We start from the raw sequence: 56,476 nt of genomic DNA, 5'->3' as shown, positions 1-56,476 counted from the left end.
AGATAACATTTTGGCCCGTATGGCAGGATGAAATGCTGCCAACTAAAAAAGCCAACATTCACTCTTGCTAAGCGAATGTTGGCTTTTTACTAAGTCCTAGCTATTTTACTAGATCTAAACTAAGACACAGTATTCCAAGGTAATTGCCCAGGCGCGGAATCAACGAAGTTGAAGTACTGTTCTAGCTGGTCAATCAAGTCACGTATTACCTCATCTTGACTACAGCCGTAGAGTTCATAACCAAGGGCACCGTTACGAATATATACGTCCGCTTGCCAATGAGTGTCGTATTTCGAGTTTTCGCTGTGCGCTTCTGGGATTTCATGTTCCGTGGCGATCACTTGGTAATAGAAGTCCAATTTTTCGTCACGCTCTAGTTGAAAAGTGACGCCGTTTTCTTCTTTGGTAATATTGGCTTTCCAACCATGAGTCGCCAATTCCTTCTGAACTTCCACCATCGCTGGCTCGACAACATCTTTGATAAAGTGCTTTACCTTGGCTTCGCCAGGGAATTTAAACAAGGTACTTAAGCGCTTACGCCAGCTACCTTCGTTACTAAAGGCTCGGCCCGGTGTCGCTGCAGCTTCTACCGCGGCCCCACGATGACCCTCGATTACCAAGGCTCGCCATAAACCAAGTGCGGCAACCAACATGATGATGGCAAAAGGCAAAGCAGCCAAAATACTCATGGTTTGCAGTGCGCCTAAGCCACCAGCCAATAACAAGGTTGCAGCGATAATACCTTCAAGAGATGCCCAAAAGACTCGTTGCCAAACTGGCGTTTCTAGCGCACCACCAGACGCCAAGGAATCCACCACTAAGGAACCAGAGTCTGACGAGGTGACAAAGAAAGTAATAATCAAAAAGACGGTGACCACAGATAAGAAGGTCGACCAAGGTAGCAAGTCATAGAACTGAAACAAGGCAACCGAATGATCCGCTTGAACTTCACCAATCAGCACATCCTTACCCTGCTCCATAATCAAATACAGCGCGGTATCGCCAAAGATAGCAAACCATAAAAAGGTAAACAGAGTCGGAACCGCAAGCACGCCAAAAATAAACTGACGAATCGTACGACCACGGCTAATCTTGGCAATAAACAAACCAACAAACGGTGCCCAAGCGATCGTCCAAGCAAAAATAAACAGCGTCCAATTACCAATCCAATCACTTTGCGTATAAGCCTGTAGATTAAAAGTACGCTCGACAATGTTACTCAGATACGAACCAGTGTTTTGTACAAAAGCATCAAGAATATGGATGCTTGGGCCAACAAAAAACACAATCACCATGATGAATACAGCCAAGCCCATATTCAAAATCGACAGGTTTTTCACCCCTTTATCCATACCCGCAACCACAGAGCCAATGGCAGCTAAGGTGATTAAACCAATAGCGGTGATTTGCACCATGGTATTAATCGGAATGTCTTCCCAAAGATAATGCAAACCTGCATTGATCTGGGTAACCGACAAGCCAAGCGTAGTGGCCAAACCAAATAAGGTACCGAGAATCGCAAATACGTCGACAATATGACCAATAGGGCCGTATATACGATCACCAATCAGAGGATACAGCGCCGAACGCACCGACAGCGGCAAGCCATGACGGAACGCAAAATAAGCCAGCACTAACCCCATCAGGCCGTAAATACCCCAGATATGTAAGCCCCAATGGAAATACGCAATCTGCATGGCTTCACGAGCGGCACCAATGGTCTCTGCGGTCGCATTGGGTGGTTGGGAAAAGTGCAAAACAGGTTCTGCCACGCCAAAAAATAACAAGGCAATCCCGTAACCAGCCGAGAAAAGCATGGCAAACCAAGCGGGAAAACTGTATTCAGGGTCTCCGTGATCTGGGCCTAAGCGAATATTGCCCCAGCGACTAAAACCAATACAAACAAGAAATACGAGAAAAATCGCGGTCGCCAGCATATAAAACCAGCCAAAGGTCTTAGTCACCCAAGCCAATGCACTTTGAAATACTTCTCCTGCAAGCTCTGGATTACTTAAGGTTCCGACGATAAGAAATAGGGTAACGACAACGGTTGGAATAAAGACTGGAAGCAAAATCGCCCCCGTTGCCGTCTTTTGTGAATAGGTCATAAAGGCTCCTCCTTTGTGCATACTTTGACAAAAGCGGACAATAATTGCAAGAAAATGTTTAGACATCTAAACATATGGCACGTTAAGTGAGCCTGTCGAATGGACACAAAAAAGCCAGCATTGACCCTAATCTGCCAATGCTGGCTTTCGTATTACCGCCGTATTCAGCGACTATTTTTCTTAACTGCCCCCCTGATCTCGTTTTAACCAACAGAGATTAAGCAGTGAAATAAAGCGCTGTTTGATTCCAGTACAAATTGTTAATGCTGAGCGGCTACTTGCAGTGCTTTCATTTCGTCATGACACTCTTTCATTCTAACTTTAACGCGGCGCAAAGTGACTTCACAATCTTGCGTTTGTTTTCTCTCAAGCGCTAAATCAAGCTCTTCGAGCACCTTGTCTTCTACTTCTTCTAACTGATCAATGTAAGTAAAAGCAGTCGATTCGCTGGAGATCTTAGACATCAACTTAGTATAAGTTTGGCGCGCTTTGACTAGATTATTGGTATCGGTTTCTACTTCACCTTGCTGATCGACAGCGAATGGCTGCAGCTCAGCAACCGCTTCCGCTTTAGCGCCAATCATGCGATTAAAAAAAGCGTTATAAGTGCTGTCATCTAATTTGGTTTTCGCTTCTTGGTAGAATTCAATACCGCCGTTCATTACTTTAATAATGTCTGTAATGTGGTGGGCATGTGCAGTTTGATTTTGCATCTTTCCTCCTAAGCTCAATAGCTCCTAGTTAGCGTTTCACTTACTTCGTGTTCCTGCATACATATTTGGTGATGGCAGGATTAAAAACAACCGCATTTCAAGAGATGCACTTAGACTGCATATTTATTACAAAAAGTAGATACACTCTTGATCATTACACTGGCAACCAGGTTGAGGCTTTAAGTTCTCGTAAAGATATATTCGAAACAATTGCGGAAACACCAGGCAATTTCCTCAGCACTTGGTCGACAAAACGGCTGTAATCGTCTAAGTCTTTGGCGACTACTTGCAGTAAGAAGTCCGCCGCGCCTGTGGTGTTATGACACGACAAGACATTGTCACAATGCTTAATAATCTTTTCAAACGCTTGAGTCGTGTCTTCATCGTGTTGATTACATGTCAGCTGCACAAACGCCATCACGCCAAAGCCTAATTTACGACGATCTAGATTCGCCTGATAATCGGTTATGATGCCTTCTTCCTCTAGGCGTTTTAATCGTCGCCAACAAGGTGTTTCACTCAACGAAAGTTCACTGGCTAGCTTTGCGTTCGTCAATTTGCCATCTTGCTGCATACGTCGAACAATATCAGTGTCTACCTTATCCAAAGCCGCCATTGAAAGATTCCTCTCTAATTTATCTATTATTAGAAATAGTATTTCTTAAGTTCGCTAATATTCAAGGAAAAGAGCAAAGTAATTTCTCGTGCATTAGGTAGGCTACTCATTAGATGATTACCAACAGGAGCACACCATGAAAGCCGTTGTTTACGAAAGCTTTTCAGCCACGCCTAAAATTATGAATGTCGAAGACCCAACACCAGAAAATCATGGTGTTGTGATCAAAGTTGAAGCCACTGGCGTTTGCCGAAGTGATTGGCATGGCTGGATGGGACACGACCCAGACATTGTGCTGCCACACGTTCCTGGTCACGAATTTGCCGGCATTATTGAAGCCGTTGGCAAAGATGTTCAACGCTTCAAAGTCGGTGACCGAGTTACTGTGCCCTTTGTTAGCGGCTGTGGCTCTTGTCATGAATGCCATGGCGGCAATCATCAAGTCTGCGGTAATCAAACTCAGCCAGGCTTTACCCATTGGGGATCTTTCGCGGAATACGTTGCCATTCATCACGCGGATGTGAATCTAGTTACCCTGCCTGAAAACATAGACTTCACCACAGCAGCCAGTCTTGGCTGTCGCTTTGTTACCTCGTTTAGAGCGGTGGTTGATCAAGGAAAAGTCAGCGCAGGTCAATGGGTGGCGGTGCATGGCTGTGGTGGTGTTGGCTTGTCAGCCATTATGATTGCCAATAGCATTGGTGCCAATGTGATTGCCGTGGACGTGACAGACGATAAACTTGAGCTCGCAAAAGCCCTAGGCGCCTACGCAACCATTAACGCCACCCACGTAGCCGATGTCGCTGCAGCCATTAAAGACCTCACCCGCGGCGGGGCTCATGTCTCAATCGATGCTTTAGGTCACCCAACAACCTGTATCAACTCCATTAAAAGTTTGAAAAAACTCGGCAAGCACGTTCAGGTCGGCTTGTTGCTAGGCGAGCAAGCCACACCGCCGATTCCAATGAATTTAGTCATTGCCCACGAGCTAGAAATCATCGGTAGCCATGGTATGCAGGCGTTTCGTTACGACGCTATGTTGGCGATGATCAAGTCAGGCAAGCTCAGTCCAGAAAAGCTACTCGGCCGAACCATCAGCCTAGAAGAATCCATTGCCGCACTGATGAATATGGACAAGGCAAACCCACCGGGTGTCACTGTGGTTACACGTTTCTAAAGACTACTTGGTCCATAAAAAAACGCTTACCTCCAAGAGGTAAGCGTTTTTTTATTATGAGAACGTAACCGTTTTTAGGCTTGCTTTTTCTCTAGATGCAATTCAGAGAAATTCCCAGCGTCAGGGTCATTATATATCGCTTCATCTAGCTGCCCTTCGCTCTTAGCCACCACGATAGATACCATGGCATCGCCTGAAACGTTCACCGAAGTCCGAATCATATCTAATAATCTGTCAACACCCAGAATCAAGCCAATGCCTTCAATCGGCAAGCCAACTTGAGCAAATACCATAGACAGCATGATCAAGCCCACACCCGGTACACCAGCGGTACCAATAGACGCTAATACGGACATCAAAATAACGGTTAAGTAACCCATCATGCCCAGTTCAACGTTATAGATATTGGCAATAAAGACAGTGGCAACACCCTGCATTATGGCCGTACCATCCATATTGATGGTTGCGCCAAAAGGCACAGTGAAAGACGCTACCGAGTTTTTCACCCCCATGCGTTGAGTCACAGTACGCAGGGTCACAGGAATGGTTGCGTTGGAGCTTGAAGTACTAAAAGCAAACACCTGAGTGTTGCGCATTTTCTTCATGAAGGTAAAAGGGTTCAAGCCTGATAAGACTTTTAAAATCAGCTGTAAAGTCACAAATAAATGGAACAACAAGACACCAATCAAAACCAAAACATAACCAAGAAGTTGAGCTAGTAAATCCATACCCAAATCGGCAATCGCTCTAGCAATCAAACAGAAAACCGCATACGGAGCTACTGCCATGATGATGTTAACCATCTTCATCATGATTTCATTCAGCGCTTCGATAAAGTCGCTAACAACGTTGGCTTTTTTCCCGACCATTAAGATACTGACGCCAAACATGATAGAGAAGAAAATCACTGGCAGCATGTCACCATCCGCCATCGCACTGATTGGATTAGATGGAATGATATTGATTAAGACAGTTGAGAGCGGTGGAGATTCTTTGCCCGTGAAGCTCACAGAAGACTCTGCATTCATGCCTTCACCAATACCAAAGCCTGTTGCAATAATTAACGCTGCAGCAATGGCAATGGCTGTCGTCACTAGGTACAAAAAGAAAGATTTGGAGCCAATTCTTCCCAGCAATTTAATGTCGCCGATACCACACACACCACACACCAAGGAGAAGAAGACTAGCGGCACAACTAGCATTTTGAGCGCATTTACAAACATGGTACCAACGACTTTAAACGCACCATCGGTTAAGTAACTGTTTGCCCATGTTCCGTCAGCGTTTAGGCCGGTTAAATTAAGGATCAGTCCAACAATGATACCGAGCACCATTCCAAGTAACACTTTAAACGTTGTATTCATAAGTTTCTCTCTAATTCCATTTTCCATTAATTTGGATAGCAAATGGCTATGGCTCTAAAATAAAAGTCAGGCATATTACCTGTCCTTTTAGTGCATCTAAACCACTTTTTTGGCAGAAGGGATATAAACAGTATTACTGTAAAGCTCGATATGAGCAAGAAACGTACAAAGCGTTGCTTAGTAAGCAACTCAAATGACTAATAAACATCCTCCAAATAACGGCCCTGAGCTTTTAAGGCATCAACATTGATCTGCAATGGTTTGAGTATGTCATTAATCGCCTGAGCGACACCGGCAGCCATGCCTCGGCCACCACAAACAAGGATCTGCGCACCTTGCTCTAACATTTGTCGTACCGCGGTTTGATCTTCTAACAGCTTGTCCTGCACGTACGCTTTTTCAGCGGCTTGGCTTTTCGTTTGTGAGAAAGCCGTTTGTAATCCTGTTAAACGATGATCGTTAAGATAACGGCCAAGGTCGGGTTGATAAAGAAAGTCTGCTTCTTCATTGCGTCCGCCCCAGTAAAGGAACATCGGATTGCGCTGAGTATTTTTACGAATAAAACCCGCCAACGGCCCAATACCCGCCCCAGCGCCAATAAGAATTACCGGATTACCTCCGACTGCAGGACGAAACTCAGGGTTTTGACGAATAAAACCTTCAATGCCATCACCGAGTTTTAGAGCATGTAAATAACCAGAGCAAAGGCCATAAGGCTGTTTACGTACGCAGATTTCTAATACGCCATCGGTTGTTGAGGATGCTAAGGAATAAAAACGTGCCACGTCATCATTTGGTGGCACAATCCCCAATAAATCTCCCGCTTCAAAAAAAGGTAATGAATCCGTACCTACCGCGCTAAAGCGAAAAATACTCGTGGCAGCCAAGCCTTCTAGACCATAGTCTTCACGATCTATCAGCGTCAGTTTTGCTGTCGGAGTGGGCAGCGGGTTATGAGTTAAAGCAAGCGGAATACCTGTCACCTCAGCAATATCATTACCCCATTCCCGAAATTGTGCAGAAGAACCTCGATTGATCAAACCTACCGAATGAATACGGGCTATACCTTTGTTTTGTAAAGCTGCATCCACATCTAGCGCATACTGACAGAATTGCGGAAACTGCTGATCACCGAAGCCCAATACGGCAAATTGCAGCGTCTGATCCGGCCGAAAGCTCGCTAATTTTGTTAAAAAATTATGGGCAGAAGACGGTGCATCGCCATTGCCGTAGGTCGAAGTTAAAATAAACAATCGCTTCGCGCGTGGATAATAATCCGCCAATTGATTCATCTCAGCGCAATACACCTTACAACCCACTTTACAGAGGTTTGCTTGCAGGTCTCGAGCAAACCCCCAAGTTGTATTGCCCTCAGATCCGACCAAAATAATGGTATCCGCTTGCTCAATATCCACTGTGTTGATCTGGCTATTAATTTGAGTAATGGCCGAACGGCGACGAATCCACCAAGACTGAGCACCAGTATAAGACAACACAGGCACAGTCAACGCAGAAGCACCTAGGATTAACCCTAACAACCACAAACCTTCGCCTGTGTGGAGTTTCGTCACCAATTGTTGTAGTACGCCGCTTTCAGGTAAAACCGCAAAAGAAAGCCATTGGCCTGTTGATTGATCGACAAATCCAACGCCACTACGTGTTGTTACCGAGTAGACATCTTGTCGGTCATTAGGAGCAGGAAAGGTGAGCTCTCGCAGTTCACTTAAATCTATGTTTTTTAATGCTATTAACGAGTTGACAGGAGCGGGCAGTCCACCCGATACAGCATTAGGAAACTCGGCTTCCACATAAGTATGATCGGTAAAAACACCAAAGCGCAGTGCTGACATATAGGCACCGGTTAATGAGGAGAGAAGCAAGCCAAGTACCGCGAAACGCGCTAACTCCGAATGAATACGTTTGCCGCCTTTGCCTTTAAAAGGTCTAACTAAGGCTTTCCAACCACCAATGCGACGCACCAATAAAAAGGTTCCAGAAAGACAGATCAGCATCATAAAACCAGCGGTCACACCCGCCATGATTCGCCCCATGTCACCCAATAAAAAAGAACGATGCAGATCCTTTACCCAAACCATCACAGCGGAAGGTCGGTGCGGTGCAATACTTTCGCCAGTTAACGGATTAACCAAGTCTGCATGAGACTTTTCGTCTTGTTGATAATGCACAATGACTTCGCCAGAAAGATCTCGTTCTATACGTTCGGCTTGTGGAAAATGCGTCACTACATGTTGCGCCAGCGTTGCAACGCTTACCTCACCTACTGCTGGAATCACAGCGACGGCTCGATGAAATGTCGGCATCAAAGACAGCACCGCACCAGTACAGGCCAGCGTTATGACAAATAGCATCACCGCTAAACTTGGTAAACCATGCAACTTGCGTAACATAACCTTTACTCCACCCGATTATTTAAGATCGTAAGTAAATGACATCACATATCCGGACCCGATTACTGTTTTGCCGGATCCTGCTGTTGTCAAAGGCGTCGACACATCCGCTTGGTTGCTGTTTGCGTCTTCGACAGCGCTATCAATCACTATTTTATAGCCAGAGTCGATCAAGTTATTGTCTATGTTCTGAGTAATGGTTAACGATCTACCGCTGGTGATGCTTGCTCCAGTTTTGCCGTCGTATTCAGCACTTTTTTTACCGCTTGCACGAGACCAGCCACGTAAGTGCGAATAATATTTACGTTCTTTGCCTGCAACCCAAATCGTCTGCTGGTACTTGTCATTGGCGTCCATAAGATAAATCGCAAAATACGCGCCGCTGCCATTGTAGCGAGCCAGTTGGGTAGTAAAGGTTACTTCCCGAGCCTGTGCTGACATGGACAATGCCAAGCCTGAAAAAATGCTTAACGCCAATAGAATGTGTTTCATCGTGGTTTCCTTTTAAGATCTGATAACAGCACTCTATAATCCTTTCCTGACTCTGAGCTGAACGCCGATATTTTTATAAAGACAGAAGCTCTCAACAAAATCGAAATAGCCTTTCTCGTCTCGCCTTTCAGGTTAATGTCAGGTCAATGAGCTATGATGAGCAAAACAATCTAATCAGAGATACGGCATGCGAGTATTGTTAATAGAAGATACCACTGGGTTAGGAGAAGCCGTTCGCGATCAAATTCGTGATGACGGTCACGCAGTAGATTGGGTGCAAAGCCTGAATTTTGCACAAGCCAGCGTACAAACCACCAGTTATAACTTGATTCTGCTCGACCTTATGTTGCCGGATGGCAATGGCTTTGATTTTTTAAAAGCCTTAGAAAATCTGGAGACTCAACGCCCGTTATCATTCTTACCGCTCGCGATCAGGTATCGGATCGAATTGAAGGACTAAACGCCGGAGCCGACGATTATTTAATCAAGCCTTTTGACCTATCCGAATTATCAGCTCGAGTCAGTGCGGTTGCTCGACGTTATCGTGGCGACCCAAATCCGCTCGTCAAAATCGGTCATTTAGAAATAGATCTGAGTGAACATCGCATCAAGGCGAATGGACAAAACGTGGAATTGACTGCGCGTGAATGGGCGCTATTCGAAGGCTTTGTACAGCGTCCAGGTACTCTATTGTCTCGTTCACAACTTGAAGACCGTTTGTACCAATTCGGTGCCGAAATCGAGAGCAATACCATTGAAGTTTACATCAGTCGGTTACGCAAGAAGCTGGGGCGAGATGTCATTATTACCGTCAGAAACATGGGTTATCGTTTGGAGACTTATGAGCACTAACGCTAGCTTAAAGAAAAGTCTGAGCATCGGCCTAACTTTGGGCGTTTCATTACTTTGGTTGTTCGGCGCCATCACTTCGGGGTTGGTGGTGCAAAAAGAGATGAACGAGTCCTTTGATAAAGCGCTCAAGAAGTCTGCTCAACATATTCTGCCCTTGGTGATTGCCGATTCCTTTAAACAACAAAACAATGACTGGCTCGGCATCCCAACGCTAGAAAATGATGATGAATACCTCACCTATGTGGTTAAAGATCAGCAAGGCAATGTGCTGTTGCGTTCAAAAGATGCCAATCCGCAGATATTTGGCGAAGCCCTAAAAATAGGTTTCTCGAACACCTCGACCCATCGAATTTACACCACATCCGCATTAGAACATCGTGTTTATATTGAAGTGGCTGAACCTCTAGAGCACAGGGAAGAAGACCTCATGGAGGCGGCGATTGCGTTGCTACTTCCCTTACTGTTTTTAGCGCCAATTAGCTTGTTAGGTATCTGGTGGATTATTCGATTGTCTCTTCGTAAAGTCGTTATCTTTCAACACGCTATTGAAAAACGTGGCGCAGGGAATTTATCGCCAGTGGAAATGGAAAAACTCCCCAAAGAATTTAAACCCATTGCGGTGGCCGTCAATCGCTTGCTCGAACGACTACGTCGCACATTAGAGGCAGAACGCAGCTTTACCGCCAACAGTGCCCATGAATTACGTACACCTCTGGCGACCGCATTGGCCAAGGTGCAACGAATCAAATCGATCACACAAGACGAGCATTTAAAACTGCAAATTACCGATGTTGAAAGCTCTCTAAAAGGTCTATCAAAACAGTCTGAGAAGTTACTCGAATTAGCCAAAGCGGAAGGCGGTGGCGCTATTTCACAAAAGCCGCATAACCTTGTGCCTATATTGAAGATGATAGTGGGCGACTTTACTCGTCAGTCACCAGAAAGCATCAAATTAACCTTGCCGACAAGTGACATTAACTCTCTGTTAGACCCAGATGCCTTTGCCATTCTAGCGCGTAACTTGATTGAAAATGCGCTCAAACATGGTCGAGCTAATCGTCCAGTGGAAGTGAGTTTGCTGGAAGGTGGAACGCTGCGAGTGATGAATGAGTGCGATCTTGTTGCACCGCAAGACCTCGCCTTGTTGCGCAATCGGTTTGTGCGAGCAAACACGACCGCTTCTGGCTCGGGTTTGGGGCTAGCGATTGTCGATGCCATTACTACAGGTGCGGGAATTACCTTGCAGCTCAGATCCCCAGCGATGGGTAAACAGGACGGCTTTGAAGTGGAAGTAAATGTAAAACCTAGAACAAACATTAGCGACTAATATAGCCAGCTTCTAGGCATTAGCATTATCGTAATTTTTTTGCGCCTGTTTTACCTGCTCTATATTTTGTTCTGCCCAATCAGCAAACAGTTCAATCGTTTGAGCAAAATCATGGCCTAAGTCGGTTAATTGATACTCTACGGTTACCGGAACGGTAGCAAAAGCGGTTCGCGTAAGCAGCCCATCTCGTTCCAATTGTTTAAGCTTTTGTGACAAAACTTTTTGTGAAATACCTTCTACTTCTCTTTTAATCTGATTAAATCGAAGCGCTTCTTTTCTCAGTAAACCAATAATTAACAAGGTCCAATGATCGGCAAGGCGATCAAAAAAAGCTCGTGCAGGGCAATCTTTAGAATAAATACTGTACGCTAGAAAATCTGTCTTGTTCTGCATAGTAGTTTCTCTCAAGTAACCTAGTCACCTAAAAGTTACTTATTGTATAGTTAGTTTCTAAAACATACTATCGAGTTTGTTTCAAAAAAACGAAGCCTTACCTCGTATTAATTCATCTAAAAAAACATTGGAGCGAGTAATGAAAAAGACAGTCGTGGTTTTCTTCTCTGGGTACGGACATACCAAACGCGTTGCAGAGTATGTTGCAAAGGGCGCTAACGCGCAAAGCATTCAAATTGATGAAAATGGTGATATTACTGACGCGGATTGGGATACTTTGAACGCAGCAGACGCCATCATTTTTGGGGCGCCAACTTACATGGGTGGTGCACCTTGGCAATTTAAAAAATTCGCTGATGCTACCTCTAAAGCTTGGTTCACCCAAGCGTGGAAAGACAAAGTATTTGCTGGTTTTACCAACAGCGCCAGTTTAAATGGCGACAAACAAGTCACACTTATTTACCTGCAAACACTCGCATCACAGCATGGTGGTATTTGGGTAAGTTTGGGACTTCCACCTGCCAATGCGCTTGCAGCGACACGTAGCGACGTAAATAATCTAGGTGGCTCTGTGGGCGTTTTAGTCCAATCGCCTTCAGACGCTGGGGATGATGCTATTCCTGAAGGCGACCTAGAAACAGCTCGTCTTTACGGCGAACGTGTTGCTAACATAGTGAATCGCTTTAATTAAGTAATATTTTAACTTTTCAAACGGCATGCTACAGCCATGCCGTATTCTTTCTTATACGCAACGTTTAACAACCCTAACTTTCCTGTTTATCCACATAAGTTACCTCTTTGTTCCTTTGTAAATCGCAGCTTAAGGTGCTTTAATTCCCCACTATTCGCTGGCACTAATTCTTCGAAATTTGTTTTATTCAAATAACAGCGCACATTAACAATCCAAAGAGGAAACACTTATGGTTACCGCTATTATCATGCTTTCTGTTGAGAAAAAGCACATCAACCAAGTCGCTGAGAAACTTGCGTCTATCGAAGGTTTATCTGAAGTGTATTCTGTCAGTGGTTCATACGATATCGCTGCTATCGCCCGCGTACAAACTAATGACCAACTGTCTGAGACTCGTTACGCAACACCTTGCTCAAATTGATTATATTTTGAAAACAGAAACCATGTTGGCGTTTCAAGCGTATTCAAAACATGATTTGGAAGGTATGTTTTCCGTAGGCGTTTAGTTTAAAAACTCTTTTTGGCGGAGTAATTATGAGTCACCTTCATACTGGATCTTGCCTATGTGGCGCCGTTAAATTTGAGTTGGAAGGCGAATTTAAGAAGTTCTTCCTTTGTCATTGCAGCCGTTGCCGAAAAACCTCTGGCACCGCACACTGCGCCAATTTATTTGCACCGGGCGCTACGCTTACTTGGTTGAGTGGCGAAGATAGACTCCGTTTTTATCGTTTAGAAAATACTAACTTTGCTCGCACTTTTTGCTCCGTGTGTGGCTCCAATGTGCCTACAGATGCGAAAACACGCGGCTTAGTCGTCGTTCCTGCGGGTTGCTTAGACACAGAGGTCGATATCACCCCACAAGCCCATATATTCATGGACAGCCGTGCCAACTGGGATGAAAAACTGAACGAAATAACTTGCTTCGATCAGCTTCCTCAGTAGGTCTCTTTTATAAAGCCGTCAAACGTCTGGCGGCTTCTAATAAAGTGCTGTCTTCCTTCGCAAAACACAAACGAATCAGGCGCTGATCTTTAGGAGCTTGTTGATAAAACACACTAATCGGAATCGCGGCGACACCGACTTGGTCAATTAACCATTCACAAAACGCCACGTCGTCCAAATCACTGATCGCGCTGTAATCCAATAATTGAAAATACGTACCCTCGCATGGCAATAAGGCAAAACGGCTGCCAGCCAATGCGCTTCTCAGTACGTCACGTTTTTGCTGATAGAACACCGCTAAATCAGCACTCGCTTCAGGCAATGCAATAAGATGCTCCGCCAAGGCTTGTTGCAAAGGTGTTGCGGTACAGAAGGAGACAAACTGATGCACTTTGCGCAGTTCCACGGTTAATTCCGCTGGTGCCACAATGTAGCCCACTTTCCAACCTGTTAAGTGAAAGCTTTTACCAAAAGAAGAAACTACCAAGCTGCGTTTAATTAGCTCAGGGTGTTGGTGAACACTTACTGCAGATTTACCAAAGTGAATAAATTCATACACTTCATCAGACAGTACATAAATGTCTCGGCTCGCAATCGCTTGCCATAAGGATTCTAAATCTTCCGCCAACCAACAGCTTCCGGTCGGATTGTGTGGCGTATTGATTAAGACCAAACGCGTTTTATCAGTAAGCAAATCAGCAAACGCCTGCCAATCAGGGCGAAACTCAGGCGCAGTTAAGGTCACTCGACGACAAACACCACCCGCTAAGGTCACTGCTGGCTCATACAAGTCATAAGCGGGATCAAACAAGATCACTTCATCGCCGTTATGCACTAACGCAGCAATCGCATCAAAAATGGCTTCCGACGCACCACTCGTCACCGTAATCTCGTCAAACGCGTTAACTTTTCGGTCGTAATGATGTTCGATCAAGCTGGCAATCGCTTCTCTTAAAATTGGCAAGCCAGTCATAGGCGAATATTGATTATTACCGGTTAAAATCGCCTGCGATGCACGTTCCAATAATCGAGCATCAGGTGGGAAATCTGGGAAACCTTGCGACAGGTTAATCGCGCCTTTTTCGGCGGCTAACGCCGACATTTTTGTGAAAATAGTCGTGCCGACTAACGGCAGTTTGGAAATAAGTGCAGAAGCAATGGTCACAATGATTTTGCCTCATCATATAAGGTTGGGCATTTGAAAATACGAACTTGAGAGCCATTCTCTATGAAAAAATAATGCAGAGTCAAAGGTTATTGATCTCGATATATTAAGGACAAGAACAAACCCATTTCGTTGTTCCCCTGCATCACATTCTTGCTTTGTATTCTCGTGCGTAATTACGGCATTCAACGATGCAGTTTAAGATTCTAGGGTCTCTTTCACGACTCGCTAGACACACCATGACGACTTGCTGTTTCATATCGGCCATATTTTCCATCGATAATAATTTTATTTTGGTATCAAAGACATGCTCTACACGACGTGGCAATATGGCGTAGCCAACACCGCCACTTACCATGCTCATTAACGAAAATATGTCCCCTAATTCCATCGCAATATTGGGTTGTATCCTGGCTTGCTGAAAGACTTTTTTGGTGTCTGCGGAAGTAGCAAAACCATCTGTTAATGTAACAAAATTTTCGTGCTGAAAATCCTCGAGTTTAATTTGGCTCTTATTGGCGAGAGGTGAATCACAGCTCACGGCCAACATCAGCTCATCTTCAAAAAGAGGCAGATGGGTATACTCTACATCATCAATGGTTTTTTCCGCTGAGATCAGGATCACATCGAGTTCAAAGGACCTTAGTTTGCCCAATAAAGAAGCATTTGAACCTAATGATAGCTCGATATTTAAGTCACTTTTGCGGCGTTTAAGACCGGCGATTAGCTGCGGTAATGTGCTGATAGTGAGCGAATACAACGCGCCTAATTTGAATTGATTGGAATAAAGACCGGCGACTTCTCGAGTGCTGGTGATCCCATCTTGGAGATCATTTAATACTTGTGTGACCCTTTCCTCTAACACTCTAGCGCTGGGTAAAGGCGTCAGTAATCGACCTTCTTGTCGAAACAAAGGACACTTCAATCCTTCTTCAAGAGAGTGTATCGCCCGATGAACACTTACTGAACTGAGCTGCAGCTTCTCGGCCGCCTCAGACAAAGTGCCCACTTTCATAAAGGTCAGAAACACTTCCAATTTCTTTAGGGTGATCATTTCATCAAACATAATTCTTTCCAGCTTTTTCTTAGAGCGTCACTGCTCTCTATTATTTTTTTCAAAGATTATTAGCATGAGAGTAATGATTCCACAAGCACATTGATTGATAGACAATGCCTTCCTTCATACTGTGAAAGAAAAAAACAGGATGAAGTGCGATGCAAACGAATACTGATTCTGGACATAATTGGTTCAGCCGACGTCAAAATAAAGAACGCCGTATGTCAGATCTTAGTCATCTAGTTGACGGGTCTATCATTCCAACAGAGAACATCGTTGCTGCCATGGAGCAGCTAATACAGCCTGGTGATAAAGTCGTACTAGAAGGCAATAACCAGAAACAAGCCGATTTCCTTTCTCGTTCATTAGCAAAAGTCTCCCCTGATAAAATCAACAACCTCCATATGATTATGCCTAGCATCAGTCGATCCGAACATTTGGATCTATTTGAAATGGGTATTGCTCGTAAACTGGATTTCTCTTTTTCTGGCCCACAAAGCTTACGCATTGGCCAACTAATGGAAGATGGCCTGTTAGAAGTTGGCGCGATACACACCTATATCGAGTTGTATGCTCGACTTTACGTAGATCTTAATCCAAATATTGCACTACTAGCGGGTTTTAAAGCAGACAGATTAGGCAATATTTATACAGGACCAAGTACCGAAGACACGCCCGCACTAGTTGAAGCGGCCGCATTTCGCGATGGTATTGTTATTTTCCAAGTTAATGAAATTGTCGACGATGTATCGGACTTGCCGCGAGTGGATATTCCGGCGTCTTGGGTCGATTACATTGTCTTAGCGGATCAACCTTTCTTCATCGAACCTTTGTTTACTCGTGATCCTCGCCTTATTACACCGCTGCAAGTTTTGATGGGCATGATGGCCATTAAAGGCATCTACGCGAAACACCAAGTGCAGTCTCTAAATCATGGCATTGGCTTTAATACCGCAGCCATTGAATTGCTCTTGCCGACCTATGGCGAATCATTAGGACTAAAAGGCAAAATTTGCCGCCATTGGACATTAAACCCTCATCCAACCTTGATTCCAGCGATTGAAACTGGCTGGGTTGAAAGCGTGCATTGTTTCGGCACCGAACTCGGCATGGAAGATTATATTGCCAATCGTCCGGATGTTTTCTTTACCGGTAAAGACGGCTCAATGCGTTCTAACCGTGCCTTTTGTCAGCTAGCAGGACAATACGCGGTTGATATGTTTATTGGCTCGACGTTACAAGTTGATGGCGATGGCAATTCTTCAACCGTCACTCGAGGTCGTTTGGCCGGCTTTGGCGGCGCGCCAAATATGGGTCATGACCCAGTGCGGAAGAAGACATTCATCACCCGCTTGGCTGGATATGAAGCCCGATGATTCCTTGTTAAGCAAAGGCCGCAAGCTTGTCGTCCAAATGGTAGAAACCTATCAAGACAGTAATAAGTCGACCTTTGTCGAAGAGCCTCGATGCTTTGGCCATGGCGCGCGATTACAAAATGCCATTGGCTCCGGTGATGATTTATGCCAGCGATGTAACTCACGTTCTGACCGAGGAAGGCATCGCTTATGTATACAAAGCCGAATCACTAGAACAACGCCGAGCCATGATCGCAGCGGTGGCTGGCGTTACGCCACTGGGACTCAGCCAAAACCCTGAAGTTACCGCTCAATTACGACGGGATGGCTTGGTTGCTTACCCAGAAGATTTAGGCATTCGAAGAAGCGATGCTAGCCGAGACTTGTTGGCGGCTTCAAGTATTTCAGACCTTGAAACTTGGTCGAATGGTCTCTATAAGCCACCTGCTAAATTCCGGAGCTGGTAATGACTATATTACTAAAATTAGTGATGACCATCTTATTGAAAGATGAACTGTCTCTGGACGCGACCAAGGTAAGACGTCTTGATGCCAAGAGCCTTGCGCGACTTGCTTCTCAAGCGTTGAAGCAAGAAGCAATGTTGAGTCCGAAGCCAGCCCTCGTGGATTCACGAGGCTCTGGTGCCCACACTGATATGGATGTGGGTTTGTTAATAAAATCGGCTCACTGCCTTGAACCTTACTTTTGCAAGATGGCTGAAGCTGCCACCTTGCACCCAATAGGTTCTGAGCTGCGTCGTAATATTGGCGCCCTTGGTCGTGATGCGGAACTGGCGATGCGCAAAGCGACAAACGGCGTTAATACTCATAAAGGTGCAATCTGGGCATTAGGGTTATTAGTCGCCGCGGCGACTAAAGCTAACACGCTTGATGAATTATTTAATGACGCTGCGCGTTTAGCAAACTTACCTGACGAAGGACTTAAAGCCGTGTACCTAAGTAACGGCTTACAAGTTCGCCATCAATATGGCTTATCAGGTGCGAAGGAAGAAGCGCAACAAGGCTTTCCTCATATCCAAGAACTCGGTCTTCCTATGTTATTCATCAGCCGAGGCTCGAGGCGACTCAGAGTCCGACGCTCAGCTTAACGCATTACTCGCCATTATGACGCGACTTTCAGACACCTGTGTTGCGTCACGGGCAGGACTTGAAGGGATAAACACTATGCAGCAAGGCGCTAATGCCGTGCTTGATGCGGGTGGGACAGGCACATTATTAGGTCGTCAGTTGCTTAACAAATTAGAGCAAGACCTATTGCGATTAAATGCCTCTCCTGGTGGTGCTGCCGATTTGTTGGCTGCGACCCTGTTTATAGACAGCCTGACTCACCAGACCAACCACTAATTTAGGAGTTTTTATGGATACGTTTCATATTGTTCGCCCTGCTCGTAAAGCCCCCATTAATCAAACCTTAGTGGGTTATGTTGGGTCAGGTGATTTAGAAGTCATGATTGATAACAGCGATCGTCCTCAAGCTGACATCTATATCCACTCTTCTAGCTCGGCGGGGGAGCAACGATGGCTCGCTCTTATCGAACGCATTGAAGCCAATCAGCCTTTACCAATGATGCGCATGGACATCCATGATTTTTCTGCAACACCGGGTGTGATTCGTTTACGTTTAGAACAAGCATTAGAGCAAGCCTTAACCAAGGAGGCATCTTATGAGTAACCCTCAAGACTCGAGATTAAACACTAATTTTGTTGAACAAGGTGCGAGAAAACGCATTGAGTACATATTGGACTCAGGTTCAATGCGAGAACTGGTTACACCATTCGACCGAGTTATTTCGCCTTGGTTAGAAGTACAAGGCATTGTGCCTCAGTTTGATGATGGCGTAGTGGTTGCTCGTGGTGCAATTGATGGCAAGTCTGTGATTGCTATCGCGATTGATGGCAGCTTTCAGGGTGGCAGTTTGGGTGAAGTAGCTGGGGCAAAAATAGCGGGCGTTCTTGAATTGGCCGTTGAAGCGAACCAAGCAGGAGAATCCATTGCCGCTGTATTAATGTTTGAAACCGGTGGTGTTCGTCTACAAGAAGCCAATTTAGGTTTGGCCGCGATTGCCGAGATTCAATCGGCCATTGTGGCGTTACGAAAACTACAACCTGTTGTGGCCTTGATTACGGGTCCCGTTGGTTGTTTTGGTGGCATGTCTATTACCGCAGGTCTGTGCAGCTATTTATTAATGACTCGTGAAGGTCGCCTTGGATTAAACGGCCCACAAGTTATTGAGCAAGAAGCTGGCGTGGGTGAATATGACTCTCGTGATCGCCCTTTTATCTGGGGTTTAACCGGAGGCGAGCAACGTTATACAACTGGTTTAGTTGACGACTTTTTTAGCTCAGATGTCATAGACGTTCGTCACAAAGTACAAGAGTACTTACGCAAAGGTGTACCAGATACTTTCCGCAGCGAAGCGATTCAGTCCTCTTTAAACAGACTAAAAAATGTAGATACGCAGCATCAAATTACCTCTGAAGCAGCACGTGAGATTTTCGCTAAGGGAGCATCATTATGAGCACTGAAGCAATCAAGACAGATACCGTAAAAACACACCGTGGTCGTGTTTGGTTTGATCTATTAGCAGACAATATGATGGTGCATGAAGGTGCCGTTCCCTCGGTGATGATTGCCAATGGCAACTTAGCGGAACGCCCATGCTCACTGATATTGGTTCAACCCGATAAAAATAACCTCTACCCAAGAGCCATTAATGGCGAGGTAGGACTTTTGGAAGGTTGGGCACTGGCGGATGCAATCCATAACATTGTTTCTAAAGACGCTGGAAGCGAACAAAAGTCAGCCATTATCGCCATTGTCGATGTACCTAGTCAGGCTTATGGACGAAGAGAAGAGGCACTTGGTATTCACCAAGCTCTCGCGGCGGCAGTGTCTGCTTATGCGCAAGCCAGACAAGCAGGCCATCCTGTTATTGCGCTACTCGTCGGCAAAGCCATGTCGGGGGCATTTTTGGCCCATGGCTATCAGGCCAATACGATTCTTGCCCTAAATGACGATGGCGTCATGGTGCATGCAATGGGTAAAGCCGCTGCAGCTCGAATTACCATGCGCTCTGAAGAGGAATTAGATCAACTAGCCAAAGCCATACCGCCAATGGCTTACGACCTTAAAAGCTTTGCAACGCTTGGGCTGATTGAACAATTTATTGATGTTAGCAGTGCCGACGCGCCTTCCTCTAAAGATATTGAGCTTGTGCAAACCCTATTAGCCGATGCGGTAGACAACCTTAAGGGTGACACGCAAATAACAAAGCGTTTACAAGGTGAGAATAGAGGTGCATCACGTCGAGTTCGTGAACTGCTTCGCTCGCAATGGAAAAAGGCTGAGCCAAGTTTATGATGTGGCTAGCGCACGATTTACTCTGGCTTGACCGCTTTTTGCTTGTTGCTGGTGCTGAAAAACCAGACCTACCTGATTGGGTAACAAGTGGAAATGGCCCAGTTGTCGTGCGCCGAGAGCGGGTTTCGATAGCAGGGCTTGTCGCAGTAGGTGTTCGCGGTGCTAACAAAAATGAGCGTTGTGCCGCTTATGCTCCTCTATCTGCGGTGCAATCGAGCTTAACGCCTTATGAAATAACAAGGGCACAAGCTTGGTTAGATCATCCAGATCGCTTCAAAGCGCCCGTTTTACAAGCATTGGAAACAGTCGCCCAAGTGCTCGACGGTCATAATTTAGAGTGGGGGATTACCGGAAGCCTTGGTTACGAGCTTGCAACTGGTGATAAGCAAATTCATGCAAAAAGTGATCTGGACTTAGTCATCAAGGCACCGAAGCCATTAAGCAAACCCTTTGCACGGGAGTTATTGAAAGAGCTTGGTGAATTACCATGTCGCTTAGACATTCAAATCGAAACAATGACCGGAGCAATGGCATTATCAGAATGGGCTGGAAAAAGTTCGACAGTGCTTATTAAGACGGAAAAAGGCCCATTTTTGGTCGCTAATCCTTGGGAAGGAGGTATGCAATTATGACTCAAGTATTTACCTTTCCAGGACAGGGGGCGCAGCGTGTTCATATGTTACAAAACTTACCAGATCATCCTGATGTAACCCTTATAAAACAACAGGCTAAGGATATCTTAGGCGTAAAACTAGACGCACTAGATTCAAAAGAAGCGCTTACTGATACAGTGAATGTGCAGCTTGCCCTATTAATTTGCGGAGTAGCATGGGGACGATATTTACAAAACATAGGAATAAAACCTGACTACGTTTTAGGTCTTTCTATCGGCGCTTACCCTGCAGCAGTGGTAGCGGGAAGTCTAGATTTTGACGATGCATTACGATTAGTAAAAGCTCGCGCCGATTCAATGAAGTCAGCTTATCCAACTGGCTATGGCATGCTGGCAATAACCGGAGCTGAGTTTAAACATGTGCAAGCCGCCGTTAACTCACTCCAGGAAAAGGGCGAAAACGTTTATCTGGCCAATCTTAATGGTGAATATCAGTTCGTTCTGGCTGGAGAAAAGAGAGTTTTAAAAATCGCTGCTGAGCAAGTTAGAAGTACGGGGGTTGGAGCCAGTGTTTTTTTAGATGTCACCGTACCCTCTCATTGCCCTTTATTAAGAGAGCAATCGGAAAAGCTTCTGGCCATGTTTCAGTCCATCACTTTAAAGACTCCAAACAGCCTATATGTCAGTGCTGCAAAAGCTCGAGTCTTACATAAGCCAGATGAGATAAAAAAAGATCTAGCTTTGAATATGTCGCATCAGCTGCATTGGCATGACAGCTGCCAAATGCTTAAAGAGAAAGGCGTAAATAGAGTTCTAGAAATGCCTCCAGGCAGCACTCTTACAGGTCTGTTCCGTAAGATTTTAAGCACTGGCGAATGTTACAACATTGAAAATTTAAATCTTAAGACTCTTTTATAACCACACCAAAATATTGCAGCAAATAAAAGGAGGTGAACGCCACCCAAGAAACCAGTGAACAGCATTTTCGTCCAAAAACAAAAACGATAAGAGTGGAGAGAAACATGATCATTTATGGTGTCGCGTTATTATCAATATGTACATTGGTAGGAATTAGTATAGGACAGATTTTAGGTAACTTAATGGGTCTTCCTGCGAATGTTGGTGGTGTAGGTATTGCCATGATTTTACTGATTATCACTGGCAGCTACCTCAATAAAAAAGGCTTTATCGATGCTAAAACAGAACAAGGCGTTGAGTTCTGGAGCGCAATATATATTCCCGTTGTTGTCGCTATGGCTGCAACACAAAACGTTCATGGTGCCTTAAGCGGCGGCCCAATGGCAATCCTTGCCGGTGTTATGGCGGTTGTTGTCGCATTTGCTTTGGTACCTGTTATTGATCGTATGGGAAACAGCGACAATACAGAATCGGCTCATTCCACTAAATCAACTAATAACCTATAAGGTGACTGTATGTTCGAATCTTTACTTTTAGTTAGCACGAAATACAGCTTAATCACTGGATTTGCCGTTATAGGTTTTACTATGTGGGTCTCGTATTGGCTTTCAGCTAAATTGACTCAAGGACGCATCCATGGATCGGCTATTGCCATTCTTCTGGGTTTAACAATGGCGTATTTTGGTGGCCTGTTTACTGGCGGCAATAAAGGCGTCGTGAACGTTCCTTTATTATCTGGTATCGGCTTACTAGGTGGCTCAATGTTGCGCGATTTCGCCATTGTCGCAACAGGCTTTGGTGTCAAAATTGATGAATTAAAACGCGCAGGAATGGCCGGTGTTAACGCCCTTATCGTCGGTATTCTTTCTTCTTTTATCGTTGGAGCTATCGTAGCTGTGATGTTTGGCTATACCGACGCCGTTAGCATAACCACCATTGGAGCAGGTGCAATTACTTATATTGTTGGACCGGTTACTGGTGCTGCAATTGGTGCTAGCTCAGAGGTGATTGCACTATCTATTGCTGCTGGTTTGGTGAAGTCCATACTCGTTATGGTAATGACCCCCTTTGTCGCACCACTGATTCGTCTTAATAACCCGAGAACCGCCATTATATTTGGTGGTCTGATGGGAACATCAAGTGGTGTTGCAGCAGGGCTTGCGGCGACTGATGCCAAGCTTGTCCCATATGGCTGTATTACTGCAGCCTTCTATACAGCTCTTGGTTGTCTTTTAGGACCTTCTATTTTATTTATCGCTGTAAGAACAATAATTCCTGGCTAGTTCAGTCGCCAAAAAGTAAAAAGCCAAGGCATTTTCTGCCTTGGCTTTTTACTTAGATACTTTCTTTTGTACATTACGCCGTCATGAACGGATAATCCGTATACCCTTCTGCGCCAGAGGTATAGAAGGTATTTGGATTTGGTTCATTCAAAGCAGCGCCTGCCTTGACTCGCTCTACAAAATCTGGATTCGCTAAAATCCCCTTGCCAAAGGCAACACTGTCAGCCTGACCGTCTGCAAGCACTTGATTAGCTTCTTCTGGTGTGTATCCCATATTCACCATTAAATGGCCTTGGTAGGTTTCACGAGCCACTGCGACCACATCAGCTTGTTGAATACCAAAGAAATCAGCACGCATTAGGTGCAAATACGCCAAATTAAAACGGTTTAAATGCTCGCACAAGAAACGAGTCCACTCCACAGGATCACTTTCTGTCATACTTTGAAAACTATTAAGCGGAGACAGACGCAGACCAACACGATCACTGCCTAAGACGTCTGTTACCGCCTCAATCACTTCCGTTAAAAAACGAGCACGGTTTTCCAATGAGCCACCGTATTCATCGGTGCGCTGGTTAGAGCTTTCACGTAAGAACTGATCAATTAAGTAACCATTGGCACCGTGAATCTCCACACCATCAAAGCCGGCTTCTTTGGCATTGATCGCCGCTTGACGGAAATCACCTACAATGTCTTTGATTTCAGCAACGGTTAATGCACGAGGAACTGTGTATGGTTTTTTACCTTCTGGTGTATGAGTTTCACCATCAATCGCTATCGCGCTTGCCGACACCGCTTCTTTGCCGTCATTCAATAATGGATGCGCCGCACGGCCAGCATGCCAAATTTGCATGAAGATACGACCGCCAGCTTTATGAACCGCATCTGTGGTTAACTTCCAACCTTCAATCTGCTCGGCAGAATACACACCAGGGTCATCGCCAAACGCCGATGTGCCTTCAGTAACCATGGTACATTCTGTAATCAACAACCCCGTGCTGGCGCGTTGAGCATAATACTCTGCCATCAAGGCATTTGGCTGATGACCCGGTGCACGTGTGCGAGTCAAAGGTGCCATAATAAAACGATTAGGTAACTCTAGGTTTCCCACTTTTACTGAGCTAAACAGATTTTTTACAGTGCTTGTCATTATGAACTCCAAAATAAGTTTCGGTCTTGATACCAAAGATAAACACTACATATGGCAGTTATTTTAAAATACAATCGCGTGCACTTTCTTTACTGAATATAGTACAAAAAATACTCTTTTTAAGACCTTGCAGGTCCTCTGTCGACGGTCTATATTGCCAGCACTGGGCGATGTATTTATCGTCTTTCTTTTTTCATATCCAACACTTATGTGTAAGGCAATTCACCGCAATGACATCTGATTCCAGCAGGCCAGTCGCTCCTTTTGGCACCTTACTAGGTATCGCTCCTGGGAATGTGCCAGTGTATTCATCTGATTATGATTCAGCCGATGATAACGAGTTACCCAATCGCCATGCCTACCGCAGTTATGTGGACGGTATTTTTATGGGATACAAATGGCAGTGTGTGGAGTTTGCTCGGCGCTGGTTGTATCTAAACAAAGGCTACATCTTTGATGACGTCGCCATGGCTTATGATATTTTTCGCCTTACCTCGGCACGTTTAATCGCCGATGAAAGCCGCTTACCATTGAAATCATTTCGTAATGGTTCATTACGTCACCCTGAAGTGGGGCTCTCTGCTTATTTGGAGCGAAGGCGGCGAATTTGAAATCACAGGCCATGTGGCGATTGTGACCAAAGTCTTACCAGACCGCTTATACTTGGTCGAACAAAACGTCGGCCACCAAGTTTGGCCAGAAGGCCAAGATTACTCCCGCGTGTTAGATGCCAGAATCAGTAAAGATGGCGGTTATTGGCTACGCTGCTCTTATGGTGACGCTTCCATTTTAGGCTGGGTAATCCAAACCGATGACGACCTGCATGCCGAAAATATTGAAGCTCGATGATCCGGCTTTATTTAATTTACAAATACGTCATGTACCCAACAAAGGCCAGGCTTCCCGTGCTTGGTTAAATATCGCCAATCCTGCAGAAGAAGCCTTTGTCGATATGATGGGCGGTCACAAACTCGCCAGCCGACCGGAAGACGACTATAAGTATATGGTCATCACCGAAACCGCTGAGCGTGAACTCAAACGCGCCACCAACGAATTACACGCCTTGTTTATGCACGCCACAGATTATGTGCTGCAAAACGAAGATCTATTATCCAGCTTTAATATTCCATCTGCTTTATGGCCTAAAATTCATCAGTCTTGGGACAACCGTCGTAACCAGATGATCACTGGGCGGTTTGATTTTAGCCTCTCAGCAAAGGGCATTAAGGTTTACGAATACAACTGTGACTCTGCTTCTTGTTATATGGAGGCTGGCATTATTCAAGAAAAGTGGGCCGAACACTATGGTGCAACGGAAGGCGAAGGTTCGGCAACTGAATTGGTCGACGAACTTATTGAAGCGTGGAGCAACAGTGCTGTCAAAGGCGTGATTCACATCATGCAAGACACGGATCTTGAAGAGAATTACCACGCACTGTTTATGAAACGCACCATGGAAAAAGCCGGACTGAACTGCAAAGTTATTAAAGGCGTCAGCAGTTTACGATGGGATCAAGATGGTGACGTAGTAGACGCGGATGGCATCAAAATTCGTTGGGTATGGAAAACCTGGGCATGGGAAACCGCGCTCGATCAAATCCGTGCCGAATGCGATGATGATGAACAGCGTCTACGCGACTATCAAACGGATATGCCGCGCAGCGAAGCACCGCGTTTAGTCGATGTATTATTGCGTAAGGACGTGATGGTTTATGAGCCACTTTGGACACTTATTCCCAGCAATAAGGCGATTTTACCCGTTTTATGGATGCTTTTTCCCGATCACCCGTATTTATTAGAATCGTCCTTTGAATTGAGTGATGCACTAAAAACTAACGGTTACGTGAGTAAGCCTATCGCTGGGCGCTGCGGTTTTAACATCAGTCTCTATGACGGCAAAGACGCCTTGATGGAAGAAACCGCTGGGCGTTTTTCTCATCAAGATCAAATCTTTCAAGCCCTGTGGAAACTCCCAGACATTGAAGGCTATCGCTCACAAGTGTGTACTTTCTCAGTAGCAGGACATTACGCTGGCAGTTGTTTGCGCGTTGATCCTAGCTTGGTCATTACTAAAGACAGTGATTTGATGACCCTACGCGTCATTGAATAACCTCTAAAATTATTGCTTTATAAACCTATCACAGCCTTTGCCTCTAGCCAGCAGGCAAAGGCTTTTTTGTTCTAAACCCTCTTATACTCATTCGATTTTCTGAGCTTGAACGCTATTTCATCAATTTTTTATTGACTACACATCCATCAGCTCTTAGATTATTAAAAAAATATAACACGTGTAACATTATTATGATTGCTAGAATGGTTCACCAAACCGAAGCCACTCGGGACAAAATCATCAGCATCGCCGAAGCACTTTTTATTGAAAATGGCTTTGCTGATACGCAAATGAAAGACATTGCCACAGCCACTGGCATGAGCCGTAACACCTTATATCGCTATTACCAAGATAAATACGATTTGGGCTTCGCCATACTTGTAGTGGTGCTGACTCGTAAGATCGATGTTTATGAAGGCATTATAGAAAAAATCAAAGCTCGCCATTATTCCAACATTCGCGAGGGTCTTGGCGTGTTAATGCAAGCCTATTCGGATCATCAATATGAAGACGATGATCGTTTTATTGCCGAATTTGATGGCTACTATGCTGGATCACGTATACCAACCGAATTCCGTGAAAAACTGACACAATTATTACCAGAAACGGTCAGCCAATCCCTCTCTGACATTGTTGCCTTAGGACAAGCCGAAGGCTGTATTCGAACCGATATTCCAGCCGCTTATTTAGCGGTAACGCTATTTAATGCCGTCCCCACTTTTTTCCGCCGCATGTTGCTGCGCAAAGATGCCTTAATGGAAATTGAACAAGATGCCATTCCGCAACTCACCCTGGTGTTAATTCAATTACTACTCGATGGTATGAAGCCGTCACCACAAACTTAAAAAGGATGCAATGATGAGTAATACAAAAATAAAACAACTCTTAACCGAACTCACCCTAGAAGAAAAAGCCATGCTCTGTACCGGCAAGGATTTTTGGAACCTCCACGGTATTGAGCGCTTAGACTTACCCTCCATCATGGTAACGGACGGGCCTCATGGCTTACGAAAACAAGCTGGCGAAGGCGATCATGTCGGCCTAAACGCCGCAGTCAAAGCTACCTGCTTTCCAACTGCATCAGGACTGGCGGCCTCTTGGAATACCAAGCTGATTGAAGAAATGGGCAAAGCTTTAGGCAAAGAATGCCGTACTGAAGATGTGTCGGTCTTGCTCGGTCCTGGCACTAACATTAAACGTAACCCATTGGGTGGTCGTAACTTCGAATATTTCTCCGAAGACCCATTGCTTGCTGGTGACATGTCTGCCGCCTGGATCAAAGGCGTACAAAGCCAAGGCGTAGGTACCAGTTTAAAACATTTCGCGGTCAACAATCACGAGCACTGTCGCATGACCGTCGATGCCATCGTCGATCAAAGAACCTTGCGTGAAATCTATCTCCCCGCTTTTGAGAGAGCGGTTCAACAAACCCAACCTTGGACTGTGATGTGTTCCTACAACAAGGTTAATGGCACATACGCGGCAGAACACAAACAATTGCTTGATGACATTTTGGTCAAAGAATGGGGCTTTGAAGGCATTATCGTCACCGATTGGGGCGCAAATAACGACCGTGTAGAAGGGGTGAAAAACGGTCAACACTTAGAAATGCCAAGCTCTGGCGACATGAACACGAAAAAGATTATCGCCGCTGTCGAGAACGGCCAGCTAACAATGGCAGAGTTAGATAAATCCGTCGCTCGCGTATTAGAACTGATTCTGAAATCACAAGTGTCGTTAGAAAGCAATAAAGTTACAGCAGACCTAACCGCTCACCACGAACTGGCTGCCCGGATCGCAGAAGAAACCTGCGTGCTATTAAAGAATGACGGTTTATTGCCTGTTGCCGTAGGAAAAAAGGTTGCGGTCATTGGCGCATTAGCCAACAACACTCGTTACCAAGGTGCTGGCAGCTCCAAGATTAATCCATTTAAATTAGAACAGCCTCTAGATGAAATCAAAAAGCAATTTGGTCCTGATAACGTCACTTACACGGCGGGTTATCACCTAAATGATGCTGAAGATAGCGCTGAAATTACCAAGGCGGTTGAGCTAGCAAAGCAAGCCGATGTGGTCTTTTTATTTGCAGGCCTGACACCAAAATACGAATCCGAAGGCTTCGATCGCCAGCATTTGAATCTGCCACAAGTGCAACTAGATCTGATTGCGGCACTTGGCGAACAACTTAGTAAAACAGTGGTCGTTTTACAAAATGGCGCACCAGTCGTGCTTCCGTTTGTAGAAAAAGTTCCCGCCGTTTTGGAAGCTTATCTAGGCGGGCAAGCTGGCGCATCTGCGGTTGCTAAAGTACTGTCTGGTGAAGTAAACCCAAGCGGAAAATTAGCCGAAACCTTCCCGGCAAATTTAGAGGATGTGCCAAGCCAGCCGTATTTCCCTGGTACTACCAAGCAAGTTCAATACCGTGAAGCTATTTGGGTTGGCTATCGCTATTTCGATACCACCAATACGAAAACGCTTTTTCCGTTTGGTCATGGCTTATCCTACACCAATTTCACTTACTATCATTTAACCTTACTAAGTGGCGATAAATCGCCCTTTGATGAAAGCGCTTCCATCAAGCTACAAATCACTATTACCAATACAGGAAACAGAGCAGGTGCCGAAGTAGTACAGTGCTATGTGGGTCAAAAATCCCCTTCTCAACCTCGACCAGCTAAAGAATTAAAAGCATTCGAGAAGGTTTTCTTGGAGCCTGGTGAAAGCAAAGAAGTCGTATTTGAACTGGACTATCGCGCTTTCGCTTATTGGCATAAAAATAAAGCCACTTGGGTTGCAGAAAGCGGTGAATATCAGATTCATATTGGTTCTTCCGTTGAAGATATTCGAGACACTGCGTCTATTGCCCTAGATACAGGAATCACAGCAGAGCAACCAAATTCCGCTTTGGCCACGTACTTTACTCCAGCTAAACGCGACTTTAATGATGCGGCTTTTAGCGCTCTATTAGGTTACGACATTCCAACACCAACACCCATCACACCTTACACAGTAAATTCAACCTTGGGCGACATCGCTAATGAACCACTGGGCAAGCCACTTTTCGACAGCATGCTGTCAGTGTTTACAAAAATGATGGGGGAGACCTAAATGATTCTGCAGCAGAAGCAGATAAATTGATGGCTGAATCCATGGTGGCGGATATGCCTTTGCGAAACTTACCCATATTCAACAGCCAACAATATTCTGAAATAGAAATATTACAGCTGCTTACGGCATTGAATAACAAAGAGTGATGGATGGAAAATAGCCCCCAGCACGAGGGAAGAGCAATATCATCAGAAAAGGGAGTAACCAACGATATTGCTCTTATCTTTAACTACACGTTAGAAACCGTAGTTAAAACGAACTCGTGCTGCGGTAGTTTTATCATTATCACCAGCGGCTACATCATCCGCCGTTGAATAAGAGCCTGCGAAAGTCACTGTCGCATTTTCAATGTCTAACACTGGTACAGTGTAAGCAATATAAGTGGTCACTAGAGATGGATCCGTTGCGCCATCATCAACACTAGACGCAATCACACCCAAACCAAAGTTTCCGTACACCATGTTGGCAACAAATGAAGAGATTTTCTTATCTGTGTTATCGTCTTTGCTGAACGCAGCAGCAAGGTTAACGTTTGCCGCAGCCACATCAAAGTTCGCTGTCACACCATAACCAGATAGATCAACATTAGTACCACCAACTTGGTCGTACTTAACACTTTCAAAACCCGCACTGATAGTTGCGGCATCCGTAACAAATGTGACAGAAGGACGCACACCAGAAATCGCAGTGGTGTCATCACCATTACCAACTACTGAAGAATCACCAGAATCGCCATCACCGTAAATAGTATCCACTTCAAATTTTACCATTTCACTGGCTTTATAATGGAACGCAATCTGGCCGCCGCCGTCACCTACGCGACCACGTACTTTATTGGCCTGATAAACATAATCATCACTAACATGAACAATCAAAGTATCTTTCGCTAACGGAAATAAGTTAATCGCTTCAAAACGGCCAAGTTGGAAGTCCCATGTGCCATTACCTAGTTGGATAAAGGCATCATCAACCGTTGCCTCTCCATCAGTATTCAATAGCACAGTACCTTTACCAGCAAAAAAGTTATCGCCAGACGTATGCTTGCTGTAAGCGTTTAGTTCAACTCGACCATTCTGGTCATAGGTTGTATCACCTGTCGCTTTATCGACAGCGTCGGTATTTAACTCGAAGTTGGCATCAAAGACAGGAGCCGCTTGAACAGCACTTACAGATAGGATGCTGCTAACAATAGCAGTAGCTAGAATAGTTTTTTTCATGATTTCAGACCTAATTGTATGTTGTTTTTATAATAAATAGACTTCAACAAAAACGTGTGTTTTCACTATTAATAATACATTTCAGTAACTTTATTACAACAATCAGACAAAGATAATTATTCTTATTTTTTACTTAATTTTTTAAAGCTGAAAAATTAACCAGTAAATATCTGATATATATAGAAATTAATTTATATGAAAATATTTACAATTTGAGATATCTTAATGAATAAGCAAAAAATGAAGAAGAAATGATACTTTATGTTTTTTTGTTACTTAGTTATGAAATTTTAAAACATCCACACATCATCAGCACCATGCCAACCTGAGCACAGATACAGAGTTCAACAAGTCTGAGCCACCAAAAGCCTCTGCTTTTTGTTGCCAATGCCACTAACTAGACAATAACAAAGTGCTACACTAGCGCTCTTTATTTACACCTTTAATATTAGCGAGACAGCCATGAGCTTTGCGTCTTTAGGACTTCATCAAGACATTTTAAATCAGGTCAACGAGCTGGGTTATACCACACCAACCCCGATTCAATGTGCCGCTATTCCGGTCGTTTTAATGGGCAAAGATGTCATGGCTGGCGCACAAACGGGTACTGGAAAAACAGCCGCTTTTGCTTTGCCTCTTCTGCATCGCATTCAACACAATAAAAGTACAAATCAAGCCCAATGCATCCAAGTTCTGGTGTTGACACCTACCCGCGAACTAGCGCAGCAAGTTCACGCTAGTTTTGTCAAATACGGTCAAAATTTATCCATCCGTTCGGTTGTTGCTTACGGTGGTGCAAGCCTCAACGTACAGGTAGATGCCTTGCAGCAAGGTTGCGATGTACTAGTTGCGACACCAGGACGCTTACTTGAATTGATTATGAAAAAACTGATTAATGTCAGTGCATTACAAACATTGGTTTTAGATGAAGCAGACAGAATGTTGGACATGGGCTTTATCATCGATATCCAAAGGATATTAAAAAATTTGCCACAGACACGACAGACACTGTTCTTTTCCGCAACCTTTAATGACGACATCTTTGCTCTCAGTAAAACCTTATTAAAAGAGCCACAGCTGATCGAAGTCGATAGCCGTAATACCACGGCAACACAAGTAGAACAACGTATCTATGCCGTTGATAAAAAGCGAAAAAGCGCCCTGCTGTCTTTTCTTATCGGTTCTAAAAATTGGCAGCAGGTACTCATTTTTACCCGCACTAAACAGGGCGCGGATGAACTTGCCAACGAAATGCAAAAGGACGGTATTGCGACTCAGTCCTTTCATGGAGACAAATCTCAAGGCGCTAGAGAACGTGTATTAGCCGACTTTAAAGCAGGCAAGGTGAGAGCTCTTATCGCAACCGACGTTGCAGCAAGAGGCATAGACATAGATCAATTACAGTATGTGATCAATCATGAGCCTCCTTATAACGCTGAAGATTATATTCACCGTATAGGACGTACAGGGCGTGCTGGCACAACGGGCCTAGCGATTTCTTTGGTCAGCGAAGCGGAACGCTATTTACTAGCGGATATTGAAAAACTAGTGGGTGAAAATTTTGTACCGCAATGGTTACCAGGTTTTGAACCCGACTTGACCAAAACAATAGACGCACCTAAAAAGCGCCAACCATCAAAAAAAGAATTAAGGGCCAAGGCGTTAGGACTGACCTCTTCTAAAAATAAAAAGCCCAAAAGAAAACATTAGACAGAAATGAATTCACTCTTATAATCTGGCTATCTCATGCTCAAATAGACGTGGATAAAAACCATTTACAACGCTCGCTTTGAAAGGAAATCAAATGTTCACCACGATTAAATCTCGTCTATTATCCACAGTCCTTTTGCTCAGCGCCTTAGCCAGTGTTAGCTACACTTTCCATCTTTATGATGTGCGAAAAACCGATCTGTATGACCAAATAGACAGTAATCTTGTATTTGCAGCACAAGTTGCCAGACAATTAATTGACGACAACGTATATGATGATGCATTCAACGGAAATTTTTCCAAAGCTGAGTCAGATGCTCTGCAATTAAAAGCCTACAACATACTGCAATCATCAGACATAAAATACATGTACACCATGATTAAACCGTCTGATAAAGTGCTCTTTGTACTCGACACGCCAGAGCAAGAAGATGTCGAAAAAAACATTCCGCTCTCCTCTAGCGACTTACGATGAACCAAGTGATAAGTTAGTCAACGCTTTCTCAAAAAACAATGCCACGCCTATTTTTGATGAATATACCGATGAATGGGGTACCTTCCGGTCAGTATTCATCCCCTACACAACCCGCTCAGGTAAAACATTTGTGGTGGGTGTAGATACTCCTATTTCTACTATTCAAACAGAACTAAACGCCACGTTATTGGTTTCCAGTATTATTGGATTAATTATATTTTTACTCTCTTCGATTATTATCTTCTGGCTGATCTCTCGCATACTCAAACCATTGGCAGAAGCGCAGGCATTAATGCGCACTATAGCAACAACACGCAACCTTACACTACGCACGAAAACCAGCCCAGATGAGATCGGACTACTTTTACAAGACTTCAATCATCTCATTACCGAATTCCAATCAACCCTATCTATATCGACACAGTCGGCAATCGAAAACTCTGCCGTGTCTTCTCAACTACAAGGCAGCAGTAAAGAAATCCGTGTCGCCGCACAAAAAATCGCCCATGCCGTTGATGAAGTTCGCCTACATGCCACATCTACTTGCGATCTACTTGCTTCTTCCGATGAAGAGCTAACCTTAACCGTGGAAGACACTCAAAAAGCAAGCCGCTCTCTTGAAAAAGGACAACATGCTTTTAGTAAGGTAACAGACATTATCAATAGTACAGCAGAATCCCAATCAAGACTTTCTGACGAGTTGAACACGCTTTCACGCAAAGCTGAGGATGTGAATAATATTCTTTCCGCTATTAGCGGCATAGCAGATCAAACCAATCTATTAGCATTAAATGCCGCGATTGAAGCCGCCCGGGCGGGCGAAGAAGGTCGAGGCTTTGCTGTCGTCGCCGATGAAGTTCGACAACTTGCAATTCGAACACAAAGTAGCCTGAATGAAACCAGTACCGCCATTGCTAACATTGTTTCAGCAATAAGCAATGTCGCAGAGAAAATGAAAGACAGTGAAGGCCAATTCAAGCAATTGCTTTCTGAGTCATCTCAAGCAATGCAAAGCATTACAGACAGCTCAACCACCATGTTGGATACACGTCATAAAGTACAGCACACCTCTGGCAACGTGGCTAAAGTACTCATGGATATTCGTCAAGTACTATCACTCGTATCCAATGTTGAAAATCAAGCCGCCCACAATAGGAACAGCACAGAAGAAATTGCAGACGCCGCTGATAGGCTGCAAGTATCGACTGTGTCGCTAAAAAATGAATTAAATCGATTTATTGCCTAGTCAATTTTCTTGGTTCTAACACAAAAAAGCCTCAGGGGCTCACCGGCGGCTTTCATCTCTTTATACTAGATAATCTTACTTTACCGATCCAATTGCTCACAACTGGATAAAAGCCTTATATACTAGCCCTATGTTTTATTCTCGGCGCTCAAACCATGCAGTCTTTGTACGATAACCACAACAAGCATTTAAACGCATCCTCAGTATCGCCTAGGTTATTCCGTCACTTACTTATCATTGCTATGGTTGGTTTTAGTACAATTTGGGCAATTGATGTGTCAAGTGGACTCATTTCATCGTTTGATGCACGAGCATATCCCATTTGTCTTATCGCATTTGCTCTTATGTATGCATTGAGCATCATCACCAAACTTAACCATCAATGCCTGCATTTCATGACGTATTTTATCGTGGCAGGATACTTAACCAGCTCGAGTATGTGGCACCATGCCGCCCCAAATGGCCAGTTCTCAAATGCAGCCCAATGGTTAGGACTAAACTATGTCATTGCCTACCTTTTTCTAGAAGTTAAAAAGGCCGCACCGACTACCATCATCGTCTTTACTGTCACTATCATTGGTCATTTTGCGGTTCTCATACAACAACAGTCGTTTAGTGACACTCTGGGAGTCGTACTTAATATCGCCATAGCTCACCTTATCTACATTTTTCTGTTATGGACTGTCATTCGACTGAGGATTAAAACAGACAAAGCCGCAGCTCGGGCCGATATGCTTGAAAACTACGCTTATGTAGACTTGCTCACACGTATTCTCAACCGTAGAGGACTCGAGAAGGTATTCTCTGAGCTACGTTTAGACACTGAGGAGCAGAAACAAAACTACGCCATACTGATCATCGACATCGACTATTTTAAGCAAGTCAATGACACCTACGGCCACGTAATTGGTGACAAAGTACTTAGTCACATCGCCGCCAAGCTGAGTCGCGTCATTCATCCTAATGATTTACTAGGCCGGTGGGGGGTGAGGAATTCCTTGTTTTGACATTAAACCGAACCCCTCAGCAAGTCATGACCTTGGCCGAAAATGTAAGAGCGGGAGTAAGCCACCTTATTATTGATGACATAACCGGTATTACCGTCAGCATTGGTATTGCCTATTCAAATGAGGCCCATTCCAATCACGATGTCTTCAAAATCGCCGATAAACGCCTCTATGCGGCCAAACAAGCAGGTCGAAATATCATCCGTGCAAATGACTAACAAAAACCATTCTATATTGTCGTAAGCAAAGGCATATCACCCATGTTATTTCGAATTTGACTCAATCATCTCGCGCTTTGTGCGCCGATCCACCCCCAACTTCACTGATTTCACGCTCATCACACGTCACAACCGACTTTCATTTCGCCATATCACCAAGCTTCCTTTGCTCTACCTCGTCCTACCAAAGCTGATCCCTATCCCTTTCTATGCATCCTCTTTGCTCAACACTTTTTTGTCCATCCCATTAACATCCAGCCGTTAGAAGATGAATAAAAAATAAACAAATCAACTGTAAAATTATTGTAAGGTTACACAAATCCACGTACTATTTACGAAACATACTACACAGTAATAATCAATATATTCGAATGCTCTAATAACAAAAAAGGAATGAATAAATATGATTAAAGGCGATACTGAATTTCTGGAAGCAAGATCGGAAAGAGAATGCGCTTTTTACACTGATTATTTACTAAGTAATATTCGAAGTGCCTCGCTGAAAAACTTACGGGGGAATACACATGCCGAACGCGTCAAAAAGCTCAATGAAGAGCTAGACAATTTAGTACAAAGAAATCGAGCGCCTAAAAATTTCGCCACGCAAATGCGCTCCGCCTTCAGAGCAACCCAACTTCCCTCAAGTTACTTTCGTTGGATTGATAAAAAAGACGAACGATTATGCAATTGGATTTGGTGTTACTTAAAAAGCTACACAAAAAGAGAGAGGCCAACCAAGAGCAGGGAGCGATTCAAAAAAACACATATTTATTACTGTCAGAGAAAGCCTTTTCAACAGAAAGAGATAACGTCTCGGACAGACTAGTCGATATTTTAAATGCCTTTTACGATGGCGAAGCGGATGCCCAGCAACAGCAAGATTTACTCGAAGACTTAAAAGCCAAATGGCAGGATATTCGTTTCAACGAAACCATCATTCAGTGGCTTGAAGACAACAATCCAACTCAATGGGCTTGGGCATGGTCCTACCTACAAAACATCACTCAAAGACCTTTAGAACAAGCCTGGATTCCCACCTCTAATACAGAAAAAAAGCCGCGGTTATTGCTACTATCGATTTATCTGATAACGTAGACCGTAAAGCACTCGTCATTGATAAAATGAAGAAGGCATGGAGTCAGAAAAAATTCCGTGAAAAATCGAGTGGCAAAAAACCCTACAGCATCAGCATGACGCTTAATACCAAACAAAAGCTCAATGCCTTAGCTGAAGAAAAAAACATGAAAATCAATGAAATGATTGAGTATTTGGTGAGGAATGAATATAAAAAACGCGATTCTGACGAATAACCTGGTTCACTTTAGAGTGGAAAAACTGTCACTATGTCTGTGATAGGGCTATTTTTAACTGAGTATTGGCAAGCACCACAGTCATTCTCTGGTTGTTTCATTTATCATCAAATCACTGTATAACGAGCCGCATGAAAATCCCAAAAAGAATACAACCCCTCATCGAAGATGGTTTAGTAGACGAAGTTCTTCGACAATTAATGAGCGGAAAAGAAGCCACCGTCTACGTCGTTCGCTGTGGATCAGAGATCCGTTGCGCGAAAGTCTATAAAGAAGCGAGTAAACGCAGCTTCAAACAAGCGGTGCAATATAGAGAAGGCAGAAAGGTTCGCAATAGCCGCCGCTCTCGTGCAATGGAAAAAGGCTCTAAGTTTGGCCGCGACGAGCAAGAAAGTCTTTGGCAAAGTGCTGAAGTCGATGCCTTGTTTCGTTTGGCTGATGCGGGGGTTCGCGTACCCGTGCCTTATGGCTGTTTTGACGGCGTATTATTAATGGAGCTTGTAACCGATGACAGCGGTGAAGTAGCGCCGCGCCTCAATGATGTCGTACTGACAGAAGAACAAGCTAGGCGAGACCATGACACCATTATTCGCGATATCGTACGTATGCTATGTGCGGGCTTAGTACACGGAGATTTGTCAGAGTTCAATGTGCTTGTCGATTCCCATGGCCCTGTTATTATCGACCTTCCTCAAGCCATTGATGCAGCCGCCAATAACAATGCCGAGTGGATGTTAGAGCGTGACGTTAACAATATGCGAAATTATTACGGCATATACGCACCTGACTTGCTGGAAACAAAATACGCCAAAGAAATTTGGGCATTGTTCGAAGCTGGCAAGCTAACGCCTGATACAGAACTTACTGGCGAGTTCGAAGAGCCTACTGAGGCCGCCGATGTTGACTCTGTATTACAAGAAATTAAAGACGCTTTTGAAGAAGAACAAGATCGATTGGCGCGTATTAACAGCAGCAATGATGACGATTAAATCTCAGCGCATTTAAGATACAGTTTTCACTTTTCGCTTAAAAGAGCAACAGCCATGGCTTTTGCTCTTTTGGCGGCGTCTAAGTCGCCCGCAACATAAGCTTGAGAAATAGCCCCTTCCTTTAAGACACTGATGCTCTGTGCTAACTCAGCCGATGACAGCTGAGCGCTATGACCAACAAGGTTTGCCTGTATAAACGCGGTTATATTGTGTTTATGGCGCTGACATAAGCCATTCACCATATGATCTGAAAACTCGCCATTCGCTTTCATGAAAAAACAGCCTTTAAAAGGTAATAACACCTCAACCCTGTCATGAAACCAGTCATCAAGCGCATCAAATAGCGCTAACACTGCCATTTTTCCCTCTCCAGCGGCCATCATTCTTGAGGTGAGCCAATCCATAAAAACCTGATCTCGATACATTAATACCGCTTCAAGTAAGGCGTCTTTGCTCGCAAAGTGATGATATAGGGTTTTCTTCGCCACTCCAGTTTCTTGCAGAATGCGATTTATACCAACAGCATGAATGCCATGTTCATAAAAAAGCTTAAACGCGGCGTGTATCAATGAATCTGGCTTAGTCATCTTACTCCCCCTGTGATAAAAGAATATTGACATAAGTAAACCGATCTGTCTACCATTATGGAGACAAGTCGGTCTACTCATATTATTTCAAGGACTCTTATTATGTTATTGCGTTTATGTCGCTCTTTTCATCAATCCCGTTTTTTCATTATTAGTCTCGCAGGTGTTGGTGCTGCTTTGTGTATCTTCATGCTTGCTCAGGGTGAAAAGATTGCTCCAGCCTATCTTGGTATCATGGCGCCTTTTGGCGCGACTATGGTGATTTTATTTGCTTTGCCTAAAAGCCCTTTGGCACAGCCAAAAAATATCCTTGGTGGTCACTTACTAACCAGCCTCATTGGTTTACTAACCTTGCATTTTTGGGAGGTGACACCGCTCAGTATGGCCGTCAGTGTTGGCGTAGGTGTTTCTTTGATGATGCTAACAAATACCCTGCATCCACCAGCTGGCGCGAATCCTATCCTAATAGCGTCGCTTAATGTGTCTTGGGGATTTCTCTTTACCCCCGTGCTATCAGGTTGTTTGTTAATTATTGTCTTCGGCTGGCTCTACCACAATTGGATTTCACGTGTTGGTTATTCGATCTCTGTAAAGTCTTTCAGCAAATAACAAGGTCAAATATCAATGTGCGTTTCTGGTACACTGCACCACTTTTTTTCACCATTGACGCTTTTTTAACCAAAGTTTTCATGTATAATCGCGCTCCGCATTTGACCACAAGGTCAAATGCGGCATTATCAAAAAGCCAAAAGTTCGTTTTACCAATCCGAGCTTTTTAATTTGGGTTCCCTCACCCCAATCAAACGAAAAAGGTCACAATATGAATACGTTTACGCCTGCACAGCAAGATAAAGCATTATGCTATCTTGCTCTATTTCACTTACTGATCATTGCCTCTAGCAATTATTTGGTCCAAATTCCCTTCACCATTTTAGGGTTTCATACCACTTGGGGCGCCTTTACCTTCCCTTTTATCTTTTTAGCCACCGACCTGACTGTGCGTATTTTTGGCGCACCTTTAGCACGTAAAATCATTTTCTTGGTGATGATTCCATCTCTGATTGTGTCTTATGTTTTATCCGTTTTATTTGCTCAAGGCGAGTTTCAAGGTTTTGCGGCATTAGGAACATACAACACTTTTGTTGGACGCATTGCGATTGCCAGTCTGATGGCGTATTTACTAGGTCAAGCACTGGATATTCAGGTGTTCAATCGACTCCGCCAACTCAAACAATGGTGGGTTGCACCAGCAGCTTCCACTCTATTCGGTAATGGCTTAGACACCTTGGCTTTCTTTGGCATTGCCTTCTATCAAAGCCCTGATCCTTTTATGGCGCAACATTGGCAAGCCATAGCACTGGCAGATTTCGGCTTTAAAATCATTATCAGCTTAGGGTTATTTATCCCCTTGTACGGCGTATTGTTGAATTATCTGATTAAAAAAATCACACACATTCAGCACACCACAACGCGATTAAATAAAGAAGCTCGCGCTTAAAAGCACGGCCCAAAAAGCAAAAAACGCGGATTAGGTCACTCCTATCCGCGTTCTTTTTATGCCAAAAATCCTATTTAGAGCGCACTGATATTATTTTTTAGGATTCCAAGCAGAGGCTGCACTGAAAAACGCCATGGTTTCTTGCTCCGCTATGTCCATTTCCGCTTGTGGAAAATAACTTAACTTAACAATCACAGTGCGAGTATCAGGGTCGACATAGATATACTGTCCTTGCAATCCTATTGCTGAATAGGCCGTGGTATTTGGTCGAGTCCACCATTGGTATCCGTAGCCGCCAAGCTTAGGATCTTCTTTCATAAATGGCTCTGTCGACATTTTCACCCACTCAGGTGAGATAATTTGCTTACCATTAATGCGACCATTATTCAGCATCATTGAACCCACTCGAGCAAAATCTCGCATAGTGGCGCTGTAGCCTGCACCAGTAAATTCGCGACCCACTCCAGGCTCACCATCCATAATAAAGAAACCATCTGCTTGTGCTCCTAATGGTTCCCATAAATGTTGCGCCATATAAGCAGACACATTACTACCGCCGCTAACTCGCTCCAATAACAAGCCTAATACCGCCGTATCAATGGTTTTATATTCCTGTACGGTGCCTGGTTCATGCAAACGCTCTATGGTTTTTGCAGGCTCAACAAAACGCGCCACGTTTTTTACTAAGGCTAAAATATGATTACGAGCCGCAATACCAGGGTTGGCAAAGTCATAACGCTCTTCATATTTTACGCCAGAACTCATAGACAACACTTGACGAATCGTCACGCCTTTATAGGCGCCTTTTGATAGTTCTGGAAGATAGAGAGTAATGTCTTCATCTAATGATTTAATACGACCTTCTTCAAGAGCAATCCCAACCAAAATCGACACCAACGATTTCGTCATAGACCACGCCATAAAACGTGTATCTTGATTGGTATTATTACGATAATTCTCATAAACAATCTTATCATCTTTCATAATCAGCAAGCCGTTAGTGAAAGTACGATCAAGAAATTGCTCAGGTTGATAACTTACACCTTCAAATTGATAAGAAAAATCAAGCAGATGATCGTCACGCATTAAAGGCGAAATGGCACCTGAACGGGCAACATGGCGAGTGGTAAACAATTGATCCATCGAGCGAAATGTTAAAGTATTCACACCGCCATCTAACATCGCCCAACGTAAATTTTGTATCGCAATAGGTACATGCGATTCTGGCCCCACCGCCGCCACCAGCGGATCAACAACCGAGCCGGCATGAACAATAACGGGCAAAACAGCAAGTGATAATAAACCGGTATTCATTAGTCGACGGAATGTTTTTATTTTAGTCATTATATTTCCTCTAATGTCTTTTAAATATTCTGAACAATATATGACAACACCTTAAAACGGCTTTAATAGGTTAAAAAGTGTCTACATGATCCAGATAATGAGCCTCGACATTAGACGAAGTCATATCCCAAATAGGATACAAAACATAACTAACTTGGGGATGAGTTAATAGATAACGCAGTCTTAGCCAGGCACGTACGAGCAGAAATGGATGCCCATAATACTCTAACAAGCTCTTGTTGGCGCGTGATGTCCATCTTTGAAAAAATACTTTTCAATTGAATGCGTACAGTGCCGATAGACACACCTTTTTCTAGGGAGTACTCCTCTAAAGACAAACCATTCGCAAGCGCAATAGCTAAACGAGACTCCGCTGGCGTCAAACCATACAGCGGACCAATTTCCCCCTCTAATGGGGCAAAATCTTGATGACTCTCAGACAAAAATACTCCGATAACTGTTTCTAATGGTAAGTCCCTGCCATTAGGGCGAACATTCACGTTCGTCACTAGTAATTGCAGTGGATTTAAGCGGTATTGCCCAACCGTTGCGATTAATCGCTGAGGGGGGTCTTCTTGAAAGGATGCTTTAGCAAATAGAGTATTAAACACTTGTTGGTCAGTAGAATGCATAAAGGTCAGCTGCCCATTGATTAATCGAATATGCTCAGAACGCTGAAGCAATTCCTTTGCACATTGGTTACTCCAATACACTCTACCATTGGGGGTAAGTAGCATCATGCCTAGATTGATGTGATTCGCCACTTGGTTAATATGAGCATTTTGCAAAGATAATCGATTAAACTTCTCACTCAACGCAACACTTTGCTGAATATGTGGCGCTAAGTGCTGAAAACACTCATCAAAAAATCGGCTAAAGCCTCGTTTGTCACCATATTTACGGTGGGCAATAAGCGCAATATATTGGTTATTAGGGGATTTTATTTCAAGAGATATGGCATGACCTAAACGTGCTTGCTTCAAGCTTTCATAAAAACGCTCAATCGTCGGTGACGGCAAAGAAAAAATCTCCTCGTCCCTAATAATCGTTAAACTATCCGTTGTCTCGATGTACATTCGAGGGTTATCCGCATTGTTCACCCATTTATCATGTAACGCTGCATTCGCTAACGAAAATGAATCCCTCATTACCCAGTTTTGTACCAAATCTCCAGTATTAGACCGATCAAACACTTGCACAACGACACTGCTGACATCCAGGTCATCACGCAATTGATCTAACACCTTGACCCATTGCGTAGGATGATCCACGCAGCGATAAAGTTCGGGTAAGAGTTTATTGACATAATAAGAAGACATGCGACCCCCTCAACGTAAGAACGAATAAAGACCTACCATTCACGCTGTCATTATTTGGCAATCACTGTCTTTTTCATGGCCCTCGGGCTGAAATAGAGGACCCGTTCTCGACTTATTTCATTATTTTTATGGTAAAGCGACAGAAGATAAAAAGTGCAATAAATGAGAATACACGAGCCTCAAAAATAAATGATAGCCAAATGATTTCTAGGCAATACAGCATTTCTGTCCATTCACATCGTGCTTGTGCATTCACGACAAATCCTTTTCATTAAAAACACACGCTTATCCTAAATAGGATATGAATAAGCCAAAGGCACTTGTCATGCTAGCTCTGGATGTATCAATAAAAATAACAAATGAGCAGAGAGAGTAAGATATGAATCACAATGCATTGATTTCAGTACTGACGATAAGTTTTGGTTTGATAGCATCAGCGACAACATTGGCCACAGAAAATGGTGCTCCGAGCACGGCACCTGGCATTTATGGTTTTAGCGCTGGCTATATGCCACCCGTAACCGATATGGGGGCTTTTTCTATACGATCCTCTATTTATCATGCCGATAAGAATCTAAACGGTACGGGTGAAGACAAGCTAAAAGACTTTTCCCAAACAGTAAAATCACTGTCATTAACTTATATAAAGATGACAGAGCATCGTTTCCAAGGGGCAAATTATGGCTATGGTATTGTTATCCCGATGCTAGATATGGAGATTGATGGTCGTGTTCCCAAGGCCGATATTGCTGTAGTCGGATCGGACTCAGGCCTAGGCGATATTCAGATTATTCCCTATATATTACAGTGGCATCCAGCGGATAATTTGGCGACCAACACTCAGCTGCAAATACAAATCCCAACAGGTCACTATGACAAAGATGACACCATTACTACGGGGCTCAATCACTGGACCATTTCCCCCGCCTTTAACGTCACCTATTTAACAGAAGGCGGACTTGAAGTGTCATCCAGTTTTCAATTAGACATAAACACAGAAAACAAAGACACCAACTACACCAGTGGAACAGAATATCGACATGAATTTGCTCTAGGTCAGCACTTCAGTGATTGGACTATCGGCCTAGGTGGTTTCTTTTACAAACAGCTAATCGATGACAAAGCACCAGCGAGTAGCAACATTGTGGATGGTAACCGAGGTTCGGTAATCGCGGCGGGACCAGAACTAAGCTTCTTCCGTCCAGGCTTGCCCTTTGTCTCTTTCCACGCCTACAAGGAGTTCAAAGCCAAAAACCGTACCCAAGGCTATACCGCAGCTCTACTGATTTCACAAAGCTTTTGATCAACTTGTCACCATCACTACCAAAGCGTTACTCCCTTTCTATTAGCCGTAATGAAAACAAAAAACACCTGTAGATAAACCAACAGGTGTTTTTTGTATTGCTCATCTCATTCAGACCAAAAAGGAATATTTAAAAGGGAAGAAAAAATAGGCCTTTCATATGCCTTCATGGATAAGCGTTTTTCTTCAGTGTCTTTGACTATTAGTAACTGTACTTCGCCCCAATTCTATAACGTGGGCGCCATTCATCATTGGCTGTCACGTCTGAGCCGTTAAAACTGTATTTTTCACCCGACTTATAAGGCACAAAGCCCAGCTCTACAAAAGGACTCCAACCATTTTTTAAGCCTGTGTATTCAGCCTTAACATTCACCTCTGAGATAGCGGACTGTTCATCCTTCCATCTTGGACCAGATTTTTCTTCATTAAAGGTATAATCAAGATCGGCACCAAAAGACCAATCTTCAACACCTTTATAGCCCGCAGAAAAAGTCCAACGGTTGTAATGAGAGTTATCTTTACCGACAACATTCTCATAATGATACCGATGACGAAAACCAAGTGACCAATCTGAGTTTACTTTATAGCCAAGGCTTAAATTAAATTGATGACCGACTTTATCCGAACCAGACTCCCACTTGTATTGAGGAGTTAACGTCAAGGTGTCAGACAACTTGTACTGATAGCTAATATTACTTTGCTGACCATTCCCCGTCTGCTCACCAAATGCATCTTCATTTTGGCTTTTCCACTTAGCTTCTACGCCAAAACCGATGCCATTAGCAAAGCGATGGCTCACTTCTATTCGATCGGCATGCTTCGCATCTTGGCCATCGTACTCAGGTAAGTATTCATGGCGAATATTTATGCTAGTTGCATGAGCCGCCATACTCGTTAGTCCAATGAGGACTGCTGCAGAGACAATTTTGATCTTCATTTTAAAACACCATTTTATTTTTATTAGGTAGGGGTTTTAATTTAAACCTTTACTTTTCATTTTGGAAGCATTTTCAAACCAATGCACCCAAAATAATAAAACAATGTTTTATTATTTTGGGTGTGAGATATGTGCCAACCAAGATAAATCAAGGAATCGAATAAATGTGCAAAAATAATGGATGTTAATTTTGATAGAAAGGAAAAACAGACTGTTTAGAGCCAAAGCTCTCCAAAGCGATCTCTATGACTCAAATACAGGCGAAGGTCGAACTCTAACTGATGATAATCAGGCTCCATATAACAACAAAGCTTATAAAACGCTTTGTCATGGGCCTTTTCCTTCAGATGAGCCAACTCATGTACTAAAATCATTCTCAGCAAGGGCTCTGGAACTTGTCGAAACAGAGAGGATATACGGATTTCATTCTTGGCTTTGAGCTTATTGCCCTGCATTCTTGAAACATAAGTATGCAGGCCAAGCGCATTGTTGATGACATGAATTTTGTCATCGTAAATCACCTTACTGATCGGAGGTGAGCTGCGCATAAAGGTATTTTTTATCTCTAACGCGTAATCATACAAACCGCTGGCGCCACCTAAGCTATGAGCGATAGGATACTTGCTTAACAACCACTGGGCAGATTTTTCTGACTCAATTAAGGCTTGTGCTTGTTGTTGTACGTGGAGACTGTAACCTGAAAGATAATTCTTCGAACTCATAAGTAACTTTGTTTGCTCATATATTTTTCAATGTATTTTACTGTGAAAAGACACAATTGCGACCTGCCGCTTTCGCTTGATAGAGAGCATCATCCGCCGCATTCAGCAATTCATTAACCGTCGAGCAATCATCATGCTTACAATAAGACACCCCTAACGATACGGTAAACGAAATTTTGTGGCCATCAATACTCAGCACACCACCCTCTTCTATTCGTGCTCTTAATCGTTGTGCGACTCGGATAGCTTCGTCTTGATCCGTCGCTGGCAACAAAACTGCAAACTCTTCTCCACCTATTCTCGCAATAATGTCATCTTTCCTCAAAGTAGATAGGCTCATCTCGGCCAATTTTTGCAATACTAAATCTCCAGTTTTATGACCATAAGCGTCGTTAACACCTTTGAAATGGTCAACATCCATCATTAAAACAGCAAGTGACGTCTTCTCAGTACGCGCTTTAGACAAAGTGTTTTCGCATTGCTCAAAAAAATGGCCGCGATTCGCCAAACCAGTCAAATGATCAAAATAAGCCCGTCGTTCGAGCCTCTTCCCGAGACTCTAAAACTTTCAATCGCAATACTGGCCAGATTACTGGCAAAATTGATCAACTCAAGCTCTTTTTGGGTGGGAGAAGAGGGTATGCGTTTATAAATGGCAAAAGTCCCTAACAATTCCCCTTTTGATGACATAATGGGATCTGACCAACATGCAGCTAAACCCGCTTTTCTCGCCAGCGCCGTATAATCTTGCCAATATCGATGAGAGAAAATATCTTCTACTATGACACGCGTTTTTAAATAAGCGGCCGTACCGCATGAACCAACATTGAGGTCAATTTTAATACCATCAACCGCTTTATTATAAAAATCAGGAAAATCTGGCGCCGCTCCTAAAAACAAACATTGTGAGGCTTGATCAAAGAGTAGCACGCTACATAAAGAGAGCGGACTTTCGTACTGAATCTGTTTCACAATAACATCAAGGATGTTTGTTAATGCAGAACTTTTCGCCACCATTTCCAGCATTTCACTACGCGCACGCAACCTTTTTTCAGCAATCCAATAATCGGTTATATCATTGAAATACCATAACCTTTTATCGGCAACGATAGAGAAGGAGATTCTCACTTTTTTAACCGAACCATCCTTGCAAAACATTCTAGTGCTTAGCCCTTCTACTGGCACATTTTCTTGATTATGACGTATCCAAGGTTCGATAACCTGTTGATAATAATAAGGATCTGGAAAAGCATGGTCATACCATGTATTTAGATCAGGAAGGTCCTTTAAAGAATAACCAAAGAGCGTGCTAAACGACTTATTTATGTAATCGATCCGATCTGAGGTAATATCCGACCAAGCGACAGCAATCGGCGCCATCTCCAAAATATCTTTCAACTGGATATTAGTTTCTGGTCTGTTTTCCATACAAAAATCCACTATTGAGCCTAGCTGTACAATAACCAACAAAAGTAGTTGCCCATACAGACTATTATGGAACATCAGCCGACAATACAAGACGGAACACAGCTATTTTTGTATGTTTTTGTACAGCCCTATTGTATGCGCTACGAAAACAGAAACAACTTCACGGCCGCAATCATCGACATAATGCGGATCATCCATTTGAACTGAACTGGGTTTACTTTTTTCAAAAAATGATAGCCAATAAATGAACCGACCATCAGCCCTGGCACGGCATACAAACTGGCTTGTGTCGTTTCCAGGGTTAGTAAACCTAGGCTGATATAAAAGGGTAACTTCACCACGTTAATGATAAAAAACGCCCACGCTCGGGTGCTCACATACGTCTCTTTACTCAGTTTTTGCTCAAGCAAAAACAAGCTAAAAATGGGACCAGCCGCGTTGGCCATCATAGTCACAATACCACCCAAAAAGCCCATGGAGTAAGCCGCCCATGGTTTTTGCATGAACGAGGCCGGACGAAAATCCAGATACAAGCCCAGAGCGATCATCACAATAATCATCAAACCTAAAAAGCTCACAAACTGGTCGGCATTGATGTTAGCCAATAATTGGCTGGCGACCAGCACACCTAAAAAAGCCAAAGGTAAAAAACGCGCCAACACTGACCATGCTATTTTAGATCGATAGCTCCATACCGCCAAAATATCGGTAATGATATACAAGGGTAATATCATTCCCAGAGCTTCAGGGCCTGGAAAGGCGATCATCACAATAGGCAATACCAACAAGCCCATACCACCGACTGAAAACTTAGAAAAACCGGTTATTAATCCCGCTAAAAATAGCACAACAAATGCAGAATCCACTTATTCTCTCCTTGTTCATTGATAAGGATAATCCTCATTTATGTGAGCCATCATAAGACATATAATGAACAATAAATAATCTCGTTTTATTATTAAAACGATTAGAATTAATGATCATGTGGTGAACATTATGAAATTGGATCAACTAAGAGCCTTTATTGCGGTCGTCGAAACGGGAAGTTTTCGTTCAGCGGCAGACTCTATCCATAAAACTCAGCCGGGGATCAGCGCCGCGGTAAAAGCCTTAGAAGAACAATACGGCATCCAATTATTTGATCGAAACAGCTATCGCCCAACATTAACGACAGAAGGTCACGCTTTTTTTCAACAAAGTAAAAAGCTCATGTCGCAAGTACTGCAACTGGAAAACTTAGGTCACGATCTTGCCCAAGGCACAGAAGCTCCCCTGCACATTAGTTTAAGCCAGATGGGGACTCGACGATGATTGCATGACAAGAATCAAAGCCTTTCAAAACCAATATCCGGATATCGCCCTAGACATCACCACAGATCACCTTCATGGTATTCAAGAAAAGCTGGCAAAAAATAAATGCGAAATTGCCATTGGCCCAAGATACGGACTCGATGACCGACATGCTTTTATTCAACTCAATAAAATCAGCATGATAACGGTGATTAGTCCCAGTTTACTCAGCAATCTCAATGCAAATGACACCAAAATCAAACAACAATCATTGTACGCCGTACCGCAAATACTGGTCACCAATACCGCAGAAAATTCGCCAGAAAATGGCCATAGATATATTTTACCAACGGGAAAGCGTTGGTACGTCAATGATTTTTTAGCCAAAAAAGCCATGCTATTACACGGTCTTGGCTGGGCGCGAATGCCAAAACATTGCATTCAAGCCGAATTGGATAATGGTCAACTGATACCAATTGAAGTAGAAAACTTTACCTCACACAATCAGCTGCCTATTTTTATGATTCGTTTACGCCATCAAACACAAAGTTACCAGGCGAATCTTTTTTGGGAAATGATGAAGAGTTTTTCCCCATTCACAGGATCGGATTTATAAGGTTTTATTCAACGCCCAGTCATAATCTAAAAAGCGGATCGACATCTTTTTCTCTGTGAGCTGCTTTATGTCTTCAGGGCTGAGAGACAAAGAAACCGCGTAGTTCACTAGAAACTGTTCCAGTGAATCATACCCTTTCCAACCTTTCTCAAAGTCTTCTCGATACCATTTAAAAATCGAGGAAAGCGCTAATTTTCCGCCTTCTATTCGATTTCGACTGCGATCTTCGAGGAAAAGCAGTGTTTGTTGCTCTAATTGAGCCTCTAACTGCTGTCCAGTATAGGCTTGGTTGCGCAATGCTGGGCAACCGATGCTGGCGCAATTCACAGCAAAATGAATACGCGGATCTTGATAACGATCAGAGCCGCGAATCATAACGTGTTCGATATCATCCAAAGATCGAGTTTCTCCCAATAGCGGAATAAACGACTTGTTCCAAGGCGAGCTAAACAAACGACCCAGTTCTTTGATCGAGTCCAAATCAGGCCACTTGGTCAGAATCAACGCCACCGTCCACGCATTGTAGGCATTGATCAAAAAAGCCAATTGCTCGTCTTTAGACCAAGCATCAAACTCGACCTGAGTCACCTGAGATAACTCAGCCAGATACCCTTCTAACGGCACCTTGTCATAAGCAAAACCTTGATAATCAACTTGAGTGACTTGACCCCCATTTAATGGCAGCACATGCTGTTTTAACAAAGCATCCCATTGACCATGATCGAAGGTATTTGCCGCGCTAGCCAGAGAGCTAAACAAACCCAACACCGTAAAACTCAAGAGAGTCAAAACCCATAGTCGACGTTTTTTCATCGCTTAACCTCGACGCCAAGTATGGTATTTTTCCAGCCAATTCAAAATACGCTGTGGCGCATGAGCGCGTTTCCACTCCCCAGCGGCGTATTTATTGGCTTCCGCCCAAGTTGGATATGTATGAATGGTGCCAAGCACTTTATTCAGGCCAAGGCCATGTTTCATCGCCAACACAAATTCCGCCAGCAAATCCCCAGCGCGCTCGCCCACAATAGTGACGCCTAAAATCTTATCCTTACCCGGCACCGTCAGCACTTTCACAAAGCCTTTCGCGGCACTGTCGGCAATGGCTCGATCCAGATCATCTAATTCATAACGCACCATTTCATAGGCAATGCCTTTGTCTTTGGCGTCTTGCTCACTCAAGCCCACTCGCGCCACTTCAGGATCAATAAAAGTGGTCCAAGGAATCACTCGGTAATCGACACGGAATTTTTTCAGCGAACCAAACAAGGCATTCACCGCGGCGTACCACGCTTGATGCGCCGCCACATGAGTAAATTGATAAGGGCCTGCCACATCGCCTGCGGCAAAAATATTCGGATATAAGGTTTCAAGATAATCGTTGGTGACAATCGTGCCTTTGGTCTCAATGCCAAGGTTTTCCAAACCATAACCTTCAAGACGCGCTTCGCGGCCCACCGCACAAATCAACGCATCAAACTCCACCACCGACTCTTGACCCTCGTGCTCAACAATCAGACGTTTCACACCCCCTTCCTTCTCACAGCGCACAGCATTGTGGGAGGTCAGCAGGATCACACCATCTTGAATGAGGCTGTCTTGTGCCAGAGCCGACACATCTTCGTCTTCTCGTCTCATAATGCGAGTCGAGCGTTCTATTTGCGTCACCTTAGACCCCAAGCGTGCAAAGCTCTGGGCCAATTCACAACCAATTGGTCCACCGCCTAACACCACCAGCCGCTTCGGTGGCTCGTCTAACTTGGCAAACGCTTCCCACAGAGTATCGCTAGTGTAATAACCCACTTCTTCCAAGCCCGGTAAATCTGGCACAAAAGGACGTGCCCCCGTTGCCAAGACAATGCTGCGCGCCGTTAAACGCTGCGTGCCGCCTTCGTTCAGCTGAATTTCGACTGTCCATGGGTCAATCAATTTTGCGTAACCTTGTACGACATCGACTCCCATTTTGCTGTAACGCTCAACGCTGTCGTGAGGCTCGATCTTTGCGATCACATCGTGAATACGCTGCATGACTTTTTTAAACGAAAACGTCGGCTCGCTGCTGTTTAAACCATAGTTTTCAGCATGGCGCATTTGATGGGCGACTTTCGCACTCTTGATCAATGCTTTACTTGGGATACAACCATAATTCAAACAATCGCCACCCATTTTGTGGGCTTCAACCAGCGTCACTTTGGCTTTCACCGTTGCGGCAATGTAAGCACTTACTAAGCCGCCGGCCCCTGCTCCAATCACAATCAAATTACGATCAAAGGATTTTGGCTTGGTAAATCCCGCATACACACGTTGTGCTTTAATAACATCCAAAATTTTCTTCGCCATCAGCGGAAACACACCCAACAACACAAAAGACAGCAACAAAGAAGGCGATAAAATGCCAGATAAGCTTTCCAGTTGCCCCAGTTGTGTGCCCGCATTGACATACACCACAGTACCAACGAACATACCCACTTGGCTCACCCAGTAAAAGGTCAAAGCACGAATTGCGGTCAAACCCATCAGCAAATTAATCAAAAAGAAAGGGAAGATAGGCACAAGACGAAGGGTGAATAAATAAAAGGCACCGTCTCGTGCAATGCCTTCGTTAAAGGCTTTTAAGCGATCACCAAAGCGCGACTGCACTGCGTCTTGTAATAAGTAACGCGACACCAAAAATGCCAAGGTCGCCCCAATGCTACTGGCAAACGACACAATCAGCGTGCCCCACAGCAAGCCAAACAAGGCACCAGCGGCCAAGGTCATGATCACCGCGCCCGGCAAAGACAACGCCGTCACAATCACGTACAAGAGCAAAAAGCCCCCACTGACAAAAATTGGGCTGTCACTGCGCCACGCTTCAAAGGTTACCAGACCGGATTTTAGCCCTTGCAGCGTCAACCACTGGTTCAAGTCAAAATAGAAAAAACCCACCACCAAGGCGGCAATCAAAACCAGCAATCCAATTTTTTTCATTCGTACTCCGAAAGGGCTTTGCAATTCGACCGTGATAAATAAGTGTAACTCAAGGAATTAGACACCAAAGAGTCCCATATTATTACAGGACTTGGCAGTATTTTTTTAGGAAAGAGCGCGAGAATACAGGCTATGCTGCTTAGACAGCACAGCCGAAGAAGACAAGAAAAACACTAAACAGTGGCTTTGATACGCCCAGCCCAGAGACTAAATAGCACACCAAAACAGCAAACGCACAACACCAACATAACTAAGCCAGAAAGCCCATAAATCGCAATCGCCGTCGCAAATGTTGGTGGCCCAACCGTCGCGCCAATGTTACCAAACTGGGCAAGTAAGCCATAACCTTGTGCTTGTTCACTTGGATTGCGAGCAAGGGTGGGAATCATCGCCAACGCCGAACCTGGCACCATACCAAGAAACAGCACCATCACACCAACCACAACGCAGAACAGTTCAGGCGAAGCACTGATTAATGACAATACAACCACGCTCACTGCCACACCACAATACGCCATAAGTGCCACACGTTGCGGCCTCATCAAATATTGCGCAATCGCCCCCGCTAAAAAAGTTCCGCCAGTACTAATGAGCGGCAACACCACCAACATCAATTTCTGCAATGTCGAATCACCAATCAAACCAGGAACATAAGTCAATACCGACACCAAGGTGCAGGTGTAAAACAAGAACACACAGCTAGGGAGCAAGGCGCGAGGGTTTTGATAAATTTTTATCATCTGTCTCAAGAAGCCATCCTGCATTTCCGTTACTGGTACCAAATCCAAGACCGGATTTTTTCTTAGCTTGAAGAACAACACCAAACCGATAGTACTAATAAAAACGCCATGACTCAGAAACAAGGTCTGCAAACCGTATTGATCTAAAATGTTCTTTCCCGCCCAGCCACATAAAGCAAAGGCGACCCCAAAGAAGGTACCCCAAATCCCCATGGTCAACGACTTATGCTGCGGCGCACTTAACTTTGCAATCAACGTCGGTGCGGCGACCACCACACCTAATTGCGAAAAGCCTTCCAGCATTCGCGTCACAAACAACAGATTAAAAGGCGGCAGAGTGGATTGAATCAAAGATAAACCACCACCTAACAACAAAGCGCCAACCAACACCTTCAAATAACCAACGCGACTGGCGATCATGCCCGCCGACACCCCGAAGATTAAACCCGCCATACCAACCGCAGACAATGCCGCACCGGTTGACGTTGCACCGGCTTGATAATGCGCAAGCAAATCATCGAAAGACACCGAAAACTTGGCAAACTGCATCGCCGCAGAAATACCCGCCACCCACAGCAAGATAACATTCAGCCACTGGGTTTTTGGCTCGGTGATTGAAAAATCATTAGAAGTAGAGGAAGAGCTGGACATCGGTATTCCTTTTAACAGTGTGAATCACACTGTCTGCGCATGAAGAAAAAGAAAACTGACCTTACGGACAAATTATGTGTGCTATTCTAAAGCAAAAAGCACCAAAGAGGGGCAGGTATTTGCAGAATCAAAAAAGGAAACTAACTATGTGGGAGAAAGATTTGAAAACAGTCTAATGCTCAAAAAATCACCAGACTGTTTTAATTAACTAAAAACTACTGAGTCACTGGCGCCAATTCGGTTTTTTTCAGTTCTTTCATGCGCAAACCGATGTTGCCGAGGATGAGCATCAAGCCGCCGATGATTTGGTAGGCGGTTAATCCCATGTTGAGGAAGTACCAGTTGATCACGGCGGCAAAGACAGGGAACGATAACTCGGCTAAGGTGGCAAGTTGTGCTGGCACGGTTTTCAATCCTTGATAGTAGAACCACATGCCCACAAAACCACTCAATAGCGCCATAGCAATTGCCAAGCTCAAGTCAATGGATGTCATGGGAATGAGGCTGTCTGATTGGGCCAGCGTCAAAGGCAATAACACCAATAAGCCAGCTACAAAACGTCCCGACATAATCGCGTTGGCTGGCATGTGTTGATGGGACAAGTATTTGCCGCACACGGTTGCTGCGCCCCAAGCGATCACCGCTATTAGGGTGTAACCATAGCCTTTCATAATGCTTGTTGTGTCACTTGAATAGTGCCATTGGGCATCGCCTAGTTGGCGTAGATCTGGCCACATCATCACAAAGCTGCCCAGCAAAATGACCGCGGCCCACCGGACAAACTGCCCTTCAATGCGTTCTTTCAGTAACCAATACGCCAACAAAATTGCCACGATCGGTTGCAGCTTTTGCAGCAAGATCACCACCGTGGGATTCAAATAGTGAAAAGCTTCGGTAAACGCCAAGGTACCCATGGCAGAACCAATACCGCCAATGAAAAACAAGCACGAAAAGCCACTGATCGACATGTGGCGATACACATGACGATAACGCCACAACATAGGCGCGACAAACAACACCAAGGTAAGGTGTTCGATCAAAACAATTTGTAGGGTGGAATAACCCGCACCCAACAAGGGATAACGAATTAACGTATCAAGCGCCCACGTGAAGCACGCGATCATGATAAAAAAAGTGCCTGCCATCTTTGGTTTCTCCAATCAATAAGATGTACAGGGGTGATGAAAACGAATATACCAAGAATTGCACACAGAAAGGCGCAGCACAGAGACACGAAGACAAGTTCGTGCACTCACGCTTGGTCGATCTTCTATCATCCGGACTGTAACCGTCGGCTCTGGAGTCTCACCAGATCTGCTGACCCTTGCTTCTTAAACGACATGTCTAAGATGCTTTTCTTAACGTAAGAAACAAGGCGCTCGCGGGCTGTTGATAGATTTTTCAATCTCGTCAAATTACCGCCGGTGGGGAATTTCACCCCGCCCCGAAGTTCGATTAATGTAAAGTTAATGGCTTAACTTTAAACCCATCCCCCAGCTTAGGCAATACGTTCAATCAGTACGCAAATGAAATTGTCTGTTTCACCGTCACTGGAATCGTTGCATAAGATAGTCATTCAGCTTTCAATAAAAATCTGACCATTTAACCAGTATTGCTATACACTCTTATGCCTAAAAACAACATTCATTGAATAGGATTATTTCAATGCAAACCTCATCAAAAAGCGGCATTTTCTACGCGTTAACGGCGTTTACTCTATGGGCGATTGCGCCTATCTATTTTAAAGAAATGTCGTTTGTGCCTGCCCAAGAAGTGCTGGCTCATCGAATTATTTGGTCTTGCGTTATTGTGTTGGTACTGATTGTTGCGTTGCGCTATGGCGCGGCCTTGATCAGGATTTTGCGTTCACCCAAAGCACTGTTGGCGATGCTGGTATCGACCGTGTTAATTGGTCTTAACTGGGGGATTTTCATTTGCGCAGTACAAAGCAATATGTTGCTAAGCGCCAGCTTGGGTTACTACATTAATCCGCTCATCAGTATTTTATTGGGGATGATTTTTTTCCAAGACAAGTTAGATAGAACGCGTAAGATCGCTGTTGGTCTGTGCTTTTGTGCGGTCGCTTTTGAAGTTATTCAGTTTGGTTCTTTGCCTTGGGTAGCTTTAGCGCTGGCACTGACATTTGGTATTTACGGGTTAGTCCGCAAAAAAGTAGCCGTGGACAGTTTTACTGGAATGGCGATTGAGACCGCGCTTATGCTGCCGTTTGCGCTGGCGTATTTGCTAATGAGCGATTCTCCTAGCGCCAATATGTTTGAAAACAGCAGTACGGTGAATTGGTTGTTGTTTGCAGCGGGACCTATCACCATGGTGCCATTAATGTGTTTTGCCGCCGCGGCGAACCGAGTCAGCTTGGTAACCTTAGGCTTTTTCCAATACATTGGCCCCACGGGAATGTTTATATTAGCGGTATTTTTGTATGACGAGCCACTCAGTCCAGAAAAGCTCATTACGTTTACCTTGATCTGGTCAGCCTTAGCCATGCTTATCATTGATTCTGTGCGTAAAATTCGTAAGACGCAATCAAACGAGCTATTGGAATCTTAACCTAAAATAAGTACGCTGGATTTTGCCTGTTAATCCAGCGTGAGTCACAAAACATTAACAAATTAACAGTATCTTGGGAGGATGTTTATTAACACTCCTATGGATACTCATGTTCATGAAAACTAAGACACACTCGTCATATCCGGTTCTTAAACCCCTAACACTTGCCCTCATCACAGTATCATTTTTAACCGCCTGCGCCATTAGGCAGGGTGCAGATAAACCAACGGGAGTAGGTTATGAACAAGTCGTACCTACACCCAAGGTTTCGTTTCCTCTACCAGCTGTGGACAATATTGAAAACAACGGTAACGAACATAAATACGACCCCGACTATAACCCCATTCTTACCCTGCTGTCTGGATTTAACCAAATATGGACGCTAGGAGACGAACAATGGGCAAACGGCAGTGCCAACAGTAAAGGCCCTGCAGATTTTAGCAACGTCAAAATTATTAACCCAATAGCATGGCAAGAAAACATCGCCTATGTAGTAAAAGTCACGAATAATCGGACGTATCAACAAACATTGGATGCTTATTTAGATGATCGTCGAGACAAGAATTTTAGTGTGATTGACGGCTTTGGTCCACTGACTAACGCCTATATAAAAGGTGCTCAAGCACATTCGAATGTACCACTGCATACTGTTAACGATGTCACTAGAGCATCTTCCGATCCCGCTTATTTTGACGCCAACGCGACGCTGGATTATTCCGAAGGTGGAGATGATGATAAAGCAAAAGGTTTGTCTTCTTCTGAATTAGGCAAGGTCGTTGACTTGGTACATTTGCTTCGTGAAAGTTCAGCCTCTACTTCACCAGCAAAATACACCTTCTCGTCTCCTCGCCCTTGGCGTATGAACGATGAAGGGCAAGTGATTCCGCTGGACGCTAATCACGATGGCAAACCCGACACAGAGAGCTTAGGCGGGAAAACCTTCGAACTGTACGATACAAACGTGTCTATTGTTCCTTCTCTAAAATACCAACGCCGTAAAGCAGAGGATGGCCGCCGTAAAGATGGCGCTTTCCCAAGCGGTCACACCAATGCAGGTTACTTAGCAGCTTGGGCGTATGCTTATGCTTTTCCAGAACGCTTTGCAGAAATG

Annotated in this window: 59 protein-coding genes, 2 pseudogenes and 1 riboswitch (2 of these 62 cut by a window edge); of the genes and pseudogenes, 38 read left to right on the top strand and 23 right to left on the bottom strand. The window is 44.1% G+C overall.

The annotated features are described in order from the left end of the window. Window positions 1-31 carry the 3' end of a cytochrome b gene (locus tag AC0L6V_RS18595; protein ID WP_265219843.1) on the top strand. It extends 572 nt beyond the left edge of the window, so 31 of the gene's 603 nt are visible here — the last part of the coding sequence; the start codon falls outside the window, past its left edge; it ends in the stop codon at window positions 29-31. An 88-nt stretch (window positions 32-119) separates the two neighbouring features. Here the strand turns inward: AC0L6V_RS18595 and AC0L6V_RS18590 are convergent, their stop codons facing one another. The 3 genes from AC0L6V_RS18590 to AC0L6V_RS18580 all read right to left on the bottom strand — a co-directional run bounded on the left by AC0L6V_RS18590 (window position 120) and on the right by AC0L6V_RS18580 (window position 3,437). Then, window positions 120-2,108 (bottom strand): BCCT family transporter, encoded by a 1,989-nt coding sequence (locus AC0L6V_RS18590; RefSeq protein WP_409418898.1) that lies wholly within the window; start codon window positions 2,106-2,108, stop codon window positions 120-122. A gap of 260 nt (window positions 2,109-2,368) precedes the next feature. After that, complete coding sequence (locus AC0L6V_RS18585) at window positions 2,369-2,821, bottom strand: PA2169 family four-helix-bundle protein (RefSeq protein ID WP_265219840.1); 453 nt, start codon at window positions 2,819-2,821, stop codon at window positions 2,369-2,371. A 154-nt stretch (window positions 2,822-2,975) separates the two neighbouring features. Next, window positions 2,976-3,437, bottom strand: coding sequence for an Lrp/AsnC family transcriptional regulator (locus AC0L6V_RS18580; protein ID WP_418138493.1), 462 nt, complete (start codon window positions 3,435-3,437; stop codon window positions 2,976-2,978). A gap of 136 nt (window positions 3,438-3,573) precedes the next feature. Between AC0L6V_RS18580 and AC0L6V_RS18575 the strand changes: the two genes are divergently transcribed. Continuing rightward, the gene (locus AC0L6V_RS18575) at window positions 3,574-4,614 is read left to right on the top strand and encodes a zinc-dependent alcohol dehydrogenase family protein (RefSeq protein WP_409418897.1); all 1,041 of its coding nucleotides are present in this window, start codon (window positions 3,574-3,576) and stop codon (window positions 4,612-4,614) included. Between the two features lie 74 nt (window positions 4,615-4,688). Here AC0L6V_RS18575 and AC0L6V_RS18570 read toward each other — a convergent pair whose 3' ends face one another. The 3 genes from AC0L6V_RS18570 to AC0L6V_RS18560 form a co-directional block, all read right to left on the bottom strand. Continuing rightward, a complete protein-coding gene (locus AC0L6V_RS18570; protein ID WP_409418896.1) occupies window positions 4,689-5,978 on the bottom strand; it encodes a dicarboxylate/amino acid:cation symporter in 1,290 nt (429 codons plus the stop codon). A gap of 197 nt (window positions 5,979-6,175) precedes the next feature. Further along, window positions 6,176-8,386, bottom strand: a complete 2,211-nt coding sequence (locus tag AC0L6V_RS18565) for a PepSY domain-containing protein (RefSeq protein ID WP_409418895.1) — start codon at window positions 8,384-8,386, stop codon at window positions 6,176-6,178. An 18-nt stretch (window positions 8,387-8,404) separates the two neighbouring features. After that, window positions 8,405-8,878, bottom strand: coding sequence for a DUF2271 domain-containing protein (locus tag AC0L6V_RS18560; RefSeq protein WP_265219836.1), 474 nt, complete (start codon window positions 8,876-8,878; stop codon window positions 8,405-8,407). 187 nt (window positions 8,879-9,065) lie between these two features. Here AC0L6V_RS18560 and AC0L6V_RS18555 point away from each other — a divergent pair. From AC0L6V_RS18555 to AC0L6V_RS18545, 3 genes and pseudogenes are all read left to right on the top strand, one after another. After that, window positions 9,066-9,340, top strand: a pseudogene (locus AC0L6V_RS18555) (response regulator); the annotation flags it as partial. Window positions 9,341-9,505: 165 nt separating this feature from the next. Continuing rightward, entirely contained in the window at window positions 9,506-9,730 is a 225-nt protein-coding gene (locus AC0L6V_RS18550; RefSeq protein WP_418139099.1) for a winged helix-turn-helix domain-containing protein, read from the top strand. Beyond that, on the top strand, window positions 9,720-11,057 hold the full coding sequence (locus tag AC0L6V_RS18545; RefSeq protein ID WP_265219834.1) for a sensor histidine kinase: 1,338 nt from the start codon (window positions 9,720-9,722) through the stop codon (window positions 11,055-11,057). The genes AC0L6V_RS18550 and AC0L6V_RS18545 overlap by 11 nt, the downstream gene beginning before the upstream one ends. A gap of 12 nt (window positions 11,058-11,069) precedes the next feature. On the opposite strand, the gene AC0L6V_RS18540 is transcribed toward AC0L6V_RS18545, so the two are convergent. Next, complete coding sequence (locus AC0L6V_RS18540; RefSeq protein WP_265219833.1) at window positions 11,070-11,450, bottom strand: winged helix-turn-helix transcriptional regulator; 381 nt, start codon at window positions 11,448-11,450, stop codon at window positions 11,070-11,072. Between the two features lie 139 nt (window positions 11,451-11,589). On the opposite strand from AC0L6V_RS18540, the gene AC0L6V_RS18535 reads away from it, so the two are divergent. The 3 genes from AC0L6V_RS18535 (at window position 11,590) to AC0L6V_RS18525 (ending at window position 13,083) form a co-directional block, all read left to right on the top strand. Further along, window positions 11,590-12,141 carry a flavodoxin family protein gene (locus tag AC0L6V_RS18535; protein ID WP_265219832.1) on the top strand — a complete coding sequence of 184 codons (552 nt, stop codon included), beginning with the start codon at window positions 11,590-11,592 and terminating at the stop codon, window positions 12,139-12,141. Window positions 12,142-12,370: 229 nt separating this feature from the next. Next, window positions 12,371-12,562 carry an Lrp/AsnC ligand binding domain-containing protein gene (locus AC0L6V_RS18530; RefSeq protein WP_265219831.1) on the top strand — a complete coding sequence of 64 codons (192 nt, stop codon included), beginning with the start codon at window positions 12,371-12,373 and terminating at the stop codon, window positions 12,560-12,562. Between the two features lie 113 nt (window positions 12,563-12,675). Then, window positions 12,676-13,083, top strand: a complete 408-nt coding sequence (locus AC0L6V_RS18525) for a GFA family protein (protein ID WP_409418893.1) — start codon at window positions 12,676-12,678, stop codon at window positions 13,081-13,083. A 7-nt stretch (window positions 13,084-13,090) separates the two neighbouring features. Here AC0L6V_RS18525 and AC0L6V_RS18520 read toward each other — a convergent pair whose 3' ends face one another. Further along, window positions 13,091-14,248: a methionine aminotransferase gene (locus tag AC0L6V_RS18520; protein ID WP_346433243.1), complete on the bottom strand. Its 1,158-nt coding sequence runs from the start codon at window positions 14,246-14,248 to the stop codon at window positions 13,091-13,093. 145 nt (window positions 14,249-14,393) lie between these two features. Continuing rightward, entirely contained in the window at window positions 14,394-15,314 is a 921-nt protein-coding gene (locus AC0L6V_RS18515; RefSeq protein WP_418138492.1) for a LysR family transcriptional regulator, read from the bottom strand. 149 nt (window positions 15,315-15,463) lie between these two features. Here AC0L6V_RS18515 and AC0L6V_RS18510 point away from each other — a divergent pair, with 149 nt between their 5' ends. The 11 genes from AC0L6V_RS18510 to madM all read left to right on the top strand — a co-directional run bounded on the left by AC0L6V_RS18510 (window position 15,464) and on the right by madM (window position 22,855). Further along, entirely contained in the window at window positions 15,464-16,681 is a 1,218-nt protein-coding gene (locus AC0L6V_RS18510) for a malonate decarboxylase subunit alpha (protein ID WP_418138491.1), read from the top strand. A gap of 74 nt (window positions 16,682-16,755) precedes the next feature. Beyond that, window positions 16,756-17,127 carry a malonate decarboxylase subunit alpha gene (locus AC0L6V_RS18505; RefSeq protein WP_418138490.1) on the top strand — a complete coding sequence of 124 codons (372 nt, stop codon included), beginning with the start codon at window positions 16,756-16,758 and terminating at the stop codon, window positions 17,125-17,127. Next, window positions 17,127-17,768, top strand: coding sequence for a triphosphoribosyl-dephospho-CoA synthase (locus tag AC0L6V_RS18500; RefSeq protein ID WP_265219827.1), 642 nt, complete (start codon window positions 17,127-17,129; stop codon window positions 17,766-17,768). The genes AC0L6V_RS18505 and AC0L6V_RS18500 overlap by 1 nt, the downstream gene beginning before the upstream one ends. Window positions 17,769-17,784: 16 nt before the next feature. Continuing rightward, window positions 17,785-18,024, top strand: coding sequence for a triphosphoribosyl-dephospho-CoA synthase (locus AC0L6V_RS18495; RefSeq protein WP_473482036.1), 240 nt, complete (start codon window positions 17,785-17,787; stop codon window positions 18,022-18,024). 13 nt (window positions 18,025-18,037) lie between these two features. Further along, complete coding sequence (locus AC0L6V_RS18490) at window positions 18,038-18,352, top strand: malonate decarboxylase acyl carrier protein (protein WP_265219825.1); 315 nt, start codon at window positions 18,038-18,040, stop codon at window positions 18,350-18,352. Beyond that, window positions 18,345-19,199, top strand: a complete 855-nt coding sequence (locus AC0L6V_RS18485) for a biotin-independent malonate decarboxylase subunit beta (RefSeq protein ID WP_265219824.1) — start codon at window positions 18,345-18,347, stop codon at window positions 19,197-19,199. The genes AC0L6V_RS18490 and AC0L6V_RS18485 overlap by 8 nt, the downstream gene beginning before the upstream one ends. Further along, window positions 19,196-20,041 (top strand): biotin-independent malonate decarboxylase subunit gamma, encoded by an 846-nt coding sequence (mdcE, locus tag AC0L6V_RS18480; RefSeq protein ID WP_265219823.1) that lies wholly within the window; start codon window positions 19,196-19,198, stop codon window positions 20,039-20,041. Before AC0L6V_RS18485 ends, mdcE begins: the two co-directional genes overlap by 4 nt. After that, window positions 20,038-20,673 carry a malonate decarboxylase holo-ACP synthase gene (locus AC0L6V_RS18475; protein ID WP_265219822.1) on the top strand — a complete coding sequence of 212 codons (636 nt, stop codon included), beginning with the start codon at window positions 20,038-20,040 and terminating at the stop codon, window positions 20,671-20,673. The genes mdcE and AC0L6V_RS18475 overlap by 4 nt, the downstream gene beginning before the upstream one ends. Further along, on the top strand, window positions 20,670-21,572 hold the full coding sequence (locus AC0L6V_RS18470; protein WP_265219821.1) for an ACP S-malonyltransferase: 903 nt from the start codon (window positions 20,670-20,672) through the stop codon (window positions 21,570-21,572). Before AC0L6V_RS18475 ends, AC0L6V_RS18470 begins: the two co-directional genes overlap by 4 nt. 104 nt (window positions 21,573-21,676) lie before the next feature. Beyond that, window positions 21,677-22,078, top strand: a complete 402-nt coding sequence (madL, locus tag AC0L6V_RS18465) for a malonate transporter subunit MadL (RefSeq protein ID WP_212917271.1) — start codon at window positions 21,677-21,679, stop codon at window positions 22,076-22,078. A 9-nt stretch (window positions 22,079-22,087) separates the two neighbouring features. After that, entirely contained in the window at window positions 22,088-22,855 is a 768-nt protein-coding gene (gene madM / locus AC0L6V_RS18460; RefSeq protein ID WP_265219820.1) for a malonate transporter subunit MadM, read from the top strand. A 73-nt stretch (window positions 22,856-22,928) separates the two neighbouring features. Here madM and AC0L6V_RS18455 read toward each other — a convergent pair whose 3' ends face one another. Continuing rightward, window positions 22,929-24,005 (bottom strand): alkene reductase, encoded by a 1,077-nt coding sequence (locus AC0L6V_RS18455; protein ID WP_265219819.1) that lies wholly within the window; start codon window positions 24,003-24,005, stop codon window positions 22,929-22,931. Window positions 24,006-24,235: 230 nt separating this feature from the next. Between AC0L6V_RS18455 and AC0L6V_RS18450 the strand changes: the two genes are divergently transcribed. The 5 genes from AC0L6V_RS18450 (at window position 24,236) to AC0L6V_RS18430 (ending at window position 29,223) form a co-directional block, all read left to right on the top strand. After that, window positions 24,236-24,616, top strand: a complete 381-nt coding sequence (locus AC0L6V_RS18450; RefSeq protein WP_265219818.1) for a hypothetical protein — start codon at window positions 24,236-24,238, stop codon at window positions 24,614-24,616. A 22-nt stretch (window positions 24,617-24,638) separates the two neighbouring features. Further along, complete coding sequence (locus AC0L6V_RS18445) at window positions 24,639-24,854, top strand: hypothetical protein (RefSeq protein WP_265220328.1); 216 nt, start codon at window positions 24,639-24,641, stop codon at window positions 24,852-24,854. Further along, window positions 24,829-26,115: a glutathionylspermidine synthase family protein gene (locus tag AC0L6V_RS18440; RefSeq protein WP_265219817.1), complete on the top strand. Its 1,287-nt coding sequence runs from the start codon at window positions 24,829-24,831 to the stop codon at window positions 26,113-26,115. The genes AC0L6V_RS18445 and AC0L6V_RS18440 overlap by 26 nt, the downstream gene beginning before the upstream one ends. A 203-nt stretch (window positions 26,116-26,318) precedes the next feature. Continuing rightward, window positions 26,319-26,960: a TetR/AcrR family transcriptional regulator gene (locus AC0L6V_RS18435; RefSeq protein WP_418138489.1), complete on the top strand. Its 642-nt coding sequence runs from the start codon at window positions 26,319-26,321 to the stop codon at window positions 26,958-26,960. Between the two features lie 13 nt (window positions 26,961-26,973). Continuing rightward, complete coding sequence (locus tag AC0L6V_RS18430) at window positions 26,974-29,223, top strand: glycoside hydrolase family 3 C-terminal domain-containing protein (protein WP_418138488.1); 2,250 nt, start codon at window positions 26,974-26,976, stop codon at window positions 29,221-29,223. A 236-nt stretch (window positions 29,224-29,459) separates the two neighbouring features. Here AC0L6V_RS18430 and AC0L6V_RS18425 read toward each other — a convergent pair whose 3' ends face one another. Next, complete coding sequence (locus tag AC0L6V_RS18425) at window positions 29,460-30,440, bottom strand: carbohydrate porin (RefSeq protein WP_265219813.1); 981 nt, start codon at window positions 30,438-30,440, stop codon at window positions 29,460-29,462. A 462-nt stretch (window positions 30,441-30,902) separates the two neighbouring features. Between AC0L6V_RS18425 and AC0L6V_RS18420 the strand changes: the two genes are divergently transcribed. The 7 genes and pseudogenes from AC0L6V_RS18420 to AC0L6V_RS18390 all read left to right on the top strand — a co-directional run bounded on the left by AC0L6V_RS18420 (window position 30,903) and on the right by AC0L6V_RS18390 (window position 37,395). Next, window positions 30,903-32,150, top strand: a complete 1,248-nt coding sequence (locus AC0L6V_RS18420) for a DEAD/DEAH box helicase (RefSeq protein WP_418138487.1) — start codon at window positions 30,903-30,905, stop codon at window positions 32,148-32,150. A gap of 94 nt (window positions 32,151-32,244) precedes the next feature. Further along, a complete protein-coding gene (locus tag AC0L6V_RS18415; RefSeq protein WP_265219810.1) occupies window positions 32,245-32,625 on the top strand; it encodes a hypothetical protein in 381 nt (126 codons plus the stop codon). Continuing rightward, entirely contained in the window at window positions 32,582-33,871 is a 1,290-nt protein-coding gene (locus AC0L6V_RS18410) for a methyl-accepting chemotaxis protein (RefSeq protein ID WP_265219809.1), read from the top strand. The genes AC0L6V_RS18415 and AC0L6V_RS18410 overlap by 44 nt, the downstream gene beginning before the upstream one ends. A 155-nt stretch (window positions 33,872-34,026) precedes the next feature. Further along, window positions 34,027-35,096 (top strand): annotated as a pseudogene (locus AC0L6V_RS18405) (GGDEF domain-containing protein). 681 nt (window positions 35,097-35,777) lie between these two features. Continuing rightward, complete coding sequence (locus AC0L6V_RS18400; protein WP_418138486.1) at window positions 35,778-36,191, top strand: hypothetical protein; 414 nt, start codon at window positions 35,778-35,780, stop codon at window positions 36,189-36,191. A gap of 26 nt (window positions 36,192-36,217) precedes the next feature. Beyond that, window positions 36,218-36,406, top strand: coding sequence for a hypothetical protein (locus AC0L6V_RS18395; RefSeq protein ID WP_418138485.1), 189 nt, complete (start codon window positions 36,218-36,220; stop codon window positions 36,404-36,406). A gap of 131 nt (window positions 36,407-36,537) precedes the next feature. Continuing rightward, window positions 36,538-37,395, top strand: coding sequence for a PA4780 family RIO1-like protein kinase (locus tag AC0L6V_RS18390; RefSeq protein WP_265219806.1), 858 nt, complete (start codon window positions 36,538-36,540; stop codon window positions 37,393-37,395). A 26-nt stretch (window positions 37,396-37,421) separates the two neighbouring features. Here the strand turns inward: AC0L6V_RS18390 and AC0L6V_RS18385 are convergent, their stop codons facing one another. Next, window positions 37,422-37,982 (bottom strand): TetR/AcrR family transcriptional regulator, encoded by a 561-nt coding sequence (locus AC0L6V_RS18385; RefSeq protein WP_265219805.1) that lies wholly within the window; start codon window positions 37,980-37,982, stop codon window positions 37,422-37,424. Window positions 37,983-38,084: 102 nt separating this feature from the next. On the opposite strand from AC0L6V_RS18385, the gene AC0L6V_RS18380 reads away from it, so the two are divergent. Beyond that, window positions 38,085-38,591, top strand: coding sequence for an HPP family protein (locus tag AC0L6V_RS18380; protein WP_265219804.1), 507 nt, complete (start codon window positions 38,085-38,087; stop codon window positions 38,589-38,591). A 211-nt stretch (window positions 38,592-38,802) separates the two neighbouring features. After that, window positions 38,803-39,480: a 7-cyano-7-deazaguanine/7-aminomethyl-7-deazaguanine transporter gene (locus AC0L6V_RS18375; protein WP_265219803.1), complete on the top strand. Its 678-nt coding sequence runs from the start codon at window positions 38,803-38,805 to the stop codon at window positions 39,478-39,480. Between the two features lie 90 nt (window positions 39,481-39,570). Here the strand turns inward: AC0L6V_RS18375 and AC0L6V_RS18370 are convergent, their stop codons facing one another. Both AC0L6V_RS18370 and AC0L6V_RS18365 read right to left on the bottom strand, forming a co-directional pair. Further along, entirely contained in the window at window positions 39,571-40,824 is a 1,254-nt protein-coding gene (locus AC0L6V_RS18370; protein ID WP_265219802.1) for a serine hydrolase domain-containing protein, read from the bottom strand. A gap of 149 nt (window positions 40,825-40,973) precedes the next feature. Beyond that, window positions 40,974-42,143, bottom strand: a complete 1,170-nt coding sequence (locus AC0L6V_RS18365) for a helix-turn-helix transcriptional regulator (protein ID WP_265219801.1) — start codon at window positions 42,141-42,143, stop codon at window positions 40,974-40,976. 379 nt (window positions 42,144-42,522) lie between these two features. On the opposite strand from AC0L6V_RS18365, the gene AC0L6V_RS18360 reads away from it, so the two are divergent. Beyond that, window positions 42,523-43,446 carry a SphA family protein gene (locus tag AC0L6V_RS18360; RefSeq protein ID WP_409418885.1) on the top strand — a complete coding sequence of 308 codons (924 nt, stop codon included), beginning with the start codon at window positions 42,523-42,525 and terminating at the stop codon, window positions 43,444-43,446. A 202-nt stretch (window positions 43,447-43,648) separates the two neighbouring features. Here the strand turns inward: AC0L6V_RS18360 and AC0L6V_RS18355 are convergent, their stop codons facing one another. The 5 genes from AC0L6V_RS18355 to AC0L6V_RS18335 form a co-directional block, all read right to left on the bottom strand. Beyond that, window positions 43,649-44,383 (bottom strand): oligogalacturonate-specific porin KdgM family protein, encoded by a 735-nt coding sequence (locus AC0L6V_RS18355; RefSeq protein ID WP_409418884.1) that lies wholly within the window; start codon window positions 44,381-44,383, stop codon window positions 43,649-43,651. Between the two features lie 215 nt (window positions 44,384-44,598). Next, window positions 44,599-45,105, bottom strand: a complete 507-nt coding sequence (locus AC0L6V_RS18350) for a M48 metallopeptidase family protein (protein WP_409418883.1) — start codon at window positions 45,103-45,105, stop codon at window positions 44,599-44,601. Window positions 45,106-45,142: 37 nt separating this feature from the next. Then, on the bottom strand, window positions 45,143-45,613 hold the full coding sequence (locus AC0L6V_RS18345) for a GGDEF domain-containing protein (RefSeq protein WP_418139098.1): 471 nt from the start codon (window positions 45,611-45,613) through the stop codon (window positions 45,143-45,145). A gap of 5 nt (window positions 45,614-45,618) precedes the next feature. After that, complete coding sequence (locus AC0L6V_RS18340; protein ID WP_418138484.1) at window positions 45,619-46,533, bottom strand: GAF domain-containing protein; 915 nt, start codon at window positions 46,531-46,533, stop codon at window positions 45,619-45,621. A gap of 140 nt (window positions 46,534-46,673) precedes the next feature. Then, window positions 46,674-47,399, bottom strand: coding sequence for a sulfite exporter TauE/SafE family protein (locus AC0L6V_RS18335; protein WP_265219795.1), 726 nt, complete (start codon window positions 47,397-47,399; stop codon window positions 46,674-46,676). Between the two features lie 130 nt (window positions 47,400-47,529). Between AC0L6V_RS18335 and AC0L6V_RS18330 the strand changes: the two genes are divergently transcribed. Both AC0L6V_RS18330 and AC0L6V_RS18325 read left to right on the top strand, forming a co-directional pair. After that, complete coding sequence (locus AC0L6V_RS18330; RefSeq protein ID WP_418138483.1) at window positions 47,530-47,844, top strand: LysR family transcriptional regulator; 315 nt, start codon at window positions 47,530-47,532, stop codon at window positions 47,842-47,844. A gap of 4 nt (window positions 47,845-47,848) precedes the next feature. Next, window positions 47,849-48,439: a substrate-binding domain-containing protein gene (locus AC0L6V_RS18325; RefSeq protein WP_265219793.1), complete on the top strand. Its 591-nt coding sequence runs from the start codon at window positions 47,849-47,851 to the stop codon at window positions 48,437-48,439. On the opposite strand, the gene AC0L6V_RS18320 is transcribed toward AC0L6V_RS18325, so the two are convergent. The 4 genes from AC0L6V_RS18320 to AC0L6V_RS18305 form a co-directional block, all read right to left on the bottom strand. Then, window positions 48,434-49,252, bottom strand: a complete 819-nt coding sequence (locus AC0L6V_RS18320; protein WP_265219792.1) for a DUF547 domain-containing protein — start codon at window positions 49,250-49,252, stop codon at window positions 48,434-48,436. The two genes, AC0L6V_RS18325 and AC0L6V_RS18320, sit on opposite strands and share 6 nt — an antisense overlap. 3 nt (window positions 49,253-49,255) lie before the next feature. Beyond that, complete coding sequence (locus tag AC0L6V_RS18315) at window positions 49,256-51,406, bottom strand: FAD-dependent oxidoreductase (RefSeq protein WP_265219791.1); 2,151 nt, start codon at window positions 51,404-51,406, stop codon at window positions 49,256-49,258. A gap of 173 nt (window positions 51,407-51,579) precedes the next feature. Then, entirely contained in the window at window positions 51,580-52,797 is a 1,218-nt protein-coding gene (locus AC0L6V_RS18310) for an MFS transporter (RefSeq protein WP_265219790.1), read from the bottom strand. Window positions 52,798-53,012: 215 nt separating this feature from the next. After that, window positions 53,013-53,942, bottom strand: coding sequence for a DMT family transporter (locus AC0L6V_RS18305; RefSeq protein WP_265219789.1), 930 nt, complete (start codon window positions 53,940-53,942; stop codon window positions 53,013-53,015). A 116-nt stretch (window positions 53,943-54,058) separates the two neighbouring features. Beyond that, window positions 54,059-54,253, bottom strand: a riboswitch (FMN riboswitch). A gap of 209 nt (window positions 54,254-54,462) precedes the next feature. On the opposite strand from AC0L6V_RS18305, the gene rarD reads away from it, so the two are divergent. Together rarD and AC0L6V_RS18295 are read left to right on the top strand one after the other, a co-directional pair. Then, a complete protein-coding gene (gene rarD, locus AC0L6V_RS18300) occupies window positions 54,463-55,365 on the top strand; it encodes an EamA family transporter RarD (protein WP_265219788.1) in 903 nt (300 codons plus the stop codon). A gap of 115 nt (window positions 55,366-55,480) precedes the next feature. Next, on the top strand, window positions 55,481-56,476 hold the start of the coding sequence (locus AC0L6V_RS18295; protein ID WP_418138482.1) for a phosphatase PAP2 family protein. It continues 1,092 nt past the right edge of the window; the window shows 996 of its 2,088 coding nt (coding positions 1-996); its start codon is at window positions 55,481-55,483; the stop codon falls past the right edge of the window.

This window comes from Marinomonas sp. G8-14 (assembly GCF_055808935.1).
The sequence above is the reverse complement of the archived record's forward strand: the minus strand, read 5'-3'. Positions and strand labels throughout refer to the sequence as shown.

Excerpts from the sequence above, each read along its gene's own strand:
- AC0L6V_RS18540 (WP_265219833.1), bottom strand. The coding sequence starts at position 11,450 with ATGCAGAACAAGACAGATTTTCTAGCGTACAGTATTTATTCTAAAGAT.
- AC0L6V_RS18385 (WP_265219805.1), bottom strand. The coding sequence starts at position 37,982 with ATGACTAAGCCAGATTCATTGATACACGCCGCGTTTAAGCTTTTTTAT.
- AC0L6V_RS18305 (WP_265219789.1), bottom strand. The coding sequence starts at position 53,942 with ATGGCAGGCACTTTTTTTATCATGATCGCGTGCTTCACGTGGGCGCTT.
- AC0L6V_RS18430 (WP_418138488.1), top strand. The coding sequence starts at position 26,974 with ATGAGTAATACAAAAATAAAACAACTCTTAACCGAACTCACCCTAGAA.
- AC0L6V_RS18585 (WP_265219840.1), bottom strand. The coding sequence starts at position 2,821 with ATGCAAAATCAAACTGCACATGCCCACCACATTACAGACATTATTAAA.
- AC0L6V_RS18485 (WP_265219824.1), top strand. The coding sequence starts at position 18,345 with ATGAGTAACCCTCAAGACTCGAGATTAAACACTAATTTTGTTGAACAA.
- AC0L6V_RS18455 (WP_265219819.1), bottom strand. The coding sequence starts at position 24,005 with ATGACAAGCACTGTAAAAAATCTGTTTAGCTCAGTAAAAGTGGGAAAC.
- AC0L6V_RS18565 (WP_409418895.1), bottom strand. The coding sequence starts at position 8,386 with ATGTTACGCAAGTTGCATGGTTTACCAAGTTTAGCGGTGATGCTATTT.
- AC0L6V_RS18315 (WP_265219791.1), bottom strand. The coding sequence starts at position 51,406 with ATGAAAAAAATTGGATTGCTGGTTTTGATTGCCGCCTTGGTGGTGGGT.
- AC0L6V_RS18500 (WP_265219827.1), top strand. The coding sequence starts at position 17,127 with ATGACTATATTACTAAAATTAGTGATGACCATCTTATTGAAAGATGAA.
- AC0L6V_RS18310 (WP_265219790.1), bottom strand. The coding sequence starts at position 52,797 with ATGTCCAGCTCTTCCTCTACTTCTAATGATTTTTCAATCACCGAGCCA.
- AC0L6V_RS18450 (WP_265219818.1), top strand. The coding sequence starts at position 24,236 with ATGACATCTGATTCCAGCAGGCCAGTCGCTCCTTTTGGCACCTTACTA.
- AC0L6V_RS18525 (WP_409418893.1), top strand. The coding sequence starts at position 12,676 with ATGAGTCACCTTCATACTGGATCTTGCCTATGTGGCGCCGTTAAATTT.
- AC0L6V_RS18590 (WP_409418898.1), bottom strand. The coding sequence starts at position 2,108 with ATGACCTATTCACAAAAGACGGCAACGGGGGCGATTTTGCTTCCAGTC.
- AC0L6V_RS18410 (WP_265219809.1), top strand. The coding sequence starts at position 32,582 with ATGTCGAAAAAAACATTCCGCTCTCCTCTAGCGACTTACGATGAACCA.
- AC0L6V_RS18580 (WP_418138493.1), bottom strand. The coding sequence starts at position 3,437 with ATGGCGGCTTTGGATAAGGTAGACACTGATATTGTTCGACGTATGCAG.
- AC0L6V_RS18400 (WP_418138486.1), top strand. The coding sequence starts at position 35,778 with ATGCAATTGGATTTGGTGTTACTTAAAAAGCTACACAAAAAGAGAGAG.
- madL (WP_212917271.1), top strand. The coding sequence starts at position 21,677 with ATGATCATTTATGGTGTCGCGTTATTATCAATATGTACATTGGTAGGA.
- AC0L6V_RS18425 (WP_265219813.1), bottom strand. The coding sequence starts at position 30,440 with ATGAAAAAAACTATTCTAGCTACTGCTATTGTTAGCAGCATCCTATCT.
- AC0L6V_RS18440 (WP_265219817.1), top strand. The coding sequence starts at position 24,829 with ATGCCGAAAATATTGAAGCTCGATGATCCGGCTTTATTTAATTTACAA.
- rarD (WP_265219788.1), top strand. The coding sequence starts at position 54,463 with ATGCAAACCTCATCAAAAAGCGGCATTTTCTACGCGTTAACGGCGTTT.
- AC0L6V_RS18340 (WP_418138484.1), bottom strand. The coding sequence starts at position 46,533 with ATGGAAAACAGACCAGAAACTAATATCCAGTTGAAAGATATTTTGGAG.
- mdcE (WP_265219823.1), top strand. The coding sequence starts at position 19,196 with ATGAGCACTGAAGCAATCAAGACAGATACCGTAAAAACACACCGTGGT.
- AC0L6V_RS18390 (WP_265219806.1), top strand. The coding sequence starts at position 36,538 with ATGAAAATCCCAAAAAGAATACAACCCCTCATCGAAGATGGTTTAGTA.
- AC0L6V_RS18515 (WP_418138492.1), bottom strand. The coding sequence starts at position 15,314 with ATGTTTGATGAAATGATCACCCTAAAGAAATTGGAAGTGTTTCTGACC.
- AC0L6V_RS18350 (WP_409418883.1), bottom strand. The coding sequence starts at position 45,105 with ATGAGTTCGAAGAATTATCTTTCAGGTTACAGTCTCCACGTACAACAA.
- AC0L6V_RS18470 (WP_265219821.1), top strand. The coding sequence starts at position 20,670 with ATGACTCAAGTATTTACCTTTCCAGGACAGGGGGCGCAGCGTGTTCAT.
- AC0L6V_RS18325 (WP_265219793.1), top strand. The coding sequence starts at position 47,849 with ATGACAAGAATCAAAGCCTTTCAAAACCAATATCCGGATATCGCCCTA.
- AC0L6V_RS18495 (WP_473482036.1), top strand. The coding sequence starts at position 17,785 with ATGACGCGACTTTCAGACACCTGTGTTGCGTCACGGGCAGGACTTGAA.
- AC0L6V_RS18510 (WP_418138491.1), top strand. The coding sequence starts at position 15,464 with ATGCAAACGAATACTGATTCTGGACATAATTGGTTCAGCCGACGTCAA.
- AC0L6V_RS18365 (WP_265219801.1), bottom strand. The coding sequence starts at position 42,143 with ATGTCTTCTTATTATGTCAATAAACTCTTACCCGAACTTTATCGCTGC.
- AC0L6V_RS18330 (WP_418138483.1), top strand. The coding sequence starts at position 47,530 with ATGAAATTGGATCAACTAAGAGCCTTTATTGCGGTCGTCGAAACGGGA.
- AC0L6V_RS18415 (WP_265219810.1), top strand. The coding sequence starts at position 32,245 with ATGTTCACCACGATTAAATCTCGTCTATTATCCACAGTCCTTTTGCTC.
- AC0L6V_RS18380 (WP_265219804.1), top strand. The coding sequence starts at position 38,085 with ATGTTATTGCGTTTATGTCGCTCTTTTCATCAATCCCGTTTTTTCATT.
- AC0L6V_RS18320 (WP_265219792.1), bottom strand. The coding sequence starts at position 49,252 with ATGAAAAAACGTCGACTATGGGTTTTGACTCTCTTGAGTTTTACGGTG.
- AC0L6V_RS18570 (WP_409418896.1), bottom strand. The coding sequence starts at position 5,978 with ATGAATACAACGTTTAAAGTGTTACTTGGAATGGTGCTCGGTATCATT.
- AC0L6V_RS18370 (WP_265219802.1), bottom strand. The coding sequence starts at position 40,824 with ATGACTAAAATAAAAACATTCCGTCGACTAATGAATACCGGTTTATTA.
- AC0L6V_RS18420 (WP_418138487.1), top strand. The coding sequence starts at position 30,903 with ATGAGCTTTGCGTCTTTAGGACTTCATCAAGACATTTTAAATCAGGTC.
- AC0L6V_RS18535 (WP_265219832.1), top strand. The coding sequence starts at position 11,590 with ATGAAAAAGACAGTCGTGGTTTTCTTCTCTGGGTACGGACATACCAAA.
- AC0L6V_RS18355 (WP_409418884.1), bottom strand. The coding sequence starts at position 44,383 with ATGAAGATCAAAATTGTCTCTGCAGCAGTCCTCATTGGACTAACGAGT.
- AC0L6V_RS18375 (WP_265219803.1), top strand. The coding sequence starts at position 38,803 with ATGAATACGTTTACGCCTGCACAGCAAGATAAAGCATTATGCTATCTT.
- AC0L6V_RS18530 (WP_265219831.1), top strand. The coding sequence starts at position 12,371 with ATGGTTACCGCTATTATCATGCTTTCTGTTGAGAAAAAGCACATCAAC.
- madM (WP_265219820.1), top strand. The coding sequence starts at position 22,088 with ATGTTCGAATCTTTACTTTTAGTTAGCACGAAATACAGCTTAATCACT.
- AC0L6V_RS18560 (WP_265219836.1), bottom strand. The coding sequence starts at position 8,878 with ATGAAACACATTCTATTGGCGTTAAGCATTTTTTCAGGCTTGGCATTG.
- AC0L6V_RS18360 (WP_409418885.1), top strand. The coding sequence starts at position 42,523 with ATGAATCACAATGCATTGATTTCAGTACTGACGATAAGTTTTGGTTTG.
- AC0L6V_RS18395 (WP_418138485.1), top strand. The coding sequence starts at position 36,218 with ATGAAGAAGGCATGGAGTCAGAAAAAATTCCGTGAAAAATCGAGTGGC.
- AC0L6V_RS18545 (WP_265219834.1), top strand. The coding sequence starts at position 9,720 with ATGAGCACTAACGCTAGCTTAAAGAAAAGTCTGAGCATCGGCCTAACT.
- AC0L6V_RS18475 (WP_265219822.1), top strand. The coding sequence starts at position 20,038 with ATGATGTGGCTAGCGCACGATTTACTCTGGCTTGACCGCTTTTTGCTT.
- AC0L6V_RS18490 (WP_265219825.1), top strand. The coding sequence starts at position 18,038 with ATGGATACGTTTCATATTGTTCGCCCTGCTCGTAAAGCCCCCATTAAT.
- AC0L6V_RS18575 (WP_409418897.1), top strand. The coding sequence starts at position 3,574 with ATGAAAGCCGTTGTTTACGAAAGCTTTTCAGCCACGCCTAAAATTATG.
- AC0L6V_RS18435 (WP_418138489.1), top strand. The coding sequence starts at position 26,319 with ATGGTTCACCAAACCGAAGCCACTCGGGACAAAATCATCAGCATCGCC.